66 protein-coding genes and 2 other annotated features (2 of these 68 cut by a window edge) are annotated in these 57671 nt (G+C 39.3%); of the genes, 61 read left to right on the plus strand and 5 right to left on the minus strand.

The genetic code is table 11. From position 1 onward, the window contains the following. A protein-coding gene (locus C9J37_RS08100) for a DUF6904 family protein (RefSeq protein WP_107894970.1) crosses the window boundary here: on the minus strand, positions 1 to 294 show its 5' portion. The gene continues 426 nt to the left of window position 1, outside the view; 294 of the gene's 720 nt are visible here — the first part of the coding sequence; it begins with the start codon at positions 292 to 294; its stop codon lies beyond the left edge, outside the window. 22 nt (positions 295 to 316) lie between these two features. Beyond that, a complete protein-coding gene (gene rluF / locus C9J37_RS08105) occupies positions 317 to 1018 on the minus strand; it encodes a 23S rRNA pseudouridine(2604) synthase RluF (protein WP_107894971.1) in 702 nt (233 codons plus the stop codon). Between the two features lie 239 nt (positions 1019 to 1257). On the opposite strand from rluF, the gene adh reads away from it, so the two are divergent. The 7 genes from adh to C9J37_RS08140 all read left to right on the plus strand — a co-directional run bounded on the left by adh (position 1258) and on the right by C9J37_RS08140 (position 6764). Beyond that, positions 1258 to 2778 (plus strand): aldehyde dehydrogenase, encoded by a 1521-nt coding sequence (adh, locus tag C9J37_RS08110; protein WP_107894972.1) that lies wholly within the window; start codon positions 1258 to 1260, stop codon positions 2776 to 2778. 21 nt (positions 2779 to 2799) lie between these two features. After that, positions 2800 to 3162 (plus strand): DUF779 domain-containing protein, encoded by a 363-nt coding sequence (locus C9J37_RS08115; protein ID WP_069514259.1) that lies wholly within the window; start codon positions 2800 to 2802, stop codon positions 3160 to 3162. A gap of 325 nt (positions 3163 to 3487) precedes the next feature. Further along, complete coding sequence (locus tag C9J37_RS08120) at positions 3488 to 3703, plus strand: hypothetical protein (protein WP_107894973.1); 216 nt, start codon at positions 3488 to 3490, stop codon at positions 3701 to 3703. Between the two features lie 326 nt (positions 3704 to 4029). Then, positions 4030 to 4374 carry a DUF3969 family protein gene (locus tag C9J37_RS08125; RefSeq protein ID WP_107894974.1) on the plus strand — a complete coding sequence of 115 codons (345 nt, stop codon included), beginning with the start codon at positions 4030 to 4032 and terminating at the stop codon, positions 4372 to 4374. Positions 4375 to 4411: 37 nt separating this feature from the next. Next, the gene (locus C9J37_RS08130) at positions 4412 to 4747 is read left to right on the plus strand and encodes a DUF4003 domain-containing protein (protein WP_235617061.1); all 336 of its coding nucleotides are present in this window, start codon (positions 4412 to 4414) and stop codon (positions 4745 to 4747) included. Between the two features lie 40 nt (positions 4748 to 4787). Next, positions 4788 to 6215, plus strand: coding sequence for an aldehyde dehydrogenase family protein (locus tag C9J37_RS08135; RefSeq protein ID WP_107894975.1), 1428 nt, complete (start codon positions 4788 to 4790; stop codon positions 6213 to 6215). A 69-nt stretch (positions 6216 to 6284) separates the two neighbouring features. Next, on the plus strand, positions 6285 to 6764 hold the full coding sequence (locus tag C9J37_RS08140) for an acyl-CoA thioesterase (RefSeq protein ID WP_107894976.1): 480 nt from the start codon (positions 6285 to 6287) through the stop codon (positions 6762 to 6764). Between the two features lie 49 nt (positions 6765 to 6813). On the opposite strand, the gene C9J37_RS08145 is transcribed toward C9J37_RS08140, so the two are convergent. Further along, on the minus strand, positions 6814 to 8124 hold the full coding sequence (locus tag C9J37_RS08145; RefSeq protein WP_107894977.1) for a globin-coupled sensor protein: 1311 nt from the start codon (positions 8122 to 8124) through the stop codon (positions 6814 to 6816). Positions 8125 to 8444: 320 nt separating this feature from the next. Here C9J37_RS08145 and C9J37_RS08150 point away from each other — a divergent pair, with 320 nt between their 5' ends. Then, complete coding sequence (locus tag C9J37_RS08150) at positions 8445 to 8654, plus strand: hypothetical protein (RefSeq protein WP_024364404.1); 210 nt, start codon at positions 8445 to 8447, stop codon at positions 8652 to 8654. Positions 8655 to 8852: 198 nt separating this feature from the next. Here the strand turns inward: C9J37_RS08150 and corA are convergent, their stop codons facing one another. Together corA and C9J37_RS08160 are read right to left on the minus strand one after the other, a co-directional pair. Beyond that, the gene (corA, locus tag C9J37_RS08155) at positions 8853 to 9815 is read right to left on the minus strand and encodes a magnesium/cobalt transporter CorA (RefSeq protein WP_107894978.1); all 963 of its coding nucleotides are present in this window, start codon (positions 9813 to 9815) and stop codon (positions 8853 to 8855) included. A 160-nt stretch (positions 9816 to 9975) separates the two neighbouring features. Next, entirely contained in the window at positions 9976 to 10653 is a 678-nt protein-coding gene (locus C9J37_RS08160; protein WP_107894979.1) for a class I SAM-dependent methyltransferase, read from the minus strand. Positions 10654 to 10778: 125 nt separating this feature from the next. Between C9J37_RS08160 and C9J37_RS08165 the strand changes: the two genes are divergently transcribed. The 53 genes from C9J37_RS08165 to rplF form a co-directional block, all read left to right on the plus strand. Continuing rightward, positions 10779 to 11084 (plus strand): DUF4870 domain-containing protein, encoded by a 306-nt coding sequence (locus C9J37_RS08165; protein ID WP_107894980.1) that lies wholly within the window; start codon positions 10779 to 10781, stop codon positions 11082 to 11084. Between the two features lie 247 nt (positions 11085 to 11331). Further along, entirely contained in the window at positions 11332 to 11802 is a 471-nt protein-coding gene (locus C9J37_RS08170) for a CtsR family transcriptional regulator (protein ID WP_024364400.1), read from the plus strand. Between the two features lie 13 nt (positions 11803 to 11815). Beyond that, positions 11816 to 12358: a UvrB/UvrC motif-containing protein gene (locus C9J37_RS08175; protein WP_107894981.1), complete on the plus strand. Its 543-nt coding sequence runs from the start codon at positions 11816 to 11818 to the stop codon at positions 12356 to 12358. Beyond that, positions 12355 to 13464 (plus strand): protein-arginine kinase McsB, encoded by a 1110-nt coding sequence (locus C9J37_RS08180; protein ID WP_107894982.1) that lies wholly within the window; start codon positions 12355 to 12357, stop codon positions 13462 to 13464. Before C9J37_RS08175 ends, C9J37_RS08180 begins: the two co-directional genes overlap by 4 nt. Then, on the plus strand, positions 13454 to 15898 hold the full coding sequence (locus tag C9J37_RS08185) for an ATP-dependent Clp protease ATP-binding subunit (protein WP_107894983.1): 2445 nt from the start codon (positions 13454 to 13456) through the stop codon (positions 15896 to 15898). Before C9J37_RS08180 ends, C9J37_RS08185 begins: the two co-directional genes overlap by 11 nt. Before the next feature lie 110 nt (positions 15899 to 16008). Continuing rightward, a complete protein-coding gene (radA, locus tag C9J37_RS08190; protein WP_024364396.1) occupies positions 16009 to 17385 on the plus strand; it encodes a DNA repair protein RadA in 1377 nt (458 codons plus the stop codon). Positions 17386 to 17686: 301 nt separating this feature from the next. Beyond that, positions 17687 to 18772, plus strand: coding sequence for a PIN/TRAM domain-containing protein (locus C9J37_RS08195; RefSeq protein WP_024364395.1), 1086 nt, complete (start codon positions 17687 to 17689; stop codon positions 18770 to 18772). 12 nt (positions 18773 to 18784) lie between these two features. Beyond that, entirely contained in the window at positions 18785 to 19480 is a 696-nt protein-coding gene (gene ispD, locus C9J37_RS08200; protein ID WP_025220850.1) for a 2-C-methyl-D-erythritol 4-phosphate cytidylyltransferase, read from the plus strand. A 194-nt stretch (positions 19481 to 19674) separates the two neighbouring features. Further along, positions 19675 to 20151 carry a 2-C-methyl-D-erythritol 2,4-cyclodiphosphate synthase gene (ispF, locus tag C9J37_RS08205; protein WP_024364393.1) on the plus strand — a complete coding sequence of 159 codons (477 nt, stop codon included), beginning with the start codon at positions 19675 to 19677 and terminating at the stop codon, positions 20149 to 20151. Positions 20152 to 20275: 124 nt separating this feature from the next. Then, positions 20276 to 21736 carry a glutamate--tRNA ligase gene (gltX, locus tag C9J37_RS08210; RefSeq protein WP_211356756.1) on the plus strand — a complete coding sequence of 487 codons (1461 nt, stop codon included), beginning with the start codon at positions 20276 to 20278 and terminating at the stop codon, positions 21734 to 21736. A gap of 49 nt (positions 21737 to 21785) precedes the next feature. Beyond that, positions 21786 to 22004, plus strand: a binding site (T-box leader). Between the two features lie 181 nt (positions 22005 to 22185). Next, complete coding sequence (gene epsC / locus C9J37_RS08215; RefSeq protein WP_024364391.1) at positions 22186 to 22836, plus strand: serine O-acetyltransferase EpsC; 651 nt, start codon at positions 22186 to 22188, stop codon at positions 22834 to 22836. Next, positions 22833 to 24233: a cysteine--tRNA ligase gene (cysS, locus tag C9J37_RS08220; protein ID WP_025220848.1), complete on the plus strand. Its 1401-nt coding sequence runs from the start codon at positions 22833 to 22835 to the stop codon at positions 24231 to 24233. The genes epsC and cysS overlap by 4 nt, the downstream gene beginning before the upstream one ends. 5 nt (positions 24234 to 24238) lie before the next feature. Next, positions 24239 to 24658, plus strand: coding sequence for a Mini-ribonuclease 3 (locus tag C9J37_RS08225; protein ID WP_024364389.1), 420 nt, complete (start codon positions 24239 to 24241; stop codon positions 24656 to 24658). Next, positions 24658 to 25410: a 23S rRNA (guanosine(2251)-2'-O)-methyltransferase RlmB gene (rlmB, locus tag C9J37_RS08230; RefSeq protein WP_107894985.1), complete on the plus strand. Its 753-nt coding sequence runs from the start codon at positions 24658 to 24660 to the stop codon at positions 25408 to 25410. Before C9J37_RS08225 ends, rlmB begins: the two co-directional genes overlap by 1 nt. Before the next feature lie 2 nt (positions 25411 to 25412). Next, positions 25413 to 25925, plus strand: coding sequence for an NYN domain-containing protein (locus tag C9J37_RS08235; RefSeq protein ID WP_024364387.1), 513 nt, complete (start codon positions 25413 to 25415; stop codon positions 25923 to 25925). 68 nt (positions 25926 to 25993) lie between these two features. After that, positions 25994 to 26641 carry an RNA polymerase sporulation sigma factor SigH gene (sigH, locus tag C9J37_RS08240; RefSeq protein WP_024364386.1) on the plus strand — a complete coding sequence of 216 codons (648 nt, stop codon included), beginning with the start codon at positions 25994 to 25996 and terminating at the stop codon, positions 26639 to 26641. Positions 26642 to 26718: 77 nt separating this feature from the next. Then, positions 26719 to 26865, plus strand: a complete 147-nt coding sequence (gene rpmG / locus C9J37_RS08245) for a 50S ribosomal protein L33 (RefSeq protein ID WP_080653390.1) — start codon at positions 26719 to 26721, stop codon at positions 26863 to 26865. A 48-nt stretch (positions 26866 to 26913) separates the two neighbouring features. After that, positions 26914 to 27099, plus strand: coding sequence for a preprotein translocase subunit SecE (secE, locus tag C9J37_RS08250; protein ID WP_004233589.1), 186 nt, complete (start codon positions 26914 to 26916; stop codon positions 27097 to 27099). A gap of 311 nt (positions 27100 to 27410) precedes the next feature. After that, positions 27411 to 27944 (plus strand): transcription termination/antitermination protein NusG, encoded by a 534-nt coding sequence (gene nusG / locus C9J37_RS08255; protein WP_069514311.1) that lies wholly within the window; start codon positions 27411 to 27413, stop codon positions 27942 to 27944. A gap of 231 nt (positions 27945 to 28175) precedes the next feature. Further along, complete coding sequence (rplK, locus tag C9J37_RS08260) at positions 28176 to 28601, plus strand: 50S ribosomal protein L11 (RefSeq protein ID WP_137067799.1); 426 nt, start codon at positions 28176 to 28178, stop codon at positions 28599 to 28601. Positions 28602 to 28719: 118 nt separating this feature from the next. Continuing rightward, a complete protein-coding gene (gene rplA / locus C9J37_RS08265) occupies positions 28720 to 29418 on the plus strand; it encodes a 50S ribosomal protein L1 (protein WP_024364384.1) in 699 nt (232 codons plus the stop codon). A 65-nt stretch (positions 29419 to 29483) separates the two neighbouring features. Beyond that, positions 29484 to 29630, plus strand: a sequence feature (ribosomal protein L10 leader region). Positions 29631 to 29662: 32 nt separating this feature from the next. Next, positions 29663 to 30163: a 50S ribosomal protein L10 gene (gene rplJ / locus C9J37_RS08270; protein ID WP_024364383.1), complete on the plus strand. Its 501-nt coding sequence runs from the start codon at positions 29663 to 29665 to the stop codon at positions 30161 to 30163. Positions 30164 to 30235: 72 nt separating this feature from the next. Further along, a complete protein-coding gene (gene rplL / locus C9J37_RS08275) occupies positions 30236 to 30595 on the plus strand; it encodes a 50S ribosomal protein L7/L12 (RefSeq protein ID WP_010860618.1) in 360 nt (119 codons plus the stop codon). A 74-nt stretch (positions 30596 to 30669) separates the two neighbouring features. Next, positions 30670 to 31272 (plus strand): class I SAM-dependent methyltransferase, encoded by a 603-nt coding sequence (locus C9J37_RS08280; protein WP_107894987.1) that lies wholly within the window; start codon positions 30670 to 30672, stop codon positions 31270 to 31272. Between the two features lie 241 nt (positions 31273 to 31513). Next, a complete protein-coding gene (gene rpoB, locus C9J37_RS08285) occupies positions 31514 to 35089 on the plus strand; it encodes a DNA-directed RNA polymerase subunit beta (RefSeq protein ID WP_176723245.1) in 3576 nt (1191 codons plus the stop codon). A 200-nt stretch (positions 35090 to 35289) separates the two neighbouring features. Next, positions 35290 to 38976, plus strand: coding sequence for a DNA-directed RNA polymerase subunit beta' (gene rpoC, locus C9J37_RS08290; RefSeq protein WP_107894988.1), 3687 nt, complete (start codon positions 35290 to 35292; stop codon positions 38974 to 38976). A gap of 137 nt (positions 38977 to 39113) precedes the next feature. Further along, positions 39114 to 39362 (plus strand): ribosomal L7Ae/L30e/S12e/Gadd45 family protein, encoded by a 249-nt coding sequence (locus tag C9J37_RS08295; RefSeq protein WP_024364379.1) that lies wholly within the window; start codon positions 39114 to 39116, stop codon positions 39360 to 39362. 98 nt (positions 39363 to 39460) lie between these two features. Next, positions 39461 to 39880, plus strand: coding sequence for a 30S ribosomal protein S12 (rpsL, locus tag C9J37_RS08300; protein ID WP_010860613.1), 420 nt, complete (start codon positions 39461 to 39463; stop codon positions 39878 to 39880). Positions 39881 to 40029: 149 nt separating this feature from the next. After that, entirely contained in the window at positions 40030 to 40500 is a 471-nt protein-coding gene (rpsG, locus tag C9J37_RS08305) for a 30S ribosomal protein S7 (RefSeq protein ID WP_024364378.1), read from the plus strand. 42 nt (positions 40501 to 40542) lie between these two features. Beyond that, the gene (gene fusA / locus C9J37_RS08310; RefSeq protein ID WP_107894989.1) at positions 40543 to 42621 is read left to right on the plus strand and encodes an elongation factor G; all 2079 of its coding nucleotides are present in this window, start codon (positions 40543 to 40545) and stop codon (positions 42619 to 42621) included. A gap of 135 nt (positions 42622 to 42756) precedes the next feature. Beyond that, complete coding sequence (gene tuf / locus C9J37_RS08315; RefSeq protein ID WP_107894990.1) at positions 42757 to 43944, plus strand: elongation factor Tu; 1188 nt, start codon at positions 42757 to 42759, stop codon at positions 43942 to 43944. A 100-nt stretch (positions 43945 to 44044) separates the two neighbouring features. Further along, positions 44045 to 44728, plus strand: coding sequence for a response regulator transcription factor (locus tag C9J37_RS08320; protein ID WP_025220844.1), 684 nt, complete (start codon positions 44045 to 44047; stop codon positions 44726 to 44728). Between the two features lie 6 nt (positions 44729 to 44734). Then, positions 44735 to 45751, plus strand: a complete 1017-nt coding sequence (locus C9J37_RS08325; RefSeq protein WP_107894991.1) for a sensor histidine kinase — start codon at positions 44735 to 44737, stop codon at positions 45749 to 45751. Between the two features lie 96 nt (positions 45752 to 45847). Then, positions 45848 to 46609, plus strand: coding sequence for an ABC transporter ATP-binding protein (locus C9J37_RS08330; RefSeq protein ID WP_024364373.1), 762 nt, complete (start codon positions 45848 to 45850; stop codon positions 46607 to 46609). Next, positions 46599 to 48578 carry an FtsX-like permease family protein gene (locus C9J37_RS08335; RefSeq protein ID WP_107894992.1) on the plus strand — a complete coding sequence of 660 codons (1980 nt, stop codon included), beginning with the start codon at positions 46599 to 46601 and terminating at the stop codon, positions 48576 to 48578. Before C9J37_RS08330 ends, C9J37_RS08335 begins: the two co-directional genes overlap by 11 nt. A gap of 167 nt (positions 48579 to 48745) precedes the next feature. Further along, positions 48746 to 50062: a Na+/H+ antiporter family protein gene (locus C9J37_RS08340; protein WP_107894993.1), complete on the plus strand. Its 1317-nt coding sequence runs from the start codon at positions 48746 to 48748 to the stop codon at positions 50060 to 50062. Between the two features lie 351 nt (positions 50063 to 50413). After that, positions 50414 to 50722: a 30S ribosomal protein S10 gene (gene rpsJ / locus C9J37_RS08345; protein ID WP_004233624.1), complete on the plus strand. Its 309-nt coding sequence runs from the start codon at positions 50414 to 50416 to the stop codon at positions 50720 to 50722. Between the two features lie 46 nt (positions 50723 to 50768). Then, positions 50769 to 51398, plus strand: a complete 630-nt coding sequence (rplC, locus tag C9J37_RS08350; RefSeq protein WP_024364370.1) for a 50S ribosomal protein L3 — start codon at positions 50769 to 50771, stop codon at positions 51396 to 51398. A gap of 26 nt (positions 51399 to 51424) precedes the next feature. After that, positions 51425 to 52048: a 50S ribosomal protein L4 gene (rplD, locus tag C9J37_RS08355; protein ID WP_010860604.1), complete on the plus strand. Its 624-nt coding sequence runs from the start codon at positions 51425 to 51427 to the stop codon at positions 52046 to 52048. Then, positions 52048 to 52332 carry a 50S ribosomal protein L23 gene (rplW, locus tag C9J37_RS08360; RefSeq protein WP_036205532.1) on the plus strand — a complete coding sequence of 95 codons (285 nt, stop codon included), beginning with the start codon at positions 52048 to 52050 and terminating at the stop codon, positions 52330 to 52332. Before rplD ends, rplW begins: the two co-directional genes overlap by 1 nt. A gap of 47 nt (positions 52333 to 52379) precedes the next feature. Continuing rightward, positions 52380 to 53210 (plus strand): 50S ribosomal protein L2, encoded by an 831-nt coding sequence (gene rplB, locus C9J37_RS08365; RefSeq protein WP_107894994.1) that lies wholly within the window; start codon positions 52380 to 52382, stop codon positions 53208 to 53210. A gap of 60 nt (positions 53211 to 53270) precedes the next feature. Further along, positions 53271 to 53549, plus strand: a complete 279-nt coding sequence (gene rpsS, locus C9J37_RS08370) for a 30S ribosomal protein S19 (RefSeq protein ID WP_004233637.1) — start codon at positions 53271 to 53273, stop codon at positions 53547 to 53549. 22 nt (positions 53550 to 53571) lie between these two features. Then, positions 53572 to 53916 (plus strand): 50S ribosomal protein L22, encoded by a 345-nt coding sequence (gene rplV, locus C9J37_RS08375; protein ID WP_004233639.1) that lies wholly within the window; start codon positions 53572 to 53574, stop codon positions 53914 to 53916. Positions 53917 to 53919: 3 nt separating this feature from the next. Further along, positions 53920 to 54573, plus strand: a complete 654-nt coding sequence (gene rpsC / locus C9J37_RS08380; RefSeq protein WP_069514333.1) for a 30S ribosomal protein S3 — start codon at positions 53920 to 53922, stop codon at positions 54571 to 54573. 1 nt (position 54574) lies between these two features. After that, entirely contained in the window at positions 54575 to 55009 is a 435-nt protein-coding gene (gene rplP / locus C9J37_RS08385) for a 50S ribosomal protein L16 (RefSeq protein WP_010860599.1), read from the plus strand. After that, a complete protein-coding gene (gene rpmC, locus C9J37_RS08390) occupies positions 54999 to 55199 on the plus strand; it encodes a 50S ribosomal protein L29 (RefSeq protein ID WP_004233646.1) in 201 nt (66 codons plus the stop codon). The genes rplP and rpmC overlap by 11 nt, the downstream gene beginning before the upstream one ends. 18 nt (positions 55200 to 55217) lie before the next feature. Continuing rightward, on the plus strand, positions 55218 to 55481 hold the full coding sequence (rpsQ, locus tag C9J37_RS08395) for a 30S ribosomal protein S17 (protein ID WP_024364366.1): 264 nt from the start codon (positions 55218 to 55220) through the stop codon (positions 55479 to 55481). 43 nt (positions 55482 to 55524) lie between these two features. Then, on the plus strand, positions 55525 to 55893 hold the full coding sequence (rplN, locus tag C9J37_RS08400; protein WP_004233650.1) for a 50S ribosomal protein L14: 369 nt from the start codon (positions 55525 to 55527) through the stop codon (positions 55891 to 55893). A gap of 35 nt (positions 55894 to 55928) precedes the next feature. Continuing rightward, positions 55929 to 56237, plus strand: a complete 309-nt coding sequence (gene rplX / locus C9J37_RS08405; RefSeq protein ID WP_004233652.1) for a 50S ribosomal protein L24 — start codon at positions 55929 to 55931, stop codon at positions 56235 to 56237. Positions 56238 to 56266: 29 nt separating this feature from the next. Then, the gene (gene rplE / locus C9J37_RS08410; protein WP_024364365.1) at positions 56267 to 56806 is read left to right on the plus strand and encodes a 50S ribosomal protein L5; all 540 of its coding nucleotides are present in this window, start codon (positions 56267 to 56269) and stop codon (positions 56804 to 56806) included. Between the two features lie 21 nt (positions 56807 to 56827). Then, positions 56828 to 57013, plus strand: coding sequence for a type Z 30S ribosomal protein S14 (locus tag C9J37_RS08415; RefSeq protein ID WP_004233656.1), 186 nt, complete (start codon positions 56828 to 56830; stop codon positions 57011 to 57013). A 29-nt stretch (positions 57014 to 57042) separates the two neighbouring features. Then, entirely contained in the window at positions 57043 to 57441 is a 399-nt protein-coding gene (gene rpsH / locus C9J37_RS08420) for a 30S ribosomal protein S8 (protein WP_008181717.1), read from the plus strand. Positions 57442 to 57471: 30 nt separating this feature from the next. Then, on the plus strand, positions 57472 to 57671 hold the 5' end (the start) of the coding sequence (gene rplF, locus C9J37_RS08425; RefSeq protein WP_024364364.1) for a 50S ribosomal protein L6. It continues 340 nt past the right edge of the window; 200 of the gene's 540 nt are visible here — the first part of the coding sequence; it begins with the start codon at positions 57472 to 57474; the stop codon falls past the right edge of the window.

Raw genomic sequence — 57671 nt, forward strand, 5'->3', positions numbered from 1 at the left:
CCACAGTACCTCTGTCCCGTAGTAGACATTTTTAGTTGGAAAAATCGTTTCATGTCGAGAAAGTATACTTTTGTTCAGTCCATTACTGACAAATTCAAGCTGATGCTCACCTTGCATTGCTTGACGGAGATTACGGCAAATACCAAGAATGCGAAGTCGCGCACCTTGGTAATCGTAGTATTTGTTTTCATCTCCAGTTACTTGATAAATCGCTTGAATAAGGGCATCTAAATCCCAAAAGTCACCGCTTATTCGTACACCCGTAAGTTGTTCAGTACTTTGAATAGAAAGCATCTTTCCAATCCTCCCAATTGCTTTATTTTACTGTGTAATGAAGTAGTTTAAATAATTCTGCTCGCTCTTTATCAGTTAGATCGCGCCATTGACCGACCTTTAAATTGCCAAGCTTAATATTCATAATGCGTATGCGCTGTAATCGTTTAACGGAATAACCTAATGCTGAACACATACGGCGTATTTGGCGATTTAAGCCTTGCTCTAAAATAATTTTAAACACTTTATCTGAAATTTTTTCAACGTAGCAAGGTAATGTCGTTGTATCTAAAATATCAACGCCAGCAGCCATCTTTTTAATAAATTGTTCTGTTATCGGCTTATCAACTTGTACGATATATTCTTTTTCATGGTGGTTTTCTGCACGTAGAATTTTATTTACAATATCGCCATCATTGGTCATTAATAATAATCCTTCAGATTCCTTATCCAGTCGACCAATATGGAAAATGCGTAGAGGATGGTTGATAAAATCAACGACATTTCCTTTGATATGACGCTCTGTTGTACTTGTAATACCAACTGGTTTGTTTAAGGCAATATAAACTAGTTGCTCTTCTTTTTTTACCTCTTTGCCATCCACACAAACACTATCGCCCGCTTCTACTTGGCTGCCCACAGTAGCAAGTACGCCATTGATTGTTACTTTACCTTCTTCGACCCATTTATCAGCACCACGACGAGACACGATGCCCGCTTCACTTAAATATTTGTTAATTCTCATATAGTTCTCCTAAACATTTTATCGTAGCTTAAGTATACCCTATCGTTGTTTATAGCGTGAATTCTAGAAGCTTTTCTACTAAAAATAAATATTACAAAATTTTAATTTAAAAAGTTGAAATAATCATGCATTTCTGACAATATAGTGGGTAAGAAGGTTTCTATGAAAATATCGTTATTTCGATATATAATTACGATTTTTCTAGATATTTTCTATTATGTGTAAAGGGGAGAAGTAAAATGGTTTATGCATTTCCAAACACTGAAGGATCGGTAGTTCAATTCAAAGAAAGATACGATAATTACATTGGTGGAGAATGGACACCCCCAGTGAAAGGTCAATACTTCGATAATGTCACTCCTGTTACTGGACAAGTTTTTACACAAGCAGCGCGTTCCTCTGCTGAGGATATTGAACTTGCACTTGATGCAGCACATGCAGCAAAAGATGCATGGGGACAAACATCCGCTACAGAGCGTGCTAACATTTTACTTAAAATTGCGGACCGTATTGAACAATACTTAGAAAAGTTAGCCGTTGCCGAAACATGGGATAACGGTAAGGCAGTACGGGAAACGTTAAATGCAGATATCCCTTTAGCGATAGATCACTTCCGTTATTTTGCTGGTGCTTTACGTGCACAAGAAGGCGCGCTAAGTCAAATTGATAATGATACAGTTGCTTACCATTTCCATGAGCCAATTGGGGTAGTGGGTCAAATCATTCCTTGGAACTTCCCAATATTAATGGCTGTATGGAAACTAGCTCCTGCCCTTGCTGCAGGCAACTGTGTTGTGTTAAAGCCAGCAGAGCAAACACCAGTATCTATTATGGTATTAGTAGAGTTGATTGGTGATTTATTGCCACCAGGCGTACTAAACGTGGTGAACGGGTTCGGTTTAGAAGCAGGAAAACCACTTGCATCCAACCCTCGTATTGGCAAAATTGCCTTTACAGGTGAAACGACAACAGGTCGTTTAATTATGCAGTATGCTTCTCAAAATCTTATTCCAGTTACGTTAGAATTGGGTGGAAAGTCTCCAAATATTTTCTTCGAAGATATTATGGATGAAGATGATGCCTTTTTAGATAAAGCGGTAGAGGGCTTTGTATTGTTTGCCCTGAACCAAGGTGAAGTTTGTACATGTCCTTCACGCGCATTAATTCAAGAATCGATTTATGACAAGTTCATGGAGCGTGTATTACAACGTGTCGAAGCGATTCAAGTTGGCAATCCGTTAGATCCGAATACCATGATGGGTGCACAGGCTTCAAGTGAGCAAATGGAAAAAATTCTGTCTTACTTAGATATTGGTAAACAAGAAGGTGCACAATGTCTAATTGGAGGCGAGAAAAATAATGTAGGGGCAGGCTTTGAAAATGGCTACTACGTTAAACCAACTGTCTTCAAAGGGCACAATAAGATGCGTATCTTCCAAGAAGAAATTTTTGGCCCAGTTGTTGCAGTGACAACATTTAAAACAAAAGAAGAGGCATTGGAAATTGCCAATGATACATTGTATGGATTAGGTTCGGGCATTTGGACACGTGATATGAATACAGCTTATCGTTTTGGACGTGGTATTCAAGCGGGGCGTGTTTGGACAAACTGCTACCATGCATATCCTGCACATGCAGCGTTCGGTGGCTATAAAATGTCAGGAATCGGTCGTGAGACACATAAAATGATGCTATCGCATTATCAACAAACGAAAAACTTATTAGTAAGCTATAACGAAAACAAACTTGGTTTCTTCTAATTAGTAAGGAGGTGCTAACGCGTGGTTGAACGTGTTTTAGCAACAGAAGAAGCGCTGGCACTAATCGAATTATTGAAGGAAAAGCATGGACCGGTTATGTTTCATCAATCAGGGGGATGCTGCGATGGTTCCTCTCCGATGTGTTATCCTGACGGTGACTTAATATTAGGTGAGCAGGATATATGTTTAGGTGAGGTAGGGGGCACACCATTTTATATGCACAAAAACCAATATGATTATTGGAAGCATACACAAATTATTTTAGACGTAGTTGACGGCAGAGGCGGTATGTTCTCTCTTGAAGGCGTAGAAGGTAAGCGGTTTTTAACAAGGTCTAGAGCTTTTTCGACAGAAGAGTTAAAAGAGCTAGGTTTAATCGAATAGTTAGGGACAGCGGCAAAAAGCATTTTTGTCGCTGTTTTTTTATGCTAATTTTTTTGGAAAAGAGTATGTAGACTTACGTTCGTTGTGGAATTTCGCAATAATAAATAAAGCTGTATTCGGTGTTGTAAAGTTTGAGTGAATAAGTATTTTTTTATGGTTCTTTCAATCATAATAAAGCCCCCATTCATCGTTTATTATCGTTATTTAACCATATAATACCTAATTCTTACATTAATTTAAGTTTACTTTTTATGTTTTTTGTTACAAAATGATTGAATCTTTACAACAGAATATTACGTAAATAGTGAAAAGGAGTGTGCGGAAGATGAATATTGTTATAATTGAAAACCAATTTACACAAACGGTAGAGGCTGTATCGAAGGTTGCAGGCAGGGCAGTTGATCGCAAAATTATTTTAGCTATTGCCAGCACATATGTTGCAGCGGGGAAAATGTTTGATACAGAAAAGTTTAAAGCTGTTATAGAAGAAATGAAGAGTCAAACATCGTGGATGTCGCCATTGCGTACATCAATAGGGTAGCAAATATGATGGAGCAAGATGGTACGGAGCAAGCAGTAAATACGCTATTGAAAAACGAAAAGATATAATGGAGGAATGCCAACTTATCCAGATTGTTATCACATTATTGAAGAAATGAAGGATCGTCATCCAATTACGTGTCTTACATGATAACTCTTTAATTGGGTACCTAATGAACAGATTATAACCCACTTTAGTCATGAAAAATAAGTGAAGTAAAAGTAGTTAGAACTGCCCTAATTATTTCTATTCATTATTTTCAAAGTAAATCAGGTTTAGTTTATGATGTTAAAGTTAAGCAAGGTTGGAGTGTAAAATAATTAAATATGAATAAATTATTATTGAATACTACAAATAACGAAGAATTAGAAAAACTACTACTCATAAATGTAATAGGTTTAATTGAGGCGTTAAAAAAAGATTTATTAACAATCGAAGAAACTGAAAAAGTTTTATTTAACCCTTATACTATGGATTTATTACAGTCTAAAGGAATTTCAAAAGAAATATTAGAAATTATTCATTTAGGCACTGAATTAGAAGATATAGTGAGTCTAATGCCTGAAAAATTATTTGAAAGTTTAAGCGAAATTGAATATGAAAGTATTGTTCAATTAGAACAAAGAAAAGCATATAAATTTCGAAATAAAGTTATTGAATCAATAAATTGATTCGTTTGATTTTAAGTAGTAGTAGAAAGAGGACAATGTGTACTTCTCTAGAGCAGCTGGTTTTATCATGCTAAACGGGCTGCCTTTTTTTATACTGTGTTATACAAAGATTAATTTTCAAATGAATAAAGGTCAACTTCAGCAAATTATTGATTTGTATCATGAATTAAAGGGAATGAAATTATTGAAGTGGCATCAAGAATTTGTGTTGTTTATGGCGGTTCAAATTGCTATTTATGATATGGCTAAAGTGCAACAATCATTATCTATAGCAATTATGTCATCTATTGAATTACTAATTCAGGCACAACAGGCGGCGATGATATCCGCCATGACCGCAGCAGCAGTAGCGTCAAATTCCAGCACTTCATGATAAACTAAAGAGGAACAGAATATTCGGAGGTGTATTGAAAATGAACGAAACAAAGCTTTGGATAAATGGACAATGGCAAGAAGCGAAGGAAACCTATGAATTAACTTCGCCTTATAACGGTGAGATGATTGCAAAGGTTGCCAAGGCATCTGTTTCAGATGTTGAGCAAGCAATTGAAGGTGCCCAAAATGCTTTTCTTTCATTTAAACAAACTACTGCATACGACCGTGCCGAAATTTTATATAAAGTAGTCGACATTATGCGACGTCGAAAAGACGAATTGGCCGAAATTTTAGCACAAGAGGCGGGTAAACCTATTTCAGCAGGATTACCTGAAATAGAACGCACGATTGCAACCTATCAGTTTGCAGCCGAAGGAGCGAAACAGGTGAAAGGGGAAACGGTACCGATGGATGCTGCGCCTGGAGCTGGCGACCGCATTGGCTGGACAAAGCGTGAGCCATTAGGCGTTATTTCTGCCATTACACCGTTTAACTTTCCTTTTAACTTAGTTGCACATAAATTGGGACCTGCCTTTGCTGTGGGGAATACGGTCGTGTTAAAGCCAGCAACCCAAACACCGCTCAGTGCAATTGTAATGGCGGAAATATTTAAAGAAGCAGGATTACCAGATGGCGCGCTACAAATCGTTACGGGTAGTGGTGGTGAGCTAAGTGACACACTTGTGACTCATCCATTCGTGAAAAAAGTGACCTTCACTGGAAGTGGTAAGGTTGGATTAGGCATAAAAGAAAAAGTAGGCTTGCGCAAAGTAACGTTAGAGCTAGGCTCAAATGCGGCGGTGATTGTTGAGCCATCGACCCCTATTGAAAAAATTGTCGCGCGTTGTGTTAGCGGAGCGTTTAGCTTTGCAGGACAAGTGTGTATTTCGCTTCAGCGTATTTATGTACATGCCTCGATTGTTGATGCTTTTACAAAAGCATTTGTAGCTCAAACGGAAAAGTTAGTTGTCGGTGATCCACTCGATAAAAATACAGATGTCAGTGCCATGATTAATCCGAATGAAGTTAGTCGTATTCGTGCATGGATTGAGGAAGCGAAGGCTCAAGGTGCAGTCGTTGCTACGGGTGGAACATTTACTGAACGTACATTAACACCAACAGTAATGACAAACGTGACTGCCGATATGAAAATTGTTTGTCAGGAAACATTTGCGCCAATCGTGTCAATTGTTTCATATGAAACATTAGACGACGCAATTCGACTAGTGAATGAGTCGGAACTTGGCTTAAATGCAGGGATTTTTACGAATGTCTTGCCAGATGCATTACGTGCAGCCGATGAATTACAAGCAGGTGCTGTTATTATTAATGATATTCCAACATTCCGAGTCGATAATATGCCGTATGGCGGTGTGAAAATGAGTGGCTACGGTCGAGAGGGTATTAAATGGGCGATTGAAGAAATGACGGATATGAAGTTTATAACGATGAAAAAATCATTCTAAATTTGCATCCATTCTTTTTCTACGATACGATGACGAAAGGACATTACATGAAAGGAAGTAACTAGAACTATGACAACCAATGCTATACCTATGAGCCAATCACGTACGGTTCAGACGCGTCTCGTATTACCACCGGATACTAATAATCATAATTCCATTTTTGGTGGAAGAGTGTTAGCTTATATTGACGAAATTGCCGCAATTACAGCGATGAAGCATGCAAAAGGGCATGTTGTCACTGCCTCCATTGATTCTGTTGATTTTTTATCAGCAGCGCATGTGGGTGATATTCTTGAAATTGAAAGTATCGTGTCATCCACAGGACGTTCATCTATGGAAGTCTATGTCCGTGTTATTTCTCGTAACATTGAGACGGGTGAAGAAAAATTAACAACCGAATCATTTGTAACGATGGTTGCAGTAGATGATGATGGTAAACCGAAGGCTGTTCCTGCTATTTTCCCGGAAACGGATGCTGAAAAACGGCTGTTTGAAACAGGTCCGGCTCGACGAGAGCATCGCAAGCAAAAACGTGCTTTGGCACATTAAAACGAAAAGGAAATTGATACGATGTGATCAATTTCCTTTTTTAGTTGTGTTATATGTTTAATTCATTTACAACATTAATGAGTGAGTCAGAAGAAGAGGAGACGAGTGTTGCCCCTTGCGATAACTCTGTAATTAAATTTGAAATGGCAGAAATATCCCTAGCTGTATTTACATATTGTTGTTGAATACCTGATACAGCGTCTGCAATATCATTAAATGATTTAGATAGGCTTGTTTGTGTATCAACGCTATGTTGGATTTTTTGGTCCACATTGATAACTGAATTCGCCATTGTTGAAATGTTACTTTCTGTTTCTTTTATAAGGTGTGACACGTTTTGTACAGCGCTTTTTGTTTCTTCTGCAAGCTTGCGGACTTCTTCTGCTACAACAGCAAAGCCTTTGCCATGCTCCCCAGCACGAGCGGCTTCAATGGAAGCATTAAGTGCTAATAAATTAGTTTGATCTGCAATACCGGTAACAAGTCCAACAATTTCAGAGATTTTTTGAGACGACGTGCGCAATTGGTTCATCGTTACTTCAAGGCTATTAACACTTTGCAAAATAACATGTATTAAGTCGTTTTGTTCTTGTAATTGCTGCTGTCCACGTCTAGATTTGTCCTGTGTATCGGCAACGAAATTCAAACCTTGTTTAGTGGCTACGGCAATATCATCGGTTTGAGAGGAGATGACTAAAAGGGAAGCGGCTGTTTCTTCGCTGATTGCATTTAACTCTTCTGCCGTACTTTGAATTGTCGTAACAAGTGCGTGCTTCGTTTTATCTGCAACGCTACGAATACGTTCTTCTTCTTTTTCATAAGCCTCAATCACAAGTTGCTGTTCAAAGTTAATCAGTTTACAAAAGGCATTGATGGCACGGATAGCGTCATGCTTTGAAATATCTAAATCATTCGTAAAGTTTGTAAAAGTCGAAGTTAATGATTGGAATGAAGCGATATACCACTTTGATTGGAGCCCAATTCGAACATGTGTCTCAGCGATTGCCTTTCTTTCTTTAATGTAGTCGTCATTAATACGACTTTCGAACATATCACTTAGATGCTTATGTAAAGTCACTTTTAAACGGTCGATTTGTGATGTTCTGTTAATAATATCTAATAAATTTTGGCTTAAGCTAATCGCTGCATAAAATTGATCGACCATTTCAGGAATCACATTTTTCACTAATGGCTGCAATTGTTTAATGATGGCTAAATCTTCAGTAGTTAAGTCTAATAGTTGTAATTGTTTTTGTAACTTAGGATGATTAGAAACATCTAATTGTACTTGTTGTATAAACGCTTCTGGTGTTAGTGTAATTGAATAACCATAATTGTTCTTTTTTGAAAACCAACTCATTGTTGTCTGCTCCATTCTTTATAAATCCATAATAATATAGGTATCGAAGACGCTTTGTGTATATATTGTTAGGTTTGTAAATTTGGTGAATATATGGTATTTAATCTATTCTACTATTTTTTGTAGTGTATTTGGTTAAAAATTTCGTTTATTTCTATAATTTTTCACATTCTTGGCGGACATATTTCAGATTTATCTTTAAGCAATAGCGTTTCGTTCATAAAGCGTAATTTGAATTTCATTTAGGAAACATGTAAAATACGAACTGTTTAGCGTAACAAAAAATGTATGTGAAAGAAATCGTATTGAGGAGGTATTACATGGAGAAGAAGCGTTTTAAGTTTGTGATTCCTGTGATGGTAATTGTAGCAATTGGATCTGTTTATATGTTAACGAACTATTATGCAGAGGTACCTGACTTAAACCAACTATTAATAACGATTTGTGCAACACTAATATCGGGCGTACTGGCATACTTTTTATTCCCGCAGCAAGGTGAAAATAAAGTAGATGATCGAGGTCCCTATTAATTATAGTGGAGACATTTAAAAGTTCCCCAAGTAAAACCAACTATTTTTTAAAATTAAAAATCCGCGTTTCGCCTTCTGTGGGTAAAGCATGAGTTGCAACATGTACGAATGTAAGATGTTGTTCCTCATGTCTATTTTCCCTAGAGAGCTATGCGCGGATTTTGTTTTTCAAAAAAATTGTTTTGTTACTGTTTTAAGTTACGGTTTAAACAATTTGAACCAGCCTTTATATTTGAAAAACGCCAACATAAATAACCCAATCAATAGCATAATACCGAGAACGATAAAGTAGCTGTAACGGCCATGTAGTTCAGGCATATTATCAAAATTCATGCCATAAACTCCTGCTATAAATGTTAATGGAATGAAAATGGTGGAGACAATTGTAAGCATCATCATAATGCCATTCATTCGGCTAGAGTTCATAGCCATATAGCTATCACGCATATCTGCGGTCAGCTCACGATTAGATTCGACCATTTCCGTAAGCTTGACTAAATGGTCGTGAATATCCCCGAAGTAGGCTCTTTCTGATTTTTTTAGGGCAAAGCGATAAGAATTAAGTATTCGGTATAATAGGTCGCGCATTGGTAAAATGGTGCGTCGTAAATGGAGCAAATCACTGCGGAATTCAAAAACAATTTGCATCGCATTTACATTACTTTGATAAGTTAATTCATCTTCAAGCGCATTCAAATGGTCCTCAATTTTATAGACGAGAGGGAAATAACTATCAACTATTTTATCAATCGTTTGATAGGTAAGGAAAAAAGTACCGCGTTCCCAATATTTCGGTTGCTCTTCTAAAAGCTTCTGTACTTTATCGATTTCAGGTGCTACATTTTTGTGGAATGTCACAATAAAATGATCGGAAACGAAAATATTTAATTCCTCAGCAATTAACGTTTCTTCATTCAGTTTATGAATAACGAAAAAGTGATAGTCTTCGTAAAAATCCAACTTTGGTCGTTGTAAACGCATTAAGCAGTCTTCAATCGCAAGTGGATGAAAGTGGAAAAATGTATCGAGCAATAATTCTTCTTCAGTAGTTGGGCAACTAAAATCTACCCAATACCATTCGTAATGGTTTTGCTTAATGTTTTCAAGTGGAAAGTCCTTTATTAATTGTTGATCTTTCGTCATGGCCATCGTGCGAATCACGGCATTCACCTCAAATCTGTTTTTCTCATTTTAAATAAGCACGAAGTCTCCCCTCAAAGCGTAAAAAGTAAAAGAAGACATTGGAAACGTCAGATCAAGTACCCGTAGTACTTATAGTACACCACTAAGTTGCAAGGATGCATCAGGAAGGGATGGAACCTTACTCTTTATAGCATATCCAACCACCAAATAATGTCGTTGCAAAAAAACGTGATGGCTGCGTAAAGCCTGCCTGCTGTAGAAGCGTAACAATGTCATCTTCACGCATAAATGAAAGCGAGCGAATGGACTGCTCCATGCTAGCTAAATCAGTAGTGGAAAGTTTTGTGTGCTGCAGCCAATACGCGCGCCAGAGGTCAAATTGTAGCTCTGTTTCAGAAGAGTTAAGCTGTCCATATTTAGAAACAAGTACAAATGGTGCCCCTGATTTTAAATGGCTTGCAATCCCTTTTAATGTAGCAAGCTTCTCCTCATAGGAATCAATAAAATGAAGTACAAGTATACAGCTAGCAGCATCAAACTTTGTTGCAGGGATTGGTGCAGTTAGCATGGTGCCTTGTAGTAATGAAATCGCATTTGGTAGTGAATGTAGACGGTTTTCTGCAATTTCCAACATGGCTTCAGATGGATCGATACCGACAAAGGACCACTGTGGCCTTTGTTCAGCTAACTGTAGTATTTCATTGCCACTGCCTGAACCAACAACTAAAAAACTAGCATTCTCTTGTAAAGCGGATTGATAAAAAGTTTTCGTTAAACGAAGCATCGTATCGTAACTCGGTAAAGTACGACGAATGCCTTTTTCATACTCGTTCGCAAGTGTGCTGTTAAATTCCATCTGTGTATCACATACCTTTCAAATTAATTTTAAAATTGTCGAAACGATTTGAAACTATTTAGCGTATTGCTCCGTAAATAATAGTATTAATAATAAAGACATATTAAAAAGGGAAGGTTGCATATATGGAAACAAAATGGTCTAAGGTCATCATACATGCCAGTGCGTTTTTTGCGCCATTTTTAGTGCCGATTATATTTTTCTTAATTAGTTCGGAAGAAGAAGTGAAAACCGTTTCTGTGCAAGCTTTATTGTTCCAAATCGTAATGGGCGTACTAATTGTCATTGCCATTATTTTAAGTTTTGTATTAATTGGTTTACCTTTCTTACTAGTATTTATCGCTATGGTATACATCGTACCAATTATAGGAATCGTAAAGGCTATTTTAGAGGAACCTTGGCGTTATCCGATTGTTGGTCGCTGGGTATAATTTATAAAGACGCAAGTATATGCAAAAAGCATATGCTTGCGTTTTTTCTATAAGTAAAAGGGTACATTAAAGGATAAGTACGTTTTCGATGGTTAAAATTCTTTTACAAGCCAATTAGCGATAACAATTGCTTTAGACATTTCTCTGTGCGAATTAATTGCAATTATTTTCAAGCGTTTTGTATAATATACTCAAAGATAGTCAAAGATAGTCAAAGTCAGTGAGGTAAGCGAGGTGTATTCCTAACATGCGTAATATTTCAGACATCATAGAAGGCTACTTAAAGCAAGTACTTGAATTAGGTGGAGAAGGGCATATTGAAATTAAACGAAGTGAAATTGCAGATAAATTTCAATGTGTGCCCTCACAAATAAATTATGTAATTAATACAAGATTTACAGCCGAGCGGGGTTACCTTGTTGAAAGTAAACGGGGTGGGGGTGGATACATTCGAATTTTACGTGTCCGTGCAAACTCACAAATTGATTTAATCGATGATGTGCTCCTACAAATTGAAGGTGGAGCCTCGCAAACGGTGGCGGAGGATTTAGTATATCGTTTAATTGATGAGCAGGTTATTTCAAAGCGAGAAGCGAAATTAATGTTAGCAGCGGTTGACCGCTCGACTTTAGATTTGCAGCTACCTTTACGGGATAGCATTCGAGCGAAAATTTTGCGAGCGATGTTAACCACTATAAAATACGAAAAGCAAAAGTAAAGAGGTGAGGGAAATGATTTGCGAACATTGCAAGCAACGCAATGCGACAGTAACTGTGACACAAGTTCAAAATGGGCAGAAGGTGGAGCACCATTATTGCGATGTCTGTGCCTCGCAGTTCCATCCGTTCCATGCAGAGTTTAAACAAGAGCCTGTATCGATTCAACAATTGTTATCCAATTGGTTTGGCTCACCTACATGGCAAAAAGTTGGTGAAAAACAGCAAGCGCCACCTCAGCAACAAACATGTCCACAATGTGGATTTACGTATAAGCGATTTTTAAAAGAAGGTAAATTTGGATGTACCAGTTGCTATGACACATTTAGTGAGCATTTGCCAAAGCTCTTTAATCGCATTCAAGCGGGGCCACAGCATATAGGAAAAATGCCTGGTGCTCGAAGCAATGTTTTTGTCATTAAAAAGCAAATTGAAGATATTCGAAAACGCATGAAGGCCGCTGTTGACGAGGAGCAGTTTGAAGAAGCAGCGAAGCTTCGCGACGAAGCAAAAAATCTCGAACAGCAGCTACAATTCGAAGGTGGTGATGTGACATGATGATTGAATCGTTTTTAGCGCGAGCTACACCTGCATGGATGGAAATGGAGGATGATTATTCAGATATCGTCATCAGTACACGCATTCGGCTTGCTCGAAACTTAGATGGCTATCGTTTCCCTTTAGTTTTTTCAGAAAATGAAGCGTTACAAGTAGAGCAAGCTGTGACACATGCCATTCAAGACAGTCCGAAACTTCAAGAAAGATATTCTTATTTTTCCATAAAAGATTTAACACCGTTACAACGTCAAATTTTAGTTGAAAAGCATTTAATTAGTCCACAGCTTGCGAAAAAAGAGCAAGTCGGTTCCATGTTGCTGTCTGAAGATGAATCAATTTGCATTATGGTGAACGAAGAAGACCATTTACGCATTCAATGTATGACGGCGAGTTTTCAACTTCAGAAGGCATACGAGGAAGCAAATAAAATTGATCGTGCCTTAGAAGGAGCCTTGCCATATGCATTTCGAGATACTTTCGGCTATTTAACAAGTTGCCCAACGAATATTGGTACTGGCTTACGTGCTTCCGTTATGATGCACCTTCCCGCACTTACACTGACAGGTCAGATGAATCAAATTATCAATGCAATGACGCGTTTAGGGATGACTGTCAGGGGTATATACGGTGAAGGTAGCGAAAATTTAGGGAATGTTTACCAAGTATCGAATCAGATTACACTGGGTAAGACAGAAGAAGATATTTTAGCAGACATTCAAAGTGTTGCAGAAAAAATTATTCAAAAAGAACGGCAGGCAAGAAATAAGCTAATGGAAAAAGCGGAACTTGCCTTAGAAGATCGGATATACAGAGCTTTAGGTACATTAACGCATGCACGCATTTTAACAAGTGAGGAAGCGGCGACCTGTCTATCGAATGTACGTTTAGGTGTAGATTTACAGTTGATTGATAATATTAAAGCAACCACATTGAACGAGTGTGTGGTCAGTATGCAACCAGGATTTTTACAGCACTATGCAGGAGAAGCTTTACCACCTGCTGAACGAGATCGAGTTCGAGCAAAAATGCTGCGAGAGGCATTATTTCTCGAAACAATGAGTAAGCCTACTATAGGGGGAAAAGGAGAGGATTCATATGATGTTTAATCGTTTTACACAACGCGCACAAAAAGTATTACAACTTGCACAGGAAGAGGCAATTCGTTGGAAGCACGAATCAATAGGAACAGAGCACATTCTTTTAGGGCTTATTCGTGAAGGCGGTGGTATTGCAGCGAAAGCATTAGAAGCCATCGATATTAGCCCTCAAATGATTGAAGCAGGGATTGAAGAGTTAGTTGGCAAAGGAACAGAGGATGTTGGACCAATCGTTCATTACACACCACGTGCCAAAAAAGTAATTGAACTATCTGTCGATGAGTCACGTAAATTAGGCCATTCCTATATCGGTACGGAGCACTTACTATTAGCGCTTATTCGTGAAGGTGAAGGGGTAGCCGCTCGTGTGTTAAACAATGCAGGTGTAGGCTTAAACAAAGCTCGTCAGCAAGTATTACTGTTGTTAGGTAATAATGATAACGCACAATCTGGACAACAAGCGACGCAGGCTGCAAATACGCCGACTTTAGATAGCTTGGCGCGCGATTTAACTCAAATTGCCCGTGAAGGTTCACTAGACCCTGTGATTGGTCGCAGTAAGGAAATTACACGCGTTATTGAAGTACTATCACGTCGTACGAAAAATAACCCTGTGCTAATTGGTGAGCCAGGTGTAGGTAAAACGGCAATCGCTGAAGGCTTAGCACAACAAATTATTAACAACGAAGTACCAGAAATTTTGCGTGATAAACGTGTTATGACGCTTGATATGGGGACGGTTGTAGCCGGTACTAAATACCGTGGTGAATTTGAGGATCGCTTGAAAAAAGTGATGGATGAAATTCGACAAGCAGGCAATGTTATTTTATTCATTGATGAATTGCATACATTAATTGGTGCTGGGGGAGCAGAAGGTGCAATTGATGCATCAAACATTTTAAAACCATCCCTAGCACGTGGAGAATTACAATGTATTGGTGCTACAACATTAGATGAGTACCGCAAATACATCGAAAAGGATGCAGCGTTAGAGCGCCGCTTCCAACCAATTCAAGTGGATGAACCAACTGTCGAAGAGGCGATTCAAATTATTCACGGTTTACGCGATCGCTATGAGGCACATCACCGTGTGAAAATTACAGATGAAGCAATTGAAGCAGCGGCAAAAATGAGTGATCGTTATATTTCAGACCGCTTCTTGCCTGATAAAGCCATCGACTTAATCGATGAAGCAGGTTCAAAAGTTCGCTTACGTTCATTTGCGGTGCCACCAAACTTAAAAGCACTAGAAGATAAACTTGAAAATGTTCGTTCTGAAAAAAATGCGGCTGTGTCTGGTCAGGAATTTGAAAAGGCTGCTTCGTTAAGAGATACAGAGCAAAAGCTAAAAGACGAAATTGAAACGACACGTAAAACATGGAAAGAAGAACAAGGCAAAGCAGAATCGAAAGTGACAGTTGACGATGTGGCAGCAGTCGTTTCTATGTGGACTGGAATACCAGTAGCTAAAATTGCCCATGAAGAATCAGCTAAACTATTACATCTTGAAGAAGAGTTACACAAGCGCGTTGTTGGTCAAGGCGAGGCAGTCGAGGCAATTTCTCGTGCAATTCGACGTGCAAGAGCTGGTTTAAAAGATCCAAAACGTCCAATCGGTTCATTTATTTTCCTTGGTCCTACAGGGGTGGGGAAAACAGAACTAGCTAGAGCGCTGGCAGAAGTAATGTTTGGTGATGAAGATGCGATGATTCGCGTTGACATGTCTGAATATATGGAGAAACATTCGACTTCACGTTTAGTTGGCTCACCTCCTGGTTATGTAGGCTTTGATGATGGTGGTCAGTTAACAGAAAAAGTTCGACGTAAACCATATTCTGTTGTGCTTCTTGATGAAATTGAGAAAGCTCACCCAGATGTTTTCAATATTTTACTTCAAGTGCTTGAAGATGGTCGGTTAACAGATTCTAAAGGACGTGTCGTTGATTTCCGTAATACGGTTGTTATTATGACTTCAAACGTCGGTGCGGATGCGCTAAAATATCAAAAAAATCTTGGCTTCAGCTTAGGAAGCTCAGAGTCGAAACATAAAGATATGAAGGGCACAATGCTTGAAGAATTGAAAAAAGCATTCCGTCCTGAATTCCTAAACCGTATCGACGAAATGATTGTGTTCCATTCATTAGAAAAAGAACACTTAAAAGAAATCATTTCAATGATGGCCAATACGCTAACAAAACGTCTGCAAGAACAAGATATTACGTTAGAGTTAACAGATGCAGCACTCAATAAAATTGCAGAGGAAGGCTACGACCCTCAATATGGTGCTCGTCCACTCCGTCGTGCATTGCAAAAACAAGTGGAAGACCGTCTATCGGAAGAACTGCTGAAAGGCAATGTAGAAAAAGGAAACCAAGTCGTCATTGATTATGTGAATGATGAATTCGTCGTGAAGAAAAAAGAAGGCGTTTCAATTTCCAAATAAGCGGTTAGCCTATTTAACAAGCATAAATTCGGAAGACAGCGAGGCCTATCGTGCCAAGCTGTCTTTTTTTATGTAAAATGAAAATAAGAACAAATATTCGAGGTGGTATGATGGCGAAGAAAAAAACTAAATTTGTCTGTACAGGTTGTGGCTATGAATCGGCAAAGTGGATGGGACGTTGTCCAGGATGTGGTGAATGGAATAAAATGGTTGAGGAAGTGGAGGTTGTGGCGAAAGGCCCTAGAGGAGCATTCCAACACTCTGCAACCGTCACGCAAAAAGCTGTACCTATTATCCAAGTAGAAGCGGCTGAGGAGTCCCGTGTAGCTACAGAAATGGGTGAGCTCAATCGTGTCTTGGGCGGAGGAATTGTTCCGGGATCTCTAGTGTTAATCGGGGGTGATCCGGGTATAGGAAAATCGACATTGCTATTACAGGTCTCTGCGTTATTGTCCAATAAAGGTCATCGCGTGCTCTATATTTCTGGTGAGGAATCCATTCGACAAACGAAACTACGTGCAGAGCGTTTAGGGGTTGTATCTCAAGAGCTGTATATATATTCGGAGACGAATTTAGAGTTGTTAAATCAAACAATCGACGATGTACAACCAAAGTTTGTTATTGTGGATTCTATCCAAACGGTGTTCCATCCAGAGGTGACAAGTGCGCCAGGTAGTGTATCGCAAGTACGTGAATGTACAGCGGAGCTAATGCGGATAGCGAAAACAAAAGGCATTGCCATTTTCTTAGTTGGACATGTGACGAAGGAAGGGCAAATTGCGGGACCGCGTATTTTAGAGCATATGGTAGATACAGTGTTGTATTTCGAAGGAGAACGACATCATAACCACCGTATTTTACGGAGCCAAAAAAACCGCTTTGGCTCTACAAATGAAATAGCTATCTTTGAAATGCTTCAGGGGGGCTTAAAGGAAGTTTTGAATCCGTCTGAGCTATTTTTACAGGAACGTTCACAAGGTGCAGCAGGTTCAACAATCGTGGCATCGATGGAGGGAACAAGGCCAATTTTAGTAGAAATCCAATCACTTGTAACCCCTACAAGCTTTAATTATCCGAAACGGATGGCAACAGGGGTGGACCAAAACCGTGTGCAATTGCTTATGGCAGTGCTTGAAAAGCGCATGGGCCTCATGTTACAGGCACAAGATGCATATATTAAAGTTGCTGGCGGAGTAAAGCTAGATGAGCCTGCCATTGACTTAGCTGTCTTGACGAGTATTGTGTCTAGCTTTAAGGATCAGGCAGTACGGGGAACAGATTGCTTTATTGGAGAAGTAGGGTTAACAGGAGAAGTTCGCCGTGTCACACGAATTGAACAACGTGTGCTAGAGGCGGCAAAGCTAGGGTTTAAGCGAGCATTTATCCCTGCTTCTAATATTGGCGGTTGGGATTTCCCACAAGGTATTGAAATAGTTGGTGTGGAAACAATTAAAGATGCATTAAATGCCTGCTTTAGAGAGCTTTAAAGACATGCAGTAATGCGTCATCATGTAGCGTCACGCTAGGCGTCTGTTGCTAGATGATGAAATGGTTTCAACTAAAATAAATGCATGTTGGGCGACATCCTAGCATGCATTTTTACTTCATAGGTGCAACAATCATTAATTTCATGAAATTGGATAACAATTTTTGTGGAAATTAGGCATCTCTTAAGCCTTCCATAACGTCCAATAAACTGAAGGAAATTTAATAATGTTTTGATGAGCTCAAAAAAGATTTTCTACAGTAAAATATGTATAATCGAATATAAGAATTGGAGGTGACAGTATGAAAAAATTTATTCAAATTGCTTTTTTACTGATTGGAGGAGCTTTAGGCCTTGTTTTCTTACCGCCATTATACGAATTGCTTCATTTATCATCTAATCCTTGGCTTGATAATCCTTACGTATCAGTTGCTTTAGGTGCGTTTTTACTATTTACATTATCATTTGCTTTTTCCGATTATTTTGTTCGGCTAATTAGCTGGATGGAAGAGGTGCTTTTTAAAGTGCCGGTTGGAGATTTATTATTTGGTACGCTTGGGCTAATTGTAGGACTTATCGTAGCCTATTTCCTAGGCTTTGCGATTGATAGCGTTCAGATTCGCGGTATTTCAGAAGTAATTCCGATTATCTTATCTTTTGTACTTGGATATTTGGGATTCCGTGTAGGTTTTAAAAAGCGAGATGAGTTACTTCAGTTATTTACCTTACGTGGGAATAATGCAAAGAAAAAAGCAGCTGAAGGGATTGACGTTCCAGAAAATCGCGGTAGTTATAAATTGCTAGATACCAGCGTTATTATTGATGGGCGTATAGCGGATATTTCGGAAACAGGTTTTATTGAAGGCGTTTTGGTTGTACCGCAGTTTGTATTAACGGAGCTACAGCATATTGCAGATTCTTCAGATACATTAAAACGTACAAGAGGTCGCCGTGGTTTGGATATATTAAAGAAACTGCAAGATGAACGTATGACAAAAGTAGAAATTACTGAAGAAGATTTTGAAGATGTGCAGGAAGTGGATTTAAAACTTGTACGTCTTGCAAAGAAAATGGATAATGATACACAAATTGTGACGAATGACTTCAACTTGAACAAAGTATGTGAATTACATCAGGTGAAAGTACTGAACATTAATGATTTGGCAAATGCAGTGAAACCAGTTGTGATTCCTGGAGAAGATATGCAAGTGGTCGTTATTAAAGATGGGAAAGAGCATAACCAAGGTGTGGCTTATTTGGATGATGGCACGATGATTGTTGTAGAAGGAGGCCGCAATTATATCGGACAGGCCATTACTGTAACGGTAACGAGCGTTCTACAAACATCTGCAGGTCGAATGATTTTTGCTAAGCCAAAGGACGATTAGGAAGTGGACAATGTGCAGTATGAAGTAGTGCTTCCGGCAGCTGGCAGCGGCAAGCGAATGGGAGCAGGTCAAAATAAATTATTTTTAGAGCTTTTAGAGAAACCGATTTTAATACACACATTAGAGGTATTTGAGCAAGATGAAAACTGTACTGGCATTTGGCTTGCGGTGAAACCAGAAGAACGTGCTGTTATTCAAAAGATGCTAGCGAACTATGGAATCTCTAAAGTCAAAGGCTTACCTGATGGTGGAGCAGAGCGACAGCATTCAGTGCATGCTTGTATGAAAGAAATGGAGCAGGTTGATATTGTTTTAGTGCATGATGCAGCCCGCCCATTTATTACGCACGATATTATTGCAAACCTTGTACAAAGTGCGAATAATTTTGGTGCTGCAATCGCTGGTGTTCGTGCAAAGGACACAATGAAAAAGGTGCGTAATGGCATCATTGAAGAAACGGTGGACCGAGAAAGCTTATGGATGATTCAAACGCCTCAAGCCTTCCGCTTCGATTTGATTGTAGAAGCGGAAGATGTGGCTGAGAAAGTGGGCTTCCTCGGAACAGATGAGGCGATGTTAGTCGAGCGACTTGGTCATGAGGTGCACATTGTTGAAAGCAACTATGAAAACGTAAAGATGACAACAAAAGAAGATTTACTTTTTGGTGAAGCCATTTTACGTAAACGAGCGTTGGAGAATAATGTATAATCGCTTTAAAATCTCATCAGCAGAAGTAGCTGATGAGGTTTTTTTATACGATGGTAAACAAACTATAATATGTGGACTATAGTCGTTACGGACAGCTCAATTTCCTAGGAAATATGTTAAACTGTCTATAAATAGAAAATGAAAAAGGCAGGTGAATGCTGTTGCAATGGTCACTGTTGTAACGGCAGTATTGTATGTTTCGAGTAGGACAAGGTTTTGACGTACATGCATTTGAAGAAGGGCGTCCATTAATTATTGGTGGTATTACAATACCGCATGAAAAGGGTCTAGTAGGGCATTCGGATGCGGATGTCTTATTGCACACAGTAACTGATGCTGCGCTGGGGGCGATTGGAGAAGGGGATATTGGGCGACATTTTCCAGATACAGACCCAGAATGGAAAGATGCTGATTCAGCAAAGTTGCTAGAGTATATTTGGAAAATCGTTGAGGACAAAGGCTATGTGCTTGGCAATGTTGACTGCACAATTATGGCGCAACGTCCGAAAATGGCGCCTTATATTGAACAAATGAGAAATCGCATTGCAACTCTATTAAACGCTGATGCATCACAAGTAAATGTAAAAGCGACAACTACTGAACGACTTGGCTTTACAGGACGTGAAGAAGGCATTGCTTCAATGGCAACAATTTTACTGATTAAAAAATAAAAAAATGGCGCGTGTCCACTTGAAAAACACGCGCTACTTTAATTTCCTATACTACAGTGGTAAAATGAACAAAGTTAATAAGGTCGGAATTATTTTCAGACGAATATTTAGGAGGCATTTAATTATGACGAAAGAAGTTCGCGTTCGTTACGCGCCATCACCAACTGGATTTTTACATATTGGCGGTGCACGTACTGCGCTATTCAACTATTTATATGCAAAACATCATAACGGTAAATTCATCGTGCGTATTGAAGATACGGATATTGAGCGTAATGTAGAAGGTGGAGAAGCGTCTCAGTTAGATAACTTAAAATGGTTAGGTATCGAATATGACGAATCCATCGACATTGGTGGGCCGTATGCACCTTATCGTCAAATGGAACGCTTAGATATTTACAAAGAGCATGCTGAAAAGTTATTACAACAAGGCACAGCGTATAAATGTTTCTGTTCATCAGAAAAATTAGAAGCGTCTCGTGAAGAACAAAAAGCTCGTGGTGTTGCAGCACCTACTTATGATGGAACTTGCCGTCATTTATCAGCGGAAGAAGTAGCGGCTAAAGAAGCGGCTGGCGAACAATATACAATTCGTATGCGTGTACCTGAAAACGTAACATATGAATTTGAGGATTTAGTACGTGGACATGTAGCGTTCGAATCGAAAGATGTGGGCGACTGGGTACTTGTGAAAGCAAACGGTATTCCAACTTACAATTACGCAGTAGTATTAGATGACCACTTTATGGAAATCTCACATGTGTTCCGTGGTGAAGAGCATTTATCAAATACACCAAAACAAATGATGGTCTTCGATGCATTTGGCTGGGAGTATCCTCGCTTTGGGCATATGACATTAATCATCAACGAAAATCGCAAAAAGCTATCAAAACGAGACGAGTCCATTATCCAATTCGTAACGCAATATAAAGACCTTGGTTACTTACCAGAAGCGATGTTTAATTTCTTTGCTTTACTTGGTTGGTCTCCTGAAGGTGAAGAAGAGATTTTCTCTAAAGAAGAATTTATTAAAATCTTTGATGAGAAGCGTTTATCGAAATCACCATCGATGTTTGATAAGCAAAAGCTGACTTGGATGAATAATCAATACATCAAAAAATTATCTTTAGAAGAAGTAGTGGCATTATCTTTACCGCACTTACAAAAAGCAGGCTTATTACCAGAAGAGTTAACAGCAGAAGAGCGCGCTTGGGCAACAGATTTAATCGCACTTTATCATGAACAAATGAGCTTTGGTGCTGAAATCGTGGAACTGTCAAGCCTATTCTTTAACGATCATATTGAATATGATGAAGAAGCAAAAGCCGTTTTAGCTGGCGAGCAAGTACCAGAGGTAATGGCTGCATTTAAAGCACAACTTGAAAATTTAGAAGAATTTACACCTGAAACTGTCAAAGCAGCTATCAAAGCTGTACAAAAAGAGACAGGTCATAAAGGTAAAAATCTGTTTATGCCAATACGTGTTGTGACGACTGGTGAAACACATGGTCCAGAGTTACCAAATGCGATTTGTTTAATTGGTAAAGAGAAAACAATTGACCGTGTAGAAAAATACGCGAAGTAATAGAATTTTATTGACAATTTATATTGTCGATGTAAAATGAATGTACATTGTGAAAGCGTTGATAAGGAGAAGTACGTAGCGCATGCTCTAAAGAGAGGACCATCACCGGCTGAAAGTGGTCTGAGCCAAGGCAAAACCGAAATGCACCTTTGAGCATAGAGCTGAACATTAGTAGGCTCTATCGGTTCGTTCCCGTTATAGGACGTCCAAAGTGGAAGGCTTTTGCCTTCAATCAGAGTGGAACCGCGCAAATTTCAGCGTCTCTGTCATTCCTTTATGGGAATGATAGGGGCGCTTTTTATTTTTTTAAAAAATTCATGTGTTAGATGTAAGAGGGCAATCATTACTAATAACAATAGGTTTTAAGGCTATTCATTGTGCGGGGTGTAGGATTTAAGGTCGCAAGGTTGAGGTCATGACACACATTGTAACGAAAAGGGGGAGTTTTAATGTTTAAAAGAATGAAGGAAGATGTAGATACTATTTTTGAGAATGACCCAGCGGCGCGCAGTGTACTGGAAGTCGTGTTAACATATTCAGGCTTGCATGCTACATGGGCGCATCGTATTGCACACTGGTTTTTTAAAAGACGTTTTTATTTTATCGCACGTGTAATTTCACAAATTAGTCGTTTCTTTACAGGAATTGAAATACATCCTGGTGCTAAAATTGGTCGACGCTTCTTTATCGACCATGGGATGGGAGTAGTTATAGGGGAAACGTGTGAAATAGGCGATAATGTTACCCTTTATCAAGGTGTTACACTAGGTGGTACAGGGAAAGAAAAAGGAAAGCGCCATCCGACATTAGAAGATAATGTGTTAGTTGCCACTGGTGCCAAAGTATTGGGTTCTATTACAATTGGTGAGAATAGTAAAATTGGCGCAGGTTCAGTCGTTTTAAAAGAAGTGCCACCGAACGCTACGGTAGTAGGGATTCCTGGTAAAGTTGTGATGAAAGATGGTGTTCGTTTAGAGAAAAAACTAGACCATCAAAATATTCCTGACCCTGTAGAGGAACGTTGCCAAGGTTTCGAGAAGCAAATCGCAGCATTGCAAGAAGAAATCGGGCGCTTACAAAAGGAGAGAGAAAAACAATGAGTATTCAAATTTTTAACTCATTAACAAGACAAAAAGAAACGTTCGTACCGCTAGAAGAAGGAAAAGTTAAAATGTATGTTTGCGGTCCGACGGTTTATAACTATATTCATATTGGGAATTCACGTCCTGTCATTGTTTATGATACGGTTCGACGCTATTTCCAATATAAAGGTTACGATGTGAAATTCGTCTCTAATTTCACGGATGTCGACGATAAGATTATTAAAGCAGCTAATGAGCTCGGTGAGGAAGTTCATGAACTTACAGATCGTTTCATTGCCGCATATTTTGAAGATGTGACTGCATTAGGTTGCAAAAAGGCAGATGTCCATCCTCGTGTAACGGATCACATGGATGATATTATTGACTTTATTAAAGTGTTAATCGACAAAGGTTATGCATATGAGTCAGCGGGCGATGTCTATTACCGAACTCGAAAATTCAATGGTTACGGTAAATTATCACATCAATCGGTAGATGATTTAAAAATTGGTGCACGTATCGAAGCAGGCGAGAAAAAGGATGATGCATTAGATTTCGCATTATGGAAAGCGGCAAAGCCTGGCGAAATCTATTGGGAAAGTCCTTGGGGCAACGGCCGTCCGGGATGGCATATTGAATGCTCTGTGATGGCGCGTGAGCATTTAGGTGATACAATTGATATACATGCAGGTGGTCAAGATTTAACATTCCCGCATCATGAAAATGAAATAGCGCAATCCGAAGCGCATAATGATACAACATTTGCGCGTTACTGGATGCATAATGGATATATTAATATCGATAATGAAAAAATGTCAAAATCCCTTGGTAATTTTGTGCTCGTGAACGATATCCGTAAACAAATCGACCCGCAAATTTTACGATTCTTTATGTTATCTGTTCACTATCGCCACCCAATTAACTTTGCAAAGGATTTAGTAGATGCTGCAGCAACAGGTTTAGAGCGTATTCGTACTGCATACAACAATGTGAAGTACCGCCTATCTGCAACTGCAAGTCTCGGCGATTGCTCAGAGGAATGGCTCCGTCAAATTGCTCAACAAAAGGCACAGTTTGAGGAAGCGATGGATGATGATTTCAATACGGCGAATGCTATTTCAGTATTATTTGAATTAGCGCGTATTGCAAATATTTACTTAAATGAAACAAATACGGATGAGAAAGTGTTATTAACTTTTATTGAAACTTTTGAGGTATTAGGTGACGTCTTAGGTATTGAATTTGCTAAAGAAGCTGAACTACTGGACGAAGAAATTGAAGCATTGTTGCAAGAACGCGTAGAAGCGCGCAAAAACCGTGACTTTGCCCGTTCAGATGAAATTCGTGACCATTTACAAGCGCAAGGTATCATTTTAGAAGATACACGCCAAGGGACAAGATGGAAACGAGGGTAAGTAACTTGGATAAACTCCGAAATGAAGATGTGAAGCAATTAAATGCATTAGCGCTTGCATATATGGGAGATGCGGTTTTAGAACAGAAGGTACGGGAGTATTTACTGCGTAGCGGACGCGTAAAACCGAACACACTCCATAGAGAAGCAACGCATTATGTATCAGCAAAGGCACAGTCAACAATTGTACATCGCATGATGGATGAAAACTTTTTAACAGAGCAGGAATTGGCAGTGTTCCGACGTGGACGCAATGCCAAATCCGGTTCTGTTCCCAAAAATACAGATGTACAAACTTATCGCAATAGTTCAGGCTTTGAAGCGGTACTTGGAAGCTTGTACTTACTAGGTGAATTAGAACGCGTTTATGCCATCATTGCATACGCTATTCAAATAATCGAGGAATTAAAAGGAGTGTCAAAATAATGGCAGAACAAAATGGTGAAATTATTGCCGGTAAAAACCCAGTGTTAGAAGCACTTCGTTCAGGCCGCGATATGAATAAAGTATGGATTGCAGAAGGTGTAAAAAAATCAGGGGTCAATGAACTACTTGATTTAGCGCGCGAACGAGGCATCATTGTACAGTTTGTACCGAAAAAAAAGGTCGATCAATTATCAGATGCTAACCATCAAGGAATTGTGGCATCTGTAGCAGCATATAGCTATGCAGAGCTAGACGATTTATTTGCAGCGGCACAAAACAAACAAGAAGATCCATTTTTCTTAATTTTAGATGAGTTAGAAGACCCGCATAATTTAGGCTCTATTATGCGAACTGCAGATGCAATTGGCGTACATGGTATTATTATTCCAAAGCGTCGCTCAGTGAGCTTAACAGCAGTTGTGGCGAAAGCGTCAACAGGCGCCATCGAGCATGTACCTGTCGTGCGTGTTAATAACCTAGCCCAAATAGTCGATGAGTTAAAAGAACGTGGCGTATGGATTGCTGGTACGGATGCAAAAGGCTCTGCGGATTATCGCAAAATGGATGCAACTCTACCGCTTGCTATTATTATTGGTAGTGAGGGTAAAGGGATGGGGCGCCTACTAAAAGAGAAATGTGACTTTTTATATCATCTGCCTATGGTTGGGCATGTCACATCATTAAATGCTTCTGTAGCTGCGGCGCTTTTAATGTATGAAGTGTATCGTAAACGTCAAGAAGCGAATGACTAACGATGAAGAACATTTTGCTTGTTGACGGCTATAATATGATCGGAGCTTGGAAAGAGCTACGTCCATTACGTGACACGAACTTTGAAGATGCACGTAAGCGTCTAATTGAGCTTATGGCAGAATATAAAGCGGCGATAGGGTGGCGCGTGATAGTTGTTTTTGACGCCCATCTTGTGCCGGGCGTGGAGCAATCTTATATAGAAAATGGCGTCGAGATTATTTATACAAGGAAAAATGAAACAGCAGATGAACGCATTGAAAAGATGACACAAGAACTAAAAGCAAGACATATTCAAATTCATGTGGCGACTTCCGATATGGCTGAACAAAGTGTTATCTTTGGCAATGGTGCACTACGCAAATCGGCAAGAGAGCTTGAAATTGATTTAAGCATTATACAACATAAAATTTCTCATGATGTAAAACGTAAGCAGGATAGCAAGCCACCTTCACGCATAGAGCTAAAGCCAGATGTGGCACTTGCTTTTGAAAAATGGCGCCGTGGTTTGAAATGATTGATTGACTGATATTTTCCAATTCCGTTATACTGTTCCTAATTATCTGTTGCAGCTGAGGTGATACCATGTTTAAAAATAGTATTGTACAAGTGACACAAGATTTTGAACGATTCAATGATGAAGAGCTTATTGAAATGGTGCATCAAGGTAATACAGATGCGTTGGATTTTTTAATTACAAAATACCGTTTGCTAGTAAGAGCAAAGGCGAGATCCTATTTTTTGATTGGTGCTGATAAAGAAGACATTGTACAAGAAGGAATGATTGGCTTGTATAAAGCTGTCCGTGATTTTAAAGGGGACAAGCTAGCTTCTTTTCGGGCTTTTGCGGAGTTATGTATTACAAGACAAATTATTACCGCTATTAAAACAGCAACAAGGCAAAAACACATTCCACTCAATTCCTATGTTTCGTTAGACAAGCCTATTTTTGATGAGGAATCTGATCGTACATTAATGGATGTATTAACAGGTGCGATTATGGATGATCCAGAAGAGTTAATGATTCATAGAGAAGAGTTTGGTTATTTAGAAGAAAAAATGAGTGAGATTTTAAGTGAATTAGAGCTACAAGTGCTAGCACTATACTTAGATGGGCAATCCTATCATGAAATTTCCGCGAAATTGAATCGTCATGTGAAGTCAATTGACAATGCTTTGCAACGAGTAAAGCGGAAATTAGAGCGACATTTAGTGCTCGAGGAAATGTCGTAGAGGTCACTTACCCTTGTTGACATTGACAATTTTAGGTGTTAGTCTTTAAAAGACAAAGTGCCAAAAAAGGTGATTACATGACAAAGAAAGTCGTGCTAAATTGTGAAAAATGCGGTTCGAGAAATTACACATTTCCTGCTAAGGGAGATTCTACTGTACGCCTCGAATTAAAGAAATTTTGCTCGCATTGCAATGAACATACAGTGCATAAACAAACGCTATAAAATATTTTGTAAATAGACAGATATGATTGATTCGGAGGTTAGGCTAGAATGGGTAAGATTAAAAGTTTTTTCAGCGACGTAATGTCGGAAATGCGAAAAACTAGCTGGCCAAAAAGTAAAGAACTGACGAAATATACAGTCGTTGTAATTTCAACTGTAGTAATTATGGCTTTATTTTTTGTGTTAGTAGACTTAGGTATTTCATCATTATTCCGCTGGTACTTAGATTTATAATTATAAAAAAGCATGTTAATACTTTTGAAAATAGCCCGTCCTTTCCAATAACGGGTTTTTTCGTTTGTTTTATGAAGTAAAGAGCAGTAAAATGTTCTCATTATGATAAGCGTGCTACTGGTAAAAGTATGTTGGTAGCGATAGATGACTATGCTAATTAGGTATTTATCATCGGGCTTTCGCTTGCTATGGCGAAAGCTATGTTTTTCTATTGAGAAGCTTGTGAAAAGAATAAAGGATGCAAAATTGCATATCGCGATCATTTTCACTTTTATTAGTAAGGGAGGGACGGACGAGTAGTCCTAGCAGTTATGGAGAAAAATTGGTATGTTGTTCATACGTATTCAGGGTATGAGAACCGTGTAAAAGCAAACCTAGAAAAACGTGTTGAAACAATGGGGATGCAAGATAAAATCTTCCGTGTTATTGTGCCTGAGCATGAGGAAACAGAAATGAAAGACGGCAAAAAGCGCACAATGATGCGTAAAGTTTTCCCTGGTTATGTCCTAGTAGAACTAATTATGACAGATGATTCTTGGTATGTTGTACGTAATACACCAGGAGTAACTGGCTTTATCGGTTCATCAGGTGGTGGAGCAAAACCAACACCGCTATTACCAGAGGAAGCGGATCGTTTATTACAACAAATGGGCATGACAGAAAAAGTTGTTGAAATTGATATCACAGTTGGTGAAGCGGTTGAAGTATTAGAAGGACCGTTTGCACACTTCCAAGGGCGTGTTGAAGAAATTGACGCTGAAAAAGGAAAACTGAAAGTATCTGTAGATATGTTTGGTCGCGAAACAATTATGGAACTGGATTTTGAGCAAATTCAAAAATTATAATTTAAAATTCTAGTAACTAATTCGTGTATGGTTGAGCGTATAACGCAAATTTTGTTAATTACTACTTGCTTAAAAAAATTAAAAGTGGTATCATTTCAAAGGTCAGACTGTCAAACTTCGGTTGACGTCTGTAATGATAATTTTAATGTTATCGGCACTTAGCTGACAGACAGATATTGAGTGGGAGGGGCAACCCAATTACCACATCACGGACTTAAGGAGGTGTGTCTCGTGGCTAAAAAAGTTATTAAAGTTGTTAAACTTCAAATCCCTGCTGGTAAAGCAAACCCAGCTCCACCGGTTGGTCCTGCATTAGGTCAAGCAGGTGTGAACATCATGGGATTCTGTAAAGAGTTCAATGCGCGTACTGCTGATCAAGCTGGTCTTATTATTCCGGTTGAAATTTCAGTATTCGAGGACCGTTCTTTCACTTTCATTACGAAAACTCCACCTGCAGCAGTTTTACTTAAAGTAGCAGCTGCTATCCAATCTGGATCTGGTGAACCAAACCGTAAAAAAGTTGCAACGGTTAAACGTGATAAAGTTCGCGAAATCGCTGAAACTAAAATGCCAGACCTTAACGCTGCTTCAGTTGAAGCTGCTATGTTAATGGTTGAAGGTACTGCACGAAGCATGGGTATTGTTATCGAAGACTAATTCCCATTTACTTGATGTTTTTGTTTTTTGGAAGGTTGCGGAGTTTCTTTGTGAACGCGCAACCTTTATTCGTGGGAGGTAAAATCCGCTATAACCACAATCAAGGAGGAAATATATAATGGCTAAAAAAGGTAAAAAACTGCAAGATGCAGCAAAATTAATCGATCGTAACAACGTATACGGCGCACAAGAAGCAATTGAACTTGCTCAAAAAACTAGCACAGTAAACTTCGACGCTACTGTAGAAGTTGCTTTCCGTTTAGGAATCGATACTCGTAAAAACGACCAACAAATCCGTGGTGCAGTAGTGCTACCAAACGGTACTGGTAAAACTCAACGCGTATTAGTTTTCGCTAAAGGTGAAAAACTTAAAGAAGCAGAAGCTGCTGGCGCTGACTATGTAGGCGATGCAGAGTACATCCAAAAAATCCAACAAGGTTGGTTTGACTTCGATGTAATCGTAGCAACTCCTGACATGATGGGTGAAGTTGGTAAACTTGGTCGCGTATTAGGACCTAAAGGCTTAATGCCAAACCCTAAAACTGGTACAGTTACATTTGATGTAACAAAAGCAATCGAAGAAATCAAAGCTGGTAAAGTAGAATACCGCGCTGACAAAGCTGGTATTATCCACGCTCCTATCGGTAAAGTTTCTTTCGCAACAGAAAAACTTGTAGAAAACTTCTTAACTGTATTTGACGTTGTTCAAAAAGCAAAACCTGCTGCAGCTAAAGGTACTTACATGAAATCTGTAAATGTTACAACTACAATGGGCCCAGCTGTTAAAATTGACGCTGCTAACGTAGTAGTAAAATAATTAATTAATTAATTTATATAAATCGGTTGACAGCTATCCACATCTTTGGTATGATGGATGCTGTTGTGAATCATCCATTTGTACCGTAGACAGTAGGAGTGACTTGTCACTTAATGTTCCTACCGAGGACATCGGAATTCGGATTCTTATTTTAAAGATGATGACTTTCAGCCTCTGTGTCTATATGACTCAGAGGCTTTTCTTTTGTCGGTATAAATGACCCATTCTAATAGGAGGTGTCATCATGAGCAAAGCAATCGAAAACAAACAATCTCAAGTGCAAGAAATCACAGAAAAATTCCAAAGCGCTGCTTCTGTAGTAGTAGTGGATTACCGTGGTCTTAATGTTGCACAAGTGACTGAACTTCGTAAACAACTTCGTGAAGCTGGTGTTGAGTTTAAAGTTTACAAAAACACTTTAACTCGTCGTGCTGCTGAAGCTGCTGGTGTTGAAGGAATCAATGAAGTATTAACTGGTCCTAACGCAATCGCGTTCTCAACTGAAGATGTTGTAGCTCCTGCTAAAATCATCAACGAGTTCGCTAAGAAAAACGAAGCTTTAGAAATTAAAGCAGGTATTATTGAAGGTGCAATCTCTTCTGTTGAAGATGTTAAAGCACTTGCAGAACTTCCATCACGCGAAGGTCTTCTTTCAATGCTTTTATCTGTACTTCAAGCTCCAGTGCGCAACTTCGCACTTGCAACAAAAGCTGTTGCAGAACAAAAAGAAGAACAAGGCGCGTAATTTCTTACGTAGCATAACTTCCGCGGCTTAACCGCAAAAAACTAAAACATATCCAATTAGGAGGAAATTATAATGAACAAAGAGCAAATCTTAGAAGCTATCAAAGCTATGACAGTTCTTGAATTAAACGATTTAGTAAAAGCTATCGAAGAAGAATTCGGTGTAACAGCTGCTGCTCCAGTAGCAGTAGTTGCTGGCGGTGCTGCTGCAGCTGAAGAAAAAACAGAATTCGACGTAGTATTAGCATCTGCTGGTGCTGAAAAAATTAAAGTAATCAAAGTGGTTCGCGAAATCACTGGTTTAGGTCTTAAAGAAGCTAAAGAAGTTGTAGATAACGCTCCTAAAGCTCTTAAAGAAGGCGTTTCTAAAGATGAAGCTGAACAAATCAAAGCTAAACTTGAAGAAGTTGGCGCATCTGTAGAAGTTAAGTAATCTCGTATTACTTTTATACAAAAGGAAGCTCGTCATTATGGCGAGCTTTTTCTTCATTCTGAGGAGGCATGAAAATGTCAGATCACTATTATACAAGTAAGCCTCAAACTGAAAGTAAACCTCGTCACTGGACGTTCAAGTTACTTGGGCATACGTTTTCCTTTGAAACGGATGCAGGTGTATTTAGTAAAAGCGAAGTAGATTTTGGATCCCGTGTATTAATAGATGCGTTTCAAATGCCGGATGTGGATGGTGCTATTTTCGATGTAGGTTGTGGGTATGGACCGATCGGGTTATCTATTGCCAAAGCAAATCCTGAGCGAACAGTATTCATGATGGATATTAATGAGCGGGCAGTTGCGCTTTCACAAAAAAATGCGCAAGTAAACGGTGTTCAAAATGTACGTATATTTGTAAGTGACGGACTATCGAATGTTGATGATGAGGCGAAAGCTGCAGCTATTTTAACCAATCCTCCAATTCGCGCAGGAAAGGAAACGGTTTTCCGCTTTTACGACGGTGCTTATGATAAGTTAGTGACTTCTGGAGAGCTCTGGGTAGTAATTCAGAAGAAGCAAGGTGCACCATCAACGGTTAGCTATTTAGAGGAAAAATTTTCTGATGTGGATATTGTGGAAAAGAAAAAAGGCTACTGGATAGTGCGTGCAAAAAAATAAATGAAATATGTATAAAATATTGACTTGACAAAACGGCTATGATAATATGATACAATGCAAAAATATTATTTTGAGGTCGTGTGCCCTTTTGGTATATGAATGATTTAATATGGGTATACTTGCCAAGATAAGTTTAGTTAACCGAAAATGAGATCTTTTGAAGACTCGTTTTCTTTTTGTCTTTCGAAATCATACACTATTTGGATGATTTTGCAAAGACCTAATATCGCTTTATTGAGGGGTGAATGAGTTGACAGGTCAACTAGTTCAGTACGGACAACACCGCCAGCGTAGAAGCTTTGCGCGTATTAAAGAGGTGCTTGAGCTTCCAAATCTGATTGAGATTCAAACGGCGTCTTACGAGTGGTTCCTTGAAGAAGGTTTACGTGAAATGTTCCGTGACATTTCGCCGATCGAGGACTTTACAGGTAATCTTTCATTAGAATTCATCGATTATTCATTAGGTGATCCTAAGTACGATGTCGATGAGTGTAAAGAGCGAGATGTTACTTACGCAGCTCCATTACGTGTGAAAGTACGTCTTTACAACAAAGAAACAGACGAAGTGAAAGAACAAGATGTATTTATGGGTGACTTCCCATTAATGACAGAAACAGGTACGTTCATTATCAATGGTGCTGAACGTGTTATTGTTTCGCAATTAGTTCGATCACCAAGTGTGTATTTCCATGATAAAACTGATAAAAACGGTAAAAAAGGCTTCGGTGCAACAGTAATTCCAAACCGTGGTGCTTGGTTAGAATATGAAACTGACGCGAAAGATGTAGTATATGTGCGTATTGATCGTACTCGTAAGCTACCAGTAACAGTGTTGCTTCGCGCACTAGGCTTCGGTTCAGATCAAGAAATTATCGATATTATCGGTGATAACGAGTATTTACGTAATACGCTAGAAAAAGATAACTCTGAAAGTACAGAAAAAGCACTTTTAGAAATCTACGAGCGTTTACGTCCAGGTGAGCCACCAACAGTAGAAAGTGCGAAAAGTTTATTGTACTCTCGTTTCTTCGATGCTAAACGCTATGATTTAGCGAATGTTGGTCGTTACAAAATGAACAAAAAGCTTCACATCAAAAATCGTTTGTTCAACCAAACGATTGCTGAAACGCTTGTTGATCCAGAAACAGGCGAAATTTTAGTAGAGAAGGGCACTGTGCTAGATCGTCGTACTTTAGATAAGATTTTACCTTACCTAGAGGATTCTTCTAAAGGCATTGGCTACCGCACTTTATCACAAGTTGGCGGAGTACTTGAAGATGACGTAACAATCCAATCTATTAAAATTTATGCTCCAAAAGATGAAGCACAAAAAGAAATCAATGTAATTGGCAATGCCTACATTGACGAAGAAGTGAAGAACATTACACCTGCTGACGTGCTATCTTCAGTAAGTTATTTCTTCAACTTACTTTACCAAGTAGGGGCAACAGATGATATTGACCATTTAGGTAACCGTCGTCTACGCTCTGTTGGTGAATTATTACAAAATCAATTCCGTATCGGTTTATCTCGTATGGAACGTGTAGTGCGCGAGCGTATGTCTATCAATGATACAGCCGCTATCGTACCGCAACAATTAATCAATATTCGTCCAGTAATTGCATCTATTAAAGAATTCTTTGGTAGCTCTCAATTATCTCAATTCATGGACCAAACAAACCCTCTGGCAGAGTTAACGCACAAACGTCGTCTATCTGCATTAGGACCTGGTGGTTTAACACGTGAACGCGCTGGTTTCGAAGTGCGTGACGTTCACTATTCTCACTATGGTCGTATGTGTCCGATCGAGACACCTGAGGGTCCAAACATTGGTTTAATTAACTCACTATCTTCTTTCGCTAAAGTAAATAAATTTGGTTTCATCGAAACGCCATATCGTCGTATTGACCACGAAACTGGCCAAGTAACAGATCAAATCGATTACTTAACGGCTGACGAAGAAGATAACTACTATGTAGCGCAAGCGAACTCACTATTAAATCCTGATGGTACATTCGTAAACGATGAAGTTGTAGGTCGTTTCCGTGGGGATAATACTGTTTTCAACAAGTCTCAAATGGACTATATGGACGTATCGCCTAAACAAGTAGTTTCTGCAGCGACTGCATGTATTCCATTCTTAGAAAACGATGACTCTAACCGTGCGCTTATGGGTGCCAACATGCAACGTCAAGCGGTTCCTCTTTTAAATCCAGAAGCTCCGTTTGTCGGAACTGGTATGGAACACGTAGATGCGCGTGACTCAGGTGCGGCTGTAGTAGCAAAATACGATGGTATTGTTGAGCATGTAGAAGCTCGTTCAATCCACGTACGTCGCATTGAAACAATCGACGGTAAAGAAGTTAAAGGCGATTTAACAAAATATAAATTACAAAAATTCATTCGTTCAAACCAAGGTACTTCATACAACCAACGTCCACTTGTAAAAGTTGGCGAACGTGTGAAACCTCGTGATATTTTAGCTGACGGTCCATCAATGGAAAAAGGTGAACTTGCATTAGGTCGTAACGTACTTGTTGCATTCATGACTTGGAACGGGTTCAACTATGAGGATGCAGTTATCATGAGTGAACGCCTTGTGAAAGACGATGTATATACTTCAGTTCATATTGAAGAATATGAATCAGAATCTCGTGATACAAAATTAGGACCTGAAGAAATTACACGTGACATTCCAAACGTTGGGGAAGATGCACTTCGTAACTTAGACGAACGTGGTATTATCCGTATCGGTGCGGAAGTACGCGATGGTGATATTCTTGTAGGTAAAGTAACGCCTAAAGGGGTTACAGAGTTAACGGCTGAAGAGCGCTTATTACACGCAATCTTTGGTGAAAAGGCACGTGAAGTTCGTGATACTTCATTACGCGTACCACATGGTGCGGGCGGTATCATCCTTGACGTGAAAGTATTTAACCGTGAAGACGGCGACGAGTTACCACCAGGTGTTAACCAATTAGTTCGTGCTTACATTGTTCAAAAACGTAAAATCCGCGTTGGGGACAAAATGGCCGGACGTCATGGTAACAAAGGGGTTATCTCTCGTATCTTACCGGAAGAGGATATGCCATTTATGCCAGATGGTACTCCTGTCGATATCATGTTAAACCCACTAGGCGTACCTTCTCGTATGAATATCGGACAAGTTTTAGAACTACACTTAGGTATGGCTTCTCGTTACTTAGGTGTTCATATGGCAACGCCAGTATTTGATGGTGCCAACGAAGAAGATGTATGGGAAACAATGGAAGAAGCAGGGATGAACCGTGACGGTAAAACAATCCTGTATGATGGACGTTCAGGTGAACCATTCGATAACCGTGTATCTGTAGGGATTATGTACATGATCAAACTTGCACACATGGTTGATGATAAACTTCACGCACGTTCAACTGGTCCTTACTCACTTGTTACACAACAACCACTTGGTGGTAAAGCGCAGTTCGGTGGACAACGCTTTGGTGAGATGGAGGTATGGGCACTTGAAGCATATGGTGCTGCATACACACTTCAAGAAATTTTAACTGTTAAATCTGATGACGTTGTTGGTCGTGTGAAAACATACGAAGCTATCGTTAAAGGTGAAAGCGTTCCAGAGCCAGGCGTTCCAGAATCATTTAAAGTATTGATTAAAGAACTTCAGTCTCTTGGTATGGATGTTAAAATGTTAACAATCAATGATGAGGAAGTAGAGCTTCGCGATTTAGACGAAGAAGAAGATCTTCAACCTGCTGACGCACTTAACATTGCGCCACAACCAGAAACAGAAGAAGAGCCAGTAGAGTCTTTTGAATAATGGATAAGTTCACATTCGTGTGAATATGGTCAAACTTATTTTTCAAATTAGTCGGGCAGGATTTAACGCCCTGCCCGACTTTCTTTACGAATGAAAACAATCTATTTTTAATCTTTTGTCAAAAGATATTTTGGCAAACGATTGTCGAGCTGCGTAAAAGAGTCTTTATAAAGACCTATAACTAGAGGGAGGTAGGCTCCTTGATAGACGTTAATGAATTTGAATATATGAAAATTGGTTTAGCTTCCCCTGACAAGATTCGTTCTTGGTCATATGGTGAAGTAAAAAAACCAGAAACAATTAACTATCGTACATTAAAACCAGAAAAAGATGGTTTATTCTGCGAACGTATTTTCGGTCCTACGAAAGACTGGGAATGTCACTGTGGTAAATACAAACGCGTTCGTTATAAAGGCGTAGTTTGTGACCGTTGTGGTGTTGAAGTAACACGTGCAAAAGTTCGACGTGAACGTATGGGTCATATCGAATTAGCAGCCCCAGTTTCTCATATTTGGTACTTCAAAGGTATTCCAAGCCGTATGGGTCTTATCTTAGATATGTCTCCACGTGCTTTAGAAGAAGTAATTTACTTCGCATCTTACGTTGTTATCGAACCAGGTGCTACAAACTTAGAAAGTAAACAATTACTTTCTGAAAAAGAGTATCGTGCATATCGCGAAAAATTCGGTAACACATTCGAAGCTGCAATGGGTGCAGAAGCCATTAAAAAGCTTCTTGGTAAAATCGATCTTGAAGATGAAACCCATTCTTTAAAAGAAGAGTTAAAATCTGCACAAGGTCAACGCCGTACACGTGCGATTAAACGTCTTGAAGTGGTAGAGTCATTCCGTAACTCAGGTAACTCTCCAGAGTGGATGATTTTAGATGTACTACCTGTTATTCCACCGGAGCTTCGTCCAATGGTTCAACTAGATGGTGGTCGTTTTGCAACTTCTGACTTAAACGATTTATATCGTCGTGTAATTAACCGTAATAACCGTTTAAAACGTTTATTAGATCTTGGCGCACCAAGCATTATAGTGCAAAACGAAAAACGTATGTTACAAGAAGCTGTTGATGCATTAATCGATAACGGTCGTCGTGGTCGTCCGGTAACAGGACCAGGTAACCGTCCGTTAAAATCACTTTCTCATATGTTGAAAGGGAAACAAGGTCGTTTCCGTCAAAACTTACTTGGTAAACGTGTTGACTATTCTGGTCGTTCCGTTATCGTAGTAGGTCCAAACTTAAAAATGTACCAATGTGGTCTACCGAAGGAAATGGCGATTGAGCTCTTTAAACCTTTCGTTATGAAAGAATTAGTAGAACGTGGTCTTGCACATAATATTAAATCTGCTAAACGTAAAATCGAACGTTTAAACAACGACGTATGGGACGTTTTAGAAGATGTTATCCGTGAGCATCCGGTACTATTAAACCGTGCACCGACACTTCACCGTCTTGGTATCCAAGCATTTGAACCAACACTAGTTGAAGGTCGTGCAATTCGTCTTCACCCGTTAGTATGTACAGCTTACAACGCTGACTTCGATGGTGACCAAATGGCGGTTCACGTACCATTATCAGCAGAGGCGCAAGCTGAAGCTCGCCTTCTAATGCTTGCTGCACAAAACATCCTAAACCCGAAAGATGGTAAACCAGTTGTTACACCATCTCAAGACATGGTATTAGGTAACTATTATTTAACGCTTGAGCGTGAAGATGCTCGTGGTGAAGGTTCGATTTTCTATGGACCAAACGAAGTGCTAATCGCATATGATACTGGCCATGTTCACTTGCATAGTCGTATCGCAATCAAAGCAAGTTCACTGCACAATCCAACGTTTACAGAAGAACAAAATAATATGTTCTTACTAACAACGGTTGGTAAAGTAATCTTTAACGAAATCTTGCCTGAATCATTCCCGTTCATTAACGAACCGACTGATTTCAACTTAGAGCAAGTAACACCAGATAAATACTTCGTAAACTTAACAATTGACGAAGAGACTCTAGCAGAGCTTGAAGCAGATGCTGCTTACAACCAATTAGATGAAAAAGGTAAAGTTGACGCACAACGTTCAGCGGTACTGCGCAAATACTTTGCATCTGTACCTGTTGTAAACCCATTCCGCAAGAAATTCTTAGGAAATATCATTGCAGAAGTGTTCAAACGTTTCCACATTACTGAAACATCTAAAATGCTTGACCGTATGAAAAACTTAGGTTTCAAATATTCAACTCGCGCTGGTATCACTGTTGGTGTATCTGACATCGTGGTATTACCAGATAAAGGTGACATCTTAGCAATAGCACAAGAGAAAGTAGATAAAGTTCAAGCGCAATTCCGTCGTGGTTTCATCACAGAAGAAGAGCGTTATGACCGTGTTATCTCTAGCTGGAGTGCGGCGAAAGATGAAATTCAATCAAAACTGATGAAGTCGCTTGAGAAAACAAACCCAATCTTCATGATGTCTGACTCAGGTGCCCGTGGTAACGCATCTAACTTTACACAGTTAGCAGGTATGCGTGGTCTGATGGCCAACCCGGCTGGTCGTATTATCGAACTTCCAATCAAGTCTTCATTCCGTGAAGGTTTAACAGTATTGGAATACTTCATCTCAACACATGGTGCGCGTAAAGGTCTTGCCGATACAGCCCTAAAAACTGCCGATTCAGGTTACTTAACACGTCGTCTTGTAGACGTTGCACAAGATGTCATTGTACGTGAAGATGACTGTGGAACAGACCGTGGCTTAACAATCGGAGCGTTAATGGAAGGTACAGAACTAATCGAAGCGTTAGACGAACGTATTGTTGGTCGTCATACGAAGAAAACGATTTTCCATCCAGAAACAGGCGATGTTATTTTAGAAAAAGACGGCTTAATCGACCAAGATATCGCGCGTATTATTACGGAAGCTGGTATCGAAGAAGTAACAATCCGTTCTGCATTTACATGTAATACAAAACATGGTGTATGTAAAAAATGTTACGGCATGAACTTAGCAACTGGTGAAAAAGTAGAAGTTGGGGAAGCAGTTGGTATTATTGCGGCTCAATCAATCGGTGAACCAGGTACTCAGTTAACAATGCGTACATTCCATACAGGCGGGGTAGCCGGAGACGATATTACACAAGGTCTTCCACGTATCCAAGAGATTTTCGAAGCACGTAATCCAAAAGGTCAATCTGTTATTTCTGAGATTGCTGGTACGGTATCAGATATTACTGAAATCCGTGAAGGTCTAAAAGAAATTACCGTTCAAGGTGATGTAGAAACTCGTAAATACCAAGCGCCTTATAATGCACGTCTAAAAGTCATCGAAGGTGACGCAATCGAACGTGGTCAAGTATTAACAGAAGGTTCTATCGATCCAAAACAATTATTAAAAGTAAAAGACGTTTCAACAGTTCAAGAATATTTACTAAAAGAAGTACAAAAAGTTTACCGTATGCAAGGGGTAGAAATTGGAGACAAACACATCGAAGTAATGGTACGCCAAATGCTTCGTAAAGTGCGCGTAATTGAAGCTGGTGATACAGAATTATTACCAGGCTCATTATTAGATATCCACCAATTCTCAGAGGCAAATGCAGATGCTGTGCTAAACGGCAAAAATCCTGCAACATGTCGCCCTGTAATTCTAGGTATTACAAAAGCTTCATTAGAAACAGAATCATTCTTATCTGCTGCATCATTCCAAGAAACAACTCGTGTGTTAACGGATGCTGCAATTAAAGGTAAACGTGATGAACTTCTAGGATTAAAAGAGAACGTAATTATCGGTAAACTTGTTCCTGCAGGTACTGGTATGCAACGTTACCGTCAAATCCGCATTGAAAAAGATGAGCTTGACGCAGAAGATCTAGTTTCTGCTGAATAACTTAAATGAAAGCTCCGAAGAGATGACGAAAGTGCATCTCTTCGGACTTTTTAAAGATATTAGTTGACAGTAGAAATTGATAATGATAATATATTGAAGGTTGATAGTTAACTGTCTGTACTTCGGAGGATATGAAAATGTCTTATGATAAAGTAAGGGCTAGTCAAACAATCATTGGTACAAAGCAAGCAGTAAAAGCAATGCAAGCTGGTTTAGTGAAAGAGCTTTTTGTGGCACTTGATGCAGACAATTGGGTAACCGATTCGGCCATATCTTTCGCGAGAGAAATCGGTATACCAGTTATTCTTGTCGAGTCCAAAAAGGAACTGGGCAAAGCCTGTGGAATCCATGTTGGAGCTGCGGTAGTTGCTATTGCTGTAGATTAGTTTTTGTGTATAAAACACAAAGACTTTGTTTTTACCCAAAAAATGAACCACCTGGATGTGTGGTATTAATAGTGAATGAATGAAGGGAGGAAAAACCGATGCCTACAATTAACCAATTAGTACGTAAGCCTCGTCAATCTAAAATCACGAAATCAAAATCACCAGCGTTAAACAAAGGATATAACTCATTTAAAAAATCTTTAACTGATGTTAAGTCTCCTCAAAAACGTGGTGTTTGTACTCGTGTAGGTACAATGACACCTCGTAAACCAAACTCAGCGTTACGTAAATACGCTCGTGTGCGTTTAACTAACCAAATTGAGGTTACAGCTTATATCCCAGGTGAAGGCCACAACTTACAAGAGCACAGTGTTGTTCTTATCCGTGGCGGACGCGTAAAAGACTTAGCGGGTGTTCGTTACCATATCGTACGTGGTGCTCTTGATACAGCTGGTGTAAACGGTCGTTTACAATCACGTTCTAAATACGGAACAAAACGCCCTAAAGAAAAAAAATAATTTAGCACGCTAAGTGTTAATAAATAACGAGCCTGATGTTGGTATTACCGATTTCCAATCATGCTAGCTGATGTGGAAATTTAGTGATAACGACATTTTAGGCGAAGTTTATAAAAAAAATCGATAATTATTCGAAAGGAGGAAAACACATGCCTCGTAAAGGTCCTGTTTCCAAACGTGACGTGTTACCAGATCCAATTTATAATTCGAAACTAGTAACTCGTTTAATCAATAAAATGATGGTTGATGGTAAAAGAGGTACTTCTCAAAAGATTTTATACGGTGCGTTCGAACTAGTTAAAGAACGTTCTGGTGAAAATCCAATTGAAGTATTCGAAGCTGCTCTAAACAACGTAATGCCAGTTCTTGAAGTACGCGCTCGCCGTGTTGGTGGTTCTAACTACCAAGTGCCAGTTGAAGTACGTCCAGAACGTCGTACAACTTTAGGTCTTCGTTACCTAGTTAACTATTCTCGTCTTCGTGGTGAAAAAACTATGGAAGAGCGTTTAGCTAACGAAATTCTAGATGCTTCTAACAACACTGGTGCATCAGTTAAGAAACGTGAAGATATGCACAAAATGGCAGAAGCGAACAAAGCATTCGCTCACTACCGTTGGTAATCTAAACATAGCATAAGCCCAATATGGAAGGAGAAATACCTAATGAAACGCGAATTCTCTCTAGAGAATACTCGTAATATTGGGATCATGGCTCACATTGATGCTGGTAAAACAACAACAACTGAGCGTATCCTTTATTACACAGGTAAGATTCACAAAATCGGTGAAACTCATGAAGGCGCTTCTCAAATGGACTGGATGGAGCAAGAGCAAGAACGTGGTATTACAATCACTTCTGCTGCAACAACAGCTCAATGGGCAGGCCACCGTGTAAACATCATCGATACTCCTGGACACGTAGACTTCACTGTAGAAGTAGAACGTTCTTTACGCGTACTTGATGGTGCTGTAACAGTACTAGATGCTCAATCTGGTGTTGAGCCTCAAACAGAAACTGTATGGCGTCAAGCTACAACTTACGGTGTTCCACGTATCGTATTCATTAACAAAATGGATAAAACAGGTGCAGACTTCTTGTATTCAGTAGGTACTCTACACGAACGTTTACAAGCTAACGCTCACCCAATCCAATTACCTATCGGAGCTGAAGATCAGTTCTCTGCTATCATTGACTTAGTTGAAATGAAAGCAACTTTCTACGGCGATGAAAAAGGTACTGCAGTAACTGAAGGTGAAATTCCTGAAGAACACCGCGAAATCGCTGAAGAATACCGTGAAAAATTAATCGACGCTGTTGCAAGTGTTGATGAAGAAATCATGGAAAAATATTTAGAAGGCGAAGAAATCACTGTTGCTGAGCTTAAAGCGGCTATCCGTCGTGCTACAATCGCAGTAGAATTCTACCCAGTAATCTGTGGTACAGCATTCAAACACAAAGGCGTACGCCCAATGTTAAATGCAGTTATCGATTACTTACCATCTCCAGTTGATGTACCAGCAATCAAAGGTACTTCAGTTGATGGTGACGAAGAGTTAGAACGTAAATCTTCTGATGACGAGCCATTCTCAGCTCTTGCATTCAAAGTTATGACTGACCCATTCGTAGGTAAATTAACTTTCTTCCGTGTGTACTCTGGAACATTAGATGCAGGTTCATACGTACAAAACTCTTCTAAAGGTAAACGTGAACGTGTAGGTCGTATCCTACAAATGCACGCTAACTCTCGTGAAGAGATTTCTAAAGTGTTCGCTGGGGACATCGCTGCAGCAGTAGGTCTTAAAGATACTACTACTGGTGATACTCTATGTGACGAGAAAAACCTAGTTATTCTTGAATCAATGGAATTCCCAGAACCAGTAATTTCTCTTTCTGTAGAACCAAAATCAAAAGCTGACCAAGACAAAATGGGTCAAGCTTTACAAAAACTTCAAGAAGAGGATCCAACTTTCCGTGCTCACACTGACACAGAAACTGGACAAACAATCATCTCAGGTATGGGTGAGCTTCACCTTGATATCTTAGTTGACCGTATGCGCCGTGAATTTAAAGTAGAAGCTAACGTAGGTGCTCCAATGGTATCTTACCGTGAAACATTCCGTAGCTCTGCAAAAGTTCAAGGTAAATTCACTCGCCAATCTGGTGGTCGTGGACAATACGGTGACGTAACGATTGAGTTCTCTCCAAATGAAGAAGGTAAAGGCTTCGAATTCGAAAACGCTATCGTTGGTGGTGTAGTTCCACGTGAATACATCCCTGCAGTTGAAGCTGGTCTTCGTGACTCTCTTGAACGCGGTGTAGTAGCTGGTTACCCACTAATCGACATTAAAGCGAAATTAGTATTCGGTTCTTACCATGACGTTGACTCGAATGAGATGGCGTTTAAAATCGCAGCTTCTATGGCTCTTAAAGAAGCAGCTAAACAATGTGATGCTGTAATTTTAGAACCAATGATGAAAGTAGAAGTTGTAATTCCAGAAGAGTACCTTGGTGATATCATGGGTAACATCACTTCTCGTCGCGGACGCGTTGAGGGTATGGATGCTCGCGGTAACTCTCAAGTTGTTCGTGCAATGGTTCCACTTTCGGAAATGTTTGGTTACGCAACAACTCTTCGTTCAGCAACTCAAGGTCGCGGTGTATTCTCAATGACATTTGATCATTATGAAGAAGTACCAAAATCAATTGCTGCTGACATCATCAAAAAAAATAAAGGTGAATAATTGAATTTTCATCTTGCATAAAGTATAACTAATTTGTAAGCTATGATTGCAGGATAGAGGATGGGCCCGTTCTCTATCAGCATTCATTCTATAAATTTTCAAATAAAACATACAATTTCGAGGAGGCAATCTCTAATGGCTAAAGAAAAATTTGACCGTTCAAAAACGCATGCTAACATTGGTACAATCGGACACGTTGACCATGGTAAAACAACTTTAACTGCTGCAATCGCTACAGTTCTTTCTAAAAAAATGGGTGGTACAGCTAAATCTTACGCTGACATCGACAACGCACCAGAAGAAAAAGAACGTGGTATCACAATCAATACTTCTCACGTAGAATACGAAACAGAAACTCGTCACTATGCACACGTTGACTGCCCAGGACACGCTGACTATGTTAAAAACATGATCACTGGTGCTGCTCAAATGGACGGCGGTATCTTAGTAGTATCTGCTGCTGACGGTCCAATGCCACAAACTCGTGAACACATCCTTTTATCTCGTCAAGTAGGTGTTCCATACTTAGTAGTATTCATGAACAAATGTGATATGGTAGACGACGAAGAATTATTAGAATTAGTAGAAATGGAAATCCGTGACCTACTATCTGAATATGACTTCCCAGGCGACGATATCCCAGTAATCAAAGGTTCTGCTCTTAAAGCTCTTGAAGGTGAACCAGAATGGGAAGAAAAAATCGTTGAATTAATGGACGCTGTAGATTCTTACATCCCAACTCCAGAACGTCAAACTGACAAACCATTCATGATGCCAGTAGAGGACGTATTCTCTATCACTGGTCGTGGTACAGTTGCAACTGGCCGTGTTGAACGTGGTCAAGTTAAAGTTGGTGACGTAGTTGAAATCGTAGGTATCGCTGAAGAAGCTAAATCTACAACTGTAACTGGCGTTGAAATGTTCCGTAAATTATTAGACTACGCTGAAGCTGGTGACAACATCGGTGCTTTACTTCGTGGTGTAGCTCGTGAAGAAATCCAACGTGGTCAAGTATTAGCTAAACCAGGCTCAATCACTCCACACACAAACTTCAAAGCTGAAGTTTACGTTTTATCAAAAGAAGAGGGTGGCCGTCATACTCCATTCTTCTCTAACTACCGTCCTCAGTTCTACTTCCGTACAACTGACGTAACAGGTATCTGTAACTTACCAGAAGGCGTTGAAATGGTAATGCCTGGCGATAACATCGAAATGACAGTAGAACTTATCGCTCCAATCGCTCTTGAAGAAGGTACTAAATTCTCTATCCGTGAGGGTGGCCGTACTGTAGGCGCTGGCGTAGTTGCTTCTATCCAAAAATAATTTTTAGCTTAGGCTAATTTTAAAACCAATCTGTAGGGACGCTTACAGATTGGTTTTTTATGTTAAAATATAAAAGTGAAAGGAGCGTCTGTTTATGGAAATGAAGGTTTTATTGATAGAAGATGATCCATCAATTTTTGCAATGATTGAAGAGCGCTTTTTGCAATGGTCATTACGCGTTGTAGGTCCAACTGATTTTCAAAAGGTGATGGATGATTTTATCGAAGAGAAGCCACAGCTAGTTTTAATAGATATTCAACTACCGGCATATGATGGCTTTCATTGGTGCCGTGAAATACGACATATTTCAAAGGTGCCAATCCTCTTTCTATCTTCACGAGATCATCCAATGGATATGGTAATGGCGATGCAAATGGGTGCCGATGATTTTATACAAAAACCCTTCCATATGGAGGTGTTACTTGCAAAGGTTCAAGCTATTTTACGCCGTACTTATGACTATGTTGAAGAAACAATGGATGTGACGCGTTTCAATGGGGCTGTTTTGGATTACGCGCGTAGTGAGATTATGTATAATGGGCAGCTTGTTTCGTTAACTAAAAATGAACTGTTTATTTTACGAGTTTTATTGGAAAAGGCTAATCATATCGTTTCTAGAGAGGACTTAATGAGAAAACTATGGGACGATGAGCGCTTTGTGAATGATAATACATTATCAGTCAATGTTAATCGATTACGTGCTAAGCTAGAGGATATCGGCTTACAGGAAGTTATTGTGACAAAAAAGGGGCTCGGCTATATAGCGGTGACGCAGGTGACGTGAGTGAGGATGCTATTTTTATTTATAAGAGAACGTCTAGCATGGATTGGCTTTTTTGTCTTTCTTCTTATCGTACTTAACATATTATTTTCTTTGGACGTTGGTTTAGTTGGCATCTCCATTTGGTATGTCAATATGAATATGATTGTGGCGTTTTTCATTTTTTTATTATGGCGGTATACAAAGGAAATTGGTCAATTGAAAGATTTCCTGGGAAATGTAGATAGCAGGCTGGATGATGCTCATACTAGAAGTTTAGCTTTATCACCTTTTCAGGAGACATACTACAGAAAAATTGAAGACGTCTTTTATGATAAGGATGCAGAGTTGAATCATGCGAAGGTGCAGTTACAGGAGTATACAGATGAGCTGCTAGCATGGGTGCATGAAGTGAAAGCGCCTTTAACAACGATAAATTTAATGTTAGATCGTATTGAAGATTCAACCTTGCGGAGGAAACTAGAGACCGAATGGTTAAGGTTGCATCTACTTGTCGATCAGCAATTACACCAAACACGCCTTGCAACGATTGAAAAGGATAATTTTTTAACTGAAATAGAACTGCGCACGGTTGTTTATAAAGAAATCCGTGCAATGCAAGCATGGTGCTTAGAAAAGGATATCGGCTTTGATGTTGGTGAATTAACAGAAGTGGTTTTAACCGATAGTAAATGGTTAGCGTTCATTGTAAGACAAATTCTATCAAATGCTATTAAATATAGCCCTATCAATACAGAAATCTTTATTTTTACAGAGGTTGATTCATCTGGTGCAACGTTGTTACATATTAAGGATAATGGCATTGGAATAAGAACAGATGATATGCCACGGATTTTCCAAAAATCGTATACAGGAACGGCCGGTCGAGAATCTGCACAGTCAACGGGTATGGGCTTGTATTTAGCACATAACATTGCTCAAAAAATTGGCGTTCGTATTAGTGTACAATCAGTAGTAGGGGAAGGGTCAATCTTTACGCTACGATTCCCATTACAAAATGAATATGCCAAACTAACAGGTAGATGACGAAATTGTCACCTACCTTTTTATATTGTCATGTAAAACGCACGAATTGAACGTGTAGACAGGGTACACTTGTAGTATAGAAAGGGGCGTTAACCTGTGGCAGTTTTAATTGGACGTAAAGTAAAAAAAGTATATGGTAAAAAATCGACGGCACAAGAGGTGTTGAAGGGTATAGATTTAGAAGTGAATGAAGGAGAGTTTGTTGGCATTATGGGTCCGTCAGGCTCAGGGAAGACGACATTATTAAATGTGTTGTGTTCGATTGATTTTGCAACGGAAGGTGTCATTGAAATAAATGGTCAAAGCTTACGAGGGATGAAAGAAAAGGCTTTAGCTAATTTCCGTCGTGAACAGCTTGGATTTATATTCCAAGATTATAATTTATTGGACACTTTGACAGTGAAGGAAAACATCTTGCTGCCATTAGCGATTAGCAAGTTACCGAAAGCTGTAGCAGAAAGTCGTGTCAAAGAGCTTACTTATTTACTCGGTATTGGAGATATATTAAATAAATACCCAAATGAAATATCTGGCGGTCAAAAGCAACGTACATCGGCTGCGCGTGCATTAATTACAAATCCATCAATGGTCTTTGCAGATGAACCTACAGGTGCACTGGATTCGAAATCAGCAACAGCTCTGTTGAAGAATTTGCAAAGTATTAATGAAACCAAGAAAGCGACAATTATGATGGTGACGCATGATGCGGTGGCAGCGAGTTTCTGTACACGTGTTTTGTTTTTAAAAGATGGGCTGATTTACAGTGAACTATACAAAGGTGATAAAACAAGACAGGCGTTTTTCCAAGAAATCATGCATACGCAAAGTGTGCTAGGCGGTGACGGTTATGAGTCTTAGTAAGCTTGTATTTCGAAGTATGAAGAAAAATATGAAACATTATTATTTATACTTCTTTGCACTTATTTTTAGTGTGACACTCTATTTTTCTTTTGTGACATTACAGCATAATGGTGAAGTTTTCGATTCCGTTCAAAAGAGTGGCAAAGCATCAGCAGGATTTAAGGCTGCAACGTATATTTTGTACTTTATTATTTTATTTTTCGTGTTATATGCAAACCACTTATTTATGAAGCGTCGTAGCAAGGAAATTGGCTTGTATCAGCTAATAGGAATGACAAAGGGATTAATTGTGCGCTTATTGGCTTTAGAAAGCATTCTATTATTTGTAGGAGCTGTCGCTGTAGGGATAATTGTTGGTTTCTTTAGCTCCCGCCTAATCGCCATGATTTTATTGCGTATCCTTGAAAAAGAGACGCTTGTGAAAATGACCTTTAGTACTCAAGCATTGCAGCAATCTATTGTTGTTTTCGTTATCTTATTAGTTATCGTCTTGTTCCAAATGACATGGATGATTCATCGTGTATCACTATTATCCTTATTTAGCGCGGCTAAACAAGCAGATGAGCGTGTGAAACGATTCAGCCCATTACAAATGGTTATTGGTTTTTTAGGGCTTGTACTCATTGCATATGGCTACTATGCATCAACGAAATTATTTGATATTAATAATGCAGGCAATCTATTTAATAATATGATTATTATTTTGGCTACAACAATTGGGGGAACATTCCTAGTTTTCCGTTTCTCTGTAGCGTTTATAATGAATACTGTTCGTTTAAAGAAAAATGGACATTTGACTGTCCATGATGTATTGGCGTTAACACCAATTATGCATCGCATGAAAAGTAATGCTAAATCATTGACCCTGATTACAGTTTTAACGGGTGTATCACTTGGGATTACCACATTATCATATATTTCGTATTATTCTTCAGAAGCGGATGCCTATAGTCAAATCCCTGGCGATTACATTTTGCATGAAGATCAAGGACAGGATTTTTTAAAGAAACTAGAGGAAAATAATATCGCTTATGATAAGGTTGAATATCGTTTACAAGGGGTTACAGCTACCATCGCTCAGTTAATGGCTGAAGAACAAAAAGATAGTCCATTTTATAACATGGAAGGCACGATTTATACCATTCCACTTTCGGATTATCAACGTAGAAATCCAAATACAACAATTGCGGGTAATGATGTTATTTTAACGAACTATGGTGGCTATATGGCGGAGATGTTCCCATTAGAAAAGGATCGTAATCTAGTCGTATCAGCAGGTAAACTTAAAGAAACATTGCATGTCAAAGCTATTCATGATGAAAGTATTATTGGTGGAACAGTAACGTCTGGCGGCGGAGGTCCAATTTTTGTAGTGTCTGATGCATTGTTTGAAAAATTGTCAACGCAAGCAAAACTATTCCCTTGGCATAAACAAACTTCGATTACATTACAGTCAAAGAAAGACCTTGCACTAGCTGAAAAATTGTATGAAGAATCAGGCGCAGATGCCATTACGATTTTTGATAATGATGGCAATACGCAAAACTATAAAATCAAGTCATTTGAAGCTGAACGTAAAGGAAATATTGAATCACTTGGGTTAATAATTTTTACTACAGCATTTTTAGGCTTAGCATTTTTAATGACGACTGGTAGCATTCTGTACTTTAAACAAATGTCTGAAGCAGAAGAGGAACGAGGAGCTTATACAATTTTAAGAAAGATTGGCTTCTCAGAACGAGATATCATGAAAGGAATCTTTATGAAACAAGCGTTCAATTTTGGTGTTCCTTTACTGATTGGTCTACTTCATAGTTATTTTGCAGTGAAATCAGGATGGTTTTTATTTGGTTCAGAATTAACAACACCATTATGGATTGCTATGAGCTGTTACGTCGCTTTATATGCAATTTTTGCAGTCCTTTCGGTTGGTTATTATAAAAAAGTTATAAGAGAATCATTATAACTATTAAATAGGAAGAAACTCCTTAAAACAGTATGATCTCATGCAGGTCATGCTGTTTTTTTGCAGTTCCAATTTAATGAAATATCTCATAACAGCTTGACTTTCGTTTGTCAGAATATTAAAGTTTAACATATTAATAATCTAGTGTGTGAAAGTGAAGTGTCTTTATGAATGCGGTAATTGTGGCAGTAGGTGTCATGTTAATATTAAGTTTGCTTCGAATCAATGTCGTCCTTTCACTTGTTTTAGGAGCCTTTGCAGGGGGCTTAACAAGTGGTATGGGTATTCAAGCAACTGTCGAGTCGTTTACAGAGGGATTAGGGGCAGGTGCTACTATTGCACTTAGTTATGGTCTACTTGGTGGATTTGCTATAGCTATTTCGAAGACAGGTATACCTGACTTATTCATTGCAGGTATGTTAAACGTGTTAAATAAAAATGGTTCAAGTAATAGGAAGGGCTTAGTAAAAGTATTAATTTTTCTGCTTATTTTTATCATGGCCATTTTTTCTCAAAATTTAATTCCAATTCATATTGCCTTTATCCCTTTACTAATACCACCGATTTTAAAGGTTTTAAATATGCTTGAAGTGGATCGTAGAATAATAGCAACACTAATTGCGGTTGGCTTAATTGGCACCTATAGTTTTGTACCAGCAGGCTTCGGGGCCATCTTCCAAGAAATTGTGTCAACGCAAGTTACAAATGCCGGAATGGTTGCACAAGCAAGTGATGTGCCTGTAGCAATGGCTATTCCTATCCTAGGTATGTTAGTAGGACTAGGGATTGCATTCTATGTATATCGCAAACCACGTAAATACAAAAATACAGATGTAGAAACAGCGACTTTAAATGTCAATGTCAGTAAAACAGTTATCATTTCTACCGCACTAGCATTAATTGTTTCACTTATCGCGCAAATCGCCACAGATTCCATGATTGTTGGTGCCTTTGCAGGGATCATGATTATGTATTTTACGGGTGCTCTTAAATGGAGAGAGGCCGATGAAATTCTATCAGAAGGTATGAAAATGATGGCGTTCATTGGCTTCGTAATGATTGCTGCCAATGGATTCGCCTCCGTTATCAATGCAACCGGTGATGTAGATAGTTTAATTACAAGCTCACTGGCATACCTTGAGGGCAATAGAAGTTTGGCGGTATTTATTATGCTAGTGATTGGATTAGTTGTCACAATGGGCATTGGCTCTTCTTTTGCGACAGTGCCGATTATTGCGACTTTATTTGTTCCGTTAGCACAAGGATTAGGAATGAGCCCTTTAGCAATATTGTGCTTAATCGGAACTGCGGGCGCATTAGGTGACGCAGGTTCACCAGCATCAGATTCAACATTAGGACCAACTGCTGGCTTAAATGTTGATGGACAACATAATCATATTTGGGATACATGTGTACCGACGTTTATCTTTATTAATATTCCACTTGTTCTATTTGGATGGATTGCCTGTGTATTCTTTCTATAATGTTGAGAAGCAGTTTCTAAATTTTAGAGACTGCTTTTTTTGTTAATTGTTCGAAATGTTCGAAAACGTAGATTGCACAGGTTATGTGTTGCAAAATAAACGAAAATTATATATACTAGTAAACGGCTTAAATAAGCGAGAAATATTAGTAGTAAAGAATATCTACAACATTTAAAAGAATTTAGCGAAAAGACTTGCTTATTCTTTTTTTATTGTATATAATGTTGAATGTTGGTCTTTGACTGCGATGAAACGAGAGGTTGCCGACACACCCGGCCGCTTTGCCATGGCGGTGCGTTGGAGAATTTTCGTGGAGAATGTCTAGAAAATAGGCGAGAAGGAGGGAAAATAATGGCAAAACAAAAGATTCGTATTCGTTTAAAAGCGTATGATCACCGTATTTTAGATCAGTCTGCTGAGAAAATTGTGGAGACTGCAAAACGTTCAGGTGCAAGTGTATCAGGTCCGATTCCACTTCCAACTGAGAAGTCTGTGTACACAATTCTACGTGCTGTTCACAAGTACAAAGACTCTCGTGAACAATTCGAGATGCGTACGCATAAACGTCTGATCGATATCGTTAACCCAACACCACAAACTGTTGATGCGTTAATGAAACTTGATTTACCATCTGGCGTTGATATCGAAATCAAACTTTAATGGTAAAAACAATATAACTTTTTAAAACTTACAGGAGGTGTGACAAATGGCTAAAGGAATCTTAGGTAGAAAAATTGGTATGACACAAGTTTTCGCTGAAAACGGCGATTTAATCCCGGTAACAGTTATCGAAGCTACTCCAAACGTAGTTCTTCAAAAGAAAACTGTTGAAACAGACGGCTACGAAGCAATTCAAGTTGGTTTCGAAGATAAGCGTGTTAAGCTTTCTAACAAACCAGCGCAAGGTCACGTAGCAAAAGCGAATACTGCTCCTAAGCGCTTCATTCGTGAATTCCGCAACGTGAACGTTGAAGAATACGAAGTTGGTCAAGAAGTCAAAGTAGAAATTTTCGCAGAAGGCGATGTAATTGATGTAACAGGTGTTACTAAAGGTAAAGGTTTCCAAGGTGTTATTAAACGCCACGGACAATCTCGTGGTCCTATGGCCCACGGTTCTCGTTACCACCGTCGTCCTGGTTCAATGGGTCCAGTTGCTCCGAACCGCGTATTTAAACAAAAGAAATTACCTGGTCAAATGGGTGGCACAGTAGTTACAATCCAAAACTTAGAAATCGTAAAAGTTGATGCAGAACGTAACTTACTACTTGTTAAAGGTAATGTTCCTGGTTCTAAAAAAGCTCTAGTTACAGTTAAAACTGCAATTAAAGCTAACTAATCACTTCAAGAAAGGAGGAAACAGGAATGACAAAAGTATCTGTACTTAGTCAAACAGGTGCTTCAGTTGGTGAAATCGAGTTAAACGAAGCGATCTTCGGAATCGAGCCAAATGAAGCAGTATTATTCGACGCAGTAGTTGCACAACGCGCTTCTCTTCGTCAAGGTAATCATAAGGTGAAAAACCGTTCTGAAGTTGCTGGTGGTGGTCGTAAACCATGGCGTCAAAAAGGAACTGGTCGTGCTCGTCAAGGTTCTATCCGTTCTCCACAATGGCGCGGCGGTGGTATCGTATTCGGTCCAACTCCACGTAGCTATTCTTATAAATTACCTAAAAAAGTTCGTCGTTTAGCTCTTAAATCTGCTTTATCAGCTAAAGTAGTAGAACAAAACTTCTTAGTTCTTGATGCTCTTACACTAGCAGCACCAAAAACAAAAGAATTCACTAAAATTCTTAAAGATCTTTCTTTAGAGAAAAAATCTTTATTCGTAACTGCTGACCTAGATGAAAACGTAGCATTATCTGCTCGTAACATCCCTGGTGTAACAGTGTTAACTGCAAACGGAATCAACGTTCTTGATCTTTTAGGTCACGAAAAAGTTGTATTCACTAAAGCTGCAGTAGAAAAAGTTGAGGAGGTGCTTGGATAATGGAAGCACGTGATATTTTAAAACGTCCGGTCATTACTGAGCGTTCTTCAGAACTTATGGCAGAGAAAAAGTATACTTTCGAAGTAGACACTCGCGCTAACAAAACTCAAGTAAAAGACGCTGTAGAAGAAATCTTTGGCGTAAACGTTGAGAAAGTAAACGTTCTTAACTACAAAGGTAAATTCAAACGCGTTGGCCGTTACGGTGGTTACACAAACAAACGTCGTAAAGCGATTGTTAAACTAACTGCGGACAGCAAAGACATCGAATTATTCGAAATGTAATCCTTTAAGGATTTATGATTTGAACAATCAAGAAGGAGGGAAACACAATGGCGATTAAAAAGTATAAACCTACCTCTAATGGTCGTCGTAATATGACGTCTTTAGACTTTGCGGAAATTACAACTAACAAGCCTGAGAAATCATTGCTTGAACCAACTAAACGCAAAGCTGGTCGTAACAACCAAGGTAAAATCACTGTTCGTCATCATGGTGGTGGTCATAAGAAGCAATATCGTGTTATCGATTTCAAACGTGTTAAAGATGGCATTCCAGCGAAAGTTGCTACTATTGAATATGATCCAAACCGTTCTGCGAATATCGCATTAATCAACTACGCTGATGGAGCAAAAGCTTACATCTTAGCACCAAAAGGTCTAGAGGTTGGTCAAACAATCGTATCTGGTCCAGATGCTGATATTAAAGTAGGTAACACATTACCATTAGCAAACATTCCAATGGGTACAACAATCCATAACATCGAGTTAAAACCTGGTAAAGGTGGACAATTAGTACGTTCTGCTGGTACTTCTGCGCAAGTACTTGGTCGTGAAGGCAAATACGTAATCGTTCGTCTACAATCTGGTGAAGTACGTTTAATTCTTGCTACTTGCCGCGCTACAATCGGTCAAGTTGGTAACGAACAACACGAACTTGTACACATCGGTAAAGCAGGTCGTAGCCGTTGGTTAGGTAAACGCCCAACTGTTCGTGGTTCTGTAATGAACCCTAACGATCACCCACACGGTGGTGGTGAAGGACGTTCTCCAATCGGACGTAAATCACCGATGACACCTTGGGGTAAACCAGCACTTGGTTACAAAACTCGTAATAAGAAAAACAAATCGGATAAATTCATCATCCGTAGTCGTAAAAAATAAAGTGGTTAAACTACGGTTCTATGTGAGAGCCGTGGTGGAATCACGGAGGGAGGTTCCTACATGGGTCGCAGTTTGAAAAAAGGACCTTTTGTTGATGACCACTTAATGAAAAAAGTGGAAGCACAAGAGGCTTCTGAGAAGAAACAAGTTATTAAAACTTGGTCTCGCCGTTCTACAATCTTCCCGAACTTCATCGGACTAACAATTGCTGTATATGATGGACGTAAACATGTTCCTGTATACGTAACAGAAGATATGGTAGGCCACAAACTTGGTGAATTCGCACCGACACGTACTTACAAAGGTCACGGTGCAGACGACAAGAAAACAAGACGCTAATTTTGAGAGGAGGTAAATCCTAATGACACAAGCTAAAGCTATCGCTCGCACAGTACGTATCGCTCCTCGTAAAGTTCGTCTAGTTGTAGACTTAATCCGAGGTAAGCAAGTAGGTGAGGCAGTTGCAATTTTACGTCATACTCCAAAAGCGGCGTCTCCAGTCGTTGAGAAAGTATTAAAATCTGCAGTTGCTAATGCTGAGCACAACTACGATCTAGATATCAACTCTTTAGTAGTTTCTGAAGTATTCGTTGATGAAGGTCCAACATTAAAACGTTTCCGTCCACGTGCACAAGGACGTGCAAGCGCAATTAACAAACGCACAAGCCACATCACTTTAGTGGTATCTGAGAAGAAGGAGGGTTAATCCGTGGGTCAAAAAGTACATCCAATAGGACTGCGCGTTGGTATTATTCGTGACTGGGAGTCAAAATGGTACGCTGAAAAAGACTATGCAACTCTACTTCACGAAGACATCAAAGTGCGTAAATATATTGAAACGGCTCTTAAAGACGCTTCTGTTTCTAAAGTTGAAATCGAACGTGCTGCAAACCGTGTAAACATTACAATTCACACTGCTAAACCAGGGATGGTAATCGGTAAAGGTGGTACTGAAGTTGAAAATCTTCGTAAATACCTTGGCGAATTAACTGGTAAACGTGTACACATCAACATTATCGAAATTAAACGTGCTGATCTTGACGCTCGTCTAGTAGCTGAAAACATCGCTCGTCAATTAGAAAACCGTGTTTCATTCCGTCGTGCGCAAAAGCAAGCGATCCAACGCACAATGCGTGCTGGTGCAAAAGGAATTAAAACACAAGTATCTGGTCGTTTAGGTGGCGCTGATATCGCGCGTGCTGAACACTATAGTGAAGGAACTGTTCCACTTCATACTCTACGTGCTGACATCGACTATGCACACGCAGAAGCTGACACTACTTACGGTAAATTAGGCGTTAAAGTATGGATCTACCGTGGTGAAGTTCTTCCTACGAAGAAATCTGTGGAAGGAGGCAAATAATATGTTATTGCCTAAACGCGTAAAATACCGTCGTGAACACCGCGGAAACATGCGTGGCGAAGCGAAAGGCGGTAAAGAAGTATCTTTCGGCGAATGGGGCCTACAAGCTCAAACTGCTAGCTGGATTACTAACCGTCAAATCGAATCTGCACGTATCGCGATGACTCGTTACATGAAACGTGGCGGTAAAGTTTGGATTAAAATCTTCCCGCACAAACCTTACACGAAAAAACCTCTAGAAGTCCGCATGGGTTCTGGTAAAGGTTCTCCTGAAGGTTGGGTAGCAGTTGTTAAACCAGGAAAAGTAATGTTCGAAATTGCTGGTGTATCTGAAGAGATCGCACGTGAAGCACTTCGTTTAGCATCACATAAGCTTCCTGTTAAATGTAAGATCGTAAAACGTCAAGAAACTGGTGGTGAATCTAATGAAAGCTAATGAAATCCGTGACCTTGCCACTTCTGAAATTGAATTAAAAGTGAAATCACTGAAAGAAGAGCTTTTCAACCTTCGCTTCCAATTGGCGACTGGTCAATTAGAAAACACAGCTCGTATTCGTGAAGTGCGTAAAGCAATCGCGCGTATGAAAACTGTTATTCGTGAAAGAGAAATCAGTGCAAATAACTGATAAAGGAGGTTTTCAAGTATGACTGAGCGTAATCAACGCAAAGTTTACACGGGCCGTGTCGTTTCAGATAAAATGGACAAAACAATTTCTGTTTTAGTTGAAACTCACAAAAAGCACAAGCTTTATGGTAAACGTGTAAAGTACTCTAAAAAGTTTAAAGCTCATGATGAGCAAAACCAAGCGAAAATCGGTGATATCGTACGTATCATGGAGACTCGCCCGCTATCAGCTACTAAACGTTTCCGTCTAGTTGAAGTTGTAGAAAAAGCGGTTATTATTTAATAACTATTTCGGAACAACCAATTTCCGAAGGGAGGTAACCTAAGTGATCCAACAAGAAAGTCGTATGAAAGTTGCTGACAACTCAGGTGCACGTGAAGTTCTTACAATTAAAGTGCTTGGTGGCTCTGGCCGTAAAACTGCTAACATCGGTGATATCGTTGTTTGTACAGTTAAGAAAGCAACACCAGGTGGCGTTGTCAAGAAGGGTGACGTTGTTAAAGCTGTTATCGTTCGTACTAAATCGGGCGTACGTCGTAAAGACGGTACTTACATCAAATTTGATGAAAATGCTTGTGTAATTATTCGTGATGATAAATCACCACGCGGAACTCGTATTTTCGGACCTGTTGCACGTGAATTACGTGACAGCAACTTCATGAAAATCGTTTCTCTAGCTCCAGAAGTTCTTTAATTTCATGACAGTGCCAATCAAGGAGGTGCGACAGCATGCATGTAAAAAAAGGTGACAAGGTTAAGGTTATCACTGGTAAGGATAAAGGCAAAGAAGGAGTAATCCTAGCTGCTTTCCCTAAACAAGACCGCGTTCTTGTTGAAGGTGTAAACATCGTGAAAAAACACGTTAAACCTAACCAATTGAATCCACAAGGTGGGATTGTAAGCCAAGAGGCTGCAATTCACGTTTCGAACGTAATGCTAATCGATCCTAAATCTGGCGAGCCGACTCGTGTAGGTTATAAAATCGAAAACGGTAAAAAAGTTCGTGTTGCAAAAAAATCAGGTGCAGTAATCGACTAATTAGTAAATAAAAGAAGGGAGGTACACACATGAGCCGCCTAAAAGAAAAATATTTAAATGAAGTTTCTCCTGCTCTAATGAGCAAGTTTGGATATAAATCAGTTATGCAACTTCCAAAAGTTGATAAAATCGTTATCAACATGGGTGTTGGCGATGCAGTTCAAAACTCTAAAGCGCTTGATGCAGCTGTAGAAGAACTGACAATTATCACTGGTCAAAAACCAGTAGTAACTAAAGCGAAAAAATCGATCGCAGGTTTCCGTCTACGTGAAGGTATGCCTATCGGTGCTAAAGTTACATTACGCGGTGAGCGTATGTATGAATTCTTGGATAAATTAATCGCAATCGCATTACCTCGTGTACGTGACTTCCGTGGTGTTTCTAAAAAAGCATTCGATGGTCGCGGTAACTACACTCTAGGTGTTAAAGAGCAATTAATTTTCCCAGAAATCGATTACGATAAAGTTTCAAAAGTACGCGGTATGGACATCGTGATCGTAACGACAGCGAACTCTGACGAAGAAGCTCGCGAGTTATTGACACAATTCGGTATGCCGTTCCAAAAGTAATTAAACAAGGAGGGCGAAAACGTGGCTAAAAAATCTATGATCGTTAAACAACAACGTAAGCAAAAGTTTAAAGTGCAAGAGTATACACGTTGTGAACGCTGTGGTCGTCCACACTCAGTATATCGCAAATTCAAACTTTGCCGTATTTGTTTCCGAGAACTTGCATATAAGGGACAAATTCCTGGCGTTAAAAAAGCCAGCTGGTAATCCCCTAATTTGGGAAGGAGGTAAATGTAATGACAATGACTGATCCGATTGCAGATATGCTTACTCGCATTCGTAATGCGAACATGGTTCGTCACGAGAAGTTAGAAGTACCAGCTTCCAACGTGAAAAAAGAAATCGCTGAAATTTTAAAGCGTGAAGGTTTCGTACGTGACGTAGAATACGTGGAAGACAACAAACAAGGTATCATCCGTATCTTCTTAAAATACGGTAAAGATAACGAGCGCGTTATCACTGGCCTAAAACGTATTTCTAAACCTGGTCTACGTGTATATGCTAAAACAAATGAAGTTCCTAAAGTACTGAACGGTCTTGGTATCGCTTTAGTGTCAACTTCACAAGGTTTATTAACAGATAAAGAAGCTCGCGCTAAACAAGTTGGCGGCGAAGTTCTAGCATACGTTTGGTAATTAGCAATAAATGAATGGAGGTGCAACTAAATGTCTCGTGTAGGTAAAAAAATTATCGAGGTACCAGCTAACGTAACTGTTACTGTCGCAGCTGACAACACTGTTACTGTTAAAGGTCCTAAAGGCGAACTTGTTCGTTCTTTCCACCAAGATATGAAAATTGAGCAAGAAGGAAATGTGATCTCTGTATCTCGTCCTTCTGATTCAAAAGAACACCGCACAAACCACGG

The organism is Lysinibacillus mangiferihumi, from assembly GCF_003049665.1.
Taxonomy (GTDB): domain Bacteria; phylum Bacillota; class Bacilli; order Bacillales_A; family Planococcaceae; genus Lysinibacillus; species Lysinibacillus mangiferihumi.

What these genes read in the sequence shown, in the direction of transcription:
- C9J37_RS08125 (WP_107894974.1), top strand. Translation starts at nt 4,030, where the DNA reads ATGAATAAATTATTATTGAATACTACAAATAACGAAGAATTAGAAAAA.
- C9J37_RS08185 (WP_107894983.1), top strand. Translation starts at nt 13,454, where the DNA reads ATGATGTTTAATCGTTTTACACAACGCGCACAAAAAGTATTACAACTT.
- rpsJ (WP_004233624.1), top strand. Translation starts at nt 50,414, where the DNA reads ATGGCAAAACAAAAGATTCGTATTCGTTTAAAAGCGTATGATCACCGT.
- rlmB (WP_107894985.1), top strand. Translation starts at nt 24,658, where the DNA reads ATGGCAGAACAAAATGGTGAAATTATTGCCGGTAAAAACCCAGTGTTA.
- C9J37_RS08170 (WP_024364400.1), top strand. Translation starts at nt 11,332, where the DNA reads ATGCGTAATATTTCAGACATCATAGAAGGCTACTTAAAGCAAGTACTT.
- C9J37_RS08150 (WP_024364404.1), top strand. Translation starts at nt 8,445, where the DNA reads ATGGAGAAGAAGCGTTTTAAGTTTGTGATTCCTGTGATGGTAATTGTA.
- C9J37_RS08120 (WP_107894973.1), top strand. Translation starts at nt 3,488, where the DNA reads ATGAATATTGTTATAATTGAAAACCAATTTACACAAACGGTAGAGGCT.
- radA (WP_024364396.1), top strand. Translation starts at nt 16,009, where the DNA reads ATGGCGAAGAAAAAAACTAAATTTGTCTGTACAGGTTGTGGCTATGAA.
- secE (WP_004233589.1), top strand. Translation starts at nt 26,914, where the DNA reads ATGGGTAAGATTAAAAGTTTTTTCAGCGACGTAATGTCGGAAATGCGA.
- sigH (WP_024364386.1), top strand. Translation starts at nt 25,994, where the DNA reads ATGTTTAAAAATAGTATTGTACAAGTGACACAAGATTTTGAACGATTC.
- rpsQ (WP_024364366.1), top strand. Translation starts at nt 55,218, where the DNA reads ATGACTGAGCGTAATCAACGCAAAGTTTACACGGGCCGTGTCGTTTCA.
- C9J37_RS08145 (WP_107894977.1), bottom strand. Translation starts at nt 8,124, where the DNA reads ATGAGTTGGTTTTCAAAAAAGAACAATTATGGTTATTCAATTACACTA.
- rluF (WP_107894971.1), bottom strand. Translation starts at nt 1,018, where the DNA reads ATGAGAATTAACAAATATTTAAGTGAAGCGGGCATCGTGTCTCGTCGT.
- C9J37_RS08165 (WP_107894980.1), top strand. Translation starts at nt 10,779, where the DNA reads ATGGAAACAAAATGGTCTAAGGTCATCATACATGCCAGTGCGTTTTTT.
- rplV (WP_004233639.1), top strand. Translation starts at nt 53,572, where the DNA reads ATGACACAAGCTAAAGCTATCGCTCGCACAGTACGTATCGCTCCTCGT.
- C9J37_RS08295 (WP_024364379.1), top strand. Translation starts at nt 39,114, where the DNA reads ATGTCTTATGATAAAGTAAGGGCTAGTCAAACAATCATTGGTACAAAG.
- C9J37_RS08320 (WP_025220844.1), top strand. Translation starts at nt 44,045, where the DNA reads ATGAAGGTTTTATTGATAGAAGATGATCCATCAATTTTTGCAATGATT.
- adh (WP_107894972.1), top strand. Translation starts at nt 1,258, where the DNA reads ATGGTTTATGCATTTCCAAACACTGAAGGATCGGTAGTTCAATTCAAA.
- C9J37_RS08280 (WP_107894987.1), top strand. Translation starts at nt 30,670, where the DNA reads ATGTCAGATCACTATTATACAAGTAAGCCTCAAACTGAAAGTAAACCT.
- ispF (WP_024364393.1), top strand. Translation starts at nt 19,675, where the DNA reads ATGTTTCGAGTAGGACAAGGTTTTGACGTACATGCATTTGAAGAAGGG.
- C9J37_RS08180 (WP_107894982.1), top strand. Translation starts at nt 12,355, where the DNA reads ATGATGATTGAATCGTTTTTAGCGCGAGCTACACCTGCATGGATGGAA.
- fusA (WP_107894989.1), top strand. Translation starts at nt 40,543, where the DNA reads ATGAAACGCGAATTCTCTCTAGAGAATACTCGTAATATTGGGATCATG.
- rplX (WP_004233652.1), top strand. Translation starts at nt 55,929, where the DNA reads ATGCATGTAAAAAAAGGTGACAAGGTTAAGGTTATCACTGGTAAGGAT.
- rplB (WP_107894994.1), top strand. Translation starts at nt 52,380, where the DNA reads ATGGCGATTAAAAAGTATAAACCTACCTCTAATGGTCGTCGTAATATG.
- C9J37_RS08195 (WP_024364395.1), top strand. Translation starts at nt 17,687, where the DNA reads ATGAAAAAATTTATTCAAATTGCTTTTTTACTGATTGGAGGAGCTTTA.
- rplW (WP_036205532.1), top strand. Translation starts at nt 52,048, where the DNA reads ATGGAAGCACGTGATATTTTAAAACGTCCGGTCATTACTGAGCGTTCT.
- rpsL (WP_010860613.1), top strand. Translation starts at nt 39,461, where the DNA reads ATGCCTACAATTAACCAATTAGTACGTAAGCCTCGTCAATCTAAAATC.
- nusG (WP_069514311.1), top strand. Translation starts at nt 27,411, where the DNA reads ATGGAGAAAAATTGGTATGTTGTTCATACGTATTCAGGGTATGAGAAC.
- C9J37_RS08325 (WP_107894991.1), top strand. Translation starts at nt 44,735, where the DNA reads ATGCTATTTTTATTTATAAGAGAACGTCTAGCATGGATTGGCTTTTTT.
- tuf (WP_107894990.1), top strand. Translation starts at nt 42,757, where the DNA reads ATGGCTAAAGAAAAATTTGACCGTTCAAAAACGCATGCTAACATTGGT.
- rplC (WP_024364370.1), top strand. Translation starts at nt 50,769, where the DNA reads ATGGCTAAAGGAATCTTAGGTAGAAAAATTGGTATGACACAAGTTTTC.
- rpsS (WP_004233637.1), top strand. Translation starts at nt 53,271, where the DNA reads ATGGGTCGCAGTTTGAAAAAAGGACCTTTTGTTGATGACCACTTAATG.
- rpmG (WP_080653390.1), top strand. Translation starts at nt 26,719, where the DNA reads ATGACAAAGAAAGTCGTGCTAAATTGTGAAAAATGCGGTTCGAGAAAT.
- rpsG (WP_024364378.1), top strand. Translation starts at nt 40,030, where the DNA reads ATGCCTCGTAAAGGTCCTGTTTCCAAACGTGACGTGTTACCAGATCCA.
- rpsH (WP_008181717.1), top strand. Translation starts at nt 57,043, where the DNA reads ATGACAATGACTGATCCGATTGCAGATATGCTTACTCGCATTCGTAAT.
- C9J37_RS08335 (WP_107894992.1), top strand. Translation starts at nt 46,599, where the DNA reads ATGAGTCTTAGTAAGCTTGTATTTCGAAGTATGAAGAAAAATATGAAA.
- C9J37_RS08340 (WP_107894993.1), top strand. Translation starts at nt 48,746, where the DNA reads ATGAATGCGGTAATTGTGGCAGTAGGTGTCATGTTAATATTAAGTTTG.
- C9J37_RS08235 (WP_024364387.1), top strand. Translation starts at nt 25,413, where the DNA reads ATGAAGAACATTTTGCTTGTTGACGGCTATAATATGATCGGAGCTTGG.
- epsC (WP_024364391.1), top strand. Translation starts at nt 22,186, where the DNA reads ATGTTTAAAAGAATGAAGGAAGATGTAGATACTATTTTTGAGAATGAC.
- rplJ (WP_024364383.1), top strand. Translation starts at nt 29,663, where the DNA reads ATGAGCAAAGCAATCGAAAACAAACAATCTCAAGTGCAAGAAATCACA.
- rpmC (WP_004233646.1), top strand. Translation starts at nt 54,999, where the DNA reads ATGAAAGCTAATGAAATCCGTGACCTTGCCACTTCTGAAATTGAATTA.
- rplA (WP_024364384.1), top strand. Translation starts at nt 28,720, where the DNA reads ATGGCTAAAAAAGGTAAAAAACTGCAAGATGCAGCAAAATTAATCGAT.
- rplD (WP_010860604.1), top strand. Translation starts at nt 51,425, where the DNA reads ATGACAAAAGTATCTGTACTTAGTCAAACAGGTGCTTCAGTTGGTGAA.
- rplE (WP_024364365.1), top strand. Translation starts at nt 56,267, where the DNA reads ATGAGCCGCCTAAAAGAAAAATATTTAAATGAAGTTTCTCCTGCTCTA.
- rplP (WP_010860599.1), top strand. Translation starts at nt 54,575, where the DNA reads ATGTTATTGCCTAAACGCGTAAAATACCGTCGTGAACACCGCGGAAAC.
- C9J37_RS08175 (WP_107894981.1), top strand. Translation starts at nt 11,816, where the DNA reads ATGATTTGCGAACATTGCAAGCAACGCAATGCGACAGTAACTGTGACA.
- C9J37_RS08160 (WP_107894979.1), bottom strand. Translation starts at nt 10,653, where the DNA reads ATGGAATTTAACAGCACACTTGCGAACGAGTATGAAAAAGGCATTCGT.
- gltX (WP_211356756.1), top strand. Translation starts at nt 20,276, where the DNA reads ATGACGAAAGAAGTTCGCGTTCGTTACGCGCCATCACCAACTGGATTT.
- C9J37_RS08135 (WP_107894975.1), top strand. Translation starts at nt 4,788, where the DNA reads ATGAACGAAACAAAGCTTTGGATAAATGGACAATGGCAAGAAGCGAAG.
- C9J37_RS08140 (WP_107894976.1), top strand. Translation starts at nt 6,285, where the DNA reads ATGACAACCAATGCTATACCTATGAGCCAATCACGTACGGTTCAGACG.
- cysS (WP_025220848.1), top strand. Translation starts at nt 22,833, where the DNA reads ATGAGTATTCAAATTTTTAACTCATTAACAAGACAAAAAGAAACGTTC.
- rplL (WP_010860618.1), top strand. Translation starts at nt 30,236, where the DNA reads ATGAACAAAGAGCAAATCTTAGAAGCTATCAAAGCTATGACAGTTCTT.